This is a genomic window from Methanobrevibacter sp. (assembly GCF_030539555.1).
Lineage (GTDB): Archaea > Methanobacteriota > Methanobacteria > Methanobacteriales > Methanobacteriaceae > Methanocatella.
The window spans coordinates 1-45676 of the sequence record NZ_JAUNXX010000010.1; the positions used below are offsets into that span (position 1 = coordinate 1).

The window sequence follows — 45676 nt, forward strand, 5'->3', positions numbered from 1 at the left end:
AAAGAAGTAAGAGAAAGCATAGAAGAGTTCACCACAAAAGACGGAAGAAAAATCTATCTTTTAGCTGACGGTAGACTAGTCAACCTTTCAGCCGCACGTGGACAGGGACACCCTGCTGAAATCATGGACATGAGCTTTGCCGTGCAAGCACTGTCTGCAAAATACATCTTGGAAAATGACCTTCCAGTAGGCGTTACCAAGGCACCTGATGAAATCGACTACACAGTAGCTTCCATGAAACTGGATGCAATGGGAATCGAAATCGATTCTTTAACTGATAAACAGAAAGCCTATATGGCGAACTGGCAGGAAGGAACATGATACTATGGCAAGAACATTCACATCTGAATCAGTAACACAAGGACATCCGGACAAGGTTGCAGACATCATCTCAGATGCAATACTTGACGCCTATATGAAAAGGGATCCGTTTGCACACGTTGCATGCGAGACATGTGTGACTACAGATTACTGTATGGTGTTTGGGGAGGTAACCTCTGAAGCCATAATCACTACAGAAGAAATCGAAAAAATCATTAGGGACACAATCAAGGAAATCGGTTATGATAACCCGGCCCTGAAATTCGATGGCGCCAACTGTGAAGTCATATCCAAACTCCACTCACAGTCTCCCGACATCAAACAGGGTGTTGACGGTGAGGAAACCGGAGCTGGCGACCAGGGTATGATGTTCGGTTTTGCAACCAATGAGACAGATACATTAATGCCTTATCCGATTTACCTTGCAAGAAAGCTTACAAACAAATTAACAGAACTTAGAGAATCCTGTGTGATTCCATACTTAAGACCTGACGGCAAGGCACAGGTATCAGTTCACTATGATGATGAGGGTAATGTTGAATATCTTGAAGCGATTGTGGTGTCCACCCAGCATGACGAGTCAGTATCAGACAATCAGGAACAGTTGCACAAGGATATCCGAGAAAAACTCATCAATGAAGTCATTCCTCAGAATCTGATTACAGAAAATACCAAAATCCACATCAATCCGACAGGCAAGTTTGAAATCGGGGGTCCTCACGGAGATGCAGGTCTGACCGGCCGTAAAATCATCGTTGACACATACGGAGGTTATGCAAGGCACGGTGGTGGTGCATTTTCAGGAAAAGACTGCACCAAAGTTGACAGAAGCGCATGCTACATGGCAAGACACATTGCAAAAAACATCGTTGCAGCAGGACTTGCAGAAAAATGTGAAATACAGCTGTCCTATGCCATTGGAGTTGCAGATCCGACTTCAGTAATGGTTGATACAAAGGGCACTGGCGTGGCAGACCTTGACTTCGAAAAAATAGTGCGTGACAATTTCAGCTTAACTCCTGATGGAATCATTGAAACTCTTGACTTGAGACATCCGATTTACAAACAGACCGCCAAGTGTGGGCACTTCGGTATTGAAGGTCTTCCATGGGAGTCAACCGACAAGGCTGAAGACTTAAAAAAATACATCAAATAGAAACTTCACCTGAAGTTTCAACTCTTTTTTTATTTTTTGTCCGGTTTAATCTATATGCTATAATTTAAGAGTTTTGTTTTAATTTTGTACTTAATCCTAATTAAATTGTTGATAAATTATATTCGCATTTAACTCACCAAGTAGTTAAAATATCTCTCGAAAATTGGATATGCTTGAAAGAATTTTGGAATCGGGATATAGTTTATTATGTTCTCATCAATATCAAATTATTAAGATCATCCATCAGCTGATGCCACATTATATATCCTACCAGTTTCAAATAATTAATCATGAAAGCAGTTATCCCGGCAGCAGGTTTCGGAACAAGGTTCCTTCCTGCAACCAAATCACAACCTAAAGAAATGCTTCCCGTCTATGACAAGCCGATTATCCAGTATGCAATGGAAGAGGCGGTTGCATCAGGAATTGACGATATTCTTATCATCACGGGCAGAAACAAGAGATCCATCGAAGACCATTTCGACAAGTCATATGAGCTTGAGCAGACCCTGCAGAAGGCGGGAAAGGACAGGATCCTAAAGCAGGTGAGAAAAATCACTGACCTTGCTGATGTATGCTACGTCAGGCAAAAAGAACAGGTGGGTCTGGGCGATGCGATACTTCGGGCGGAAAGGCATATCGGCGATGAGCCTTTTGCAGTTCTTTTGGGAGACACCATCGCAAAGTCAAAAACGCCCTGCACCAGGCAATTGATGGAAATATTCAACAAATACCAGAAATCAGTCATTTCACTGAAGACAATTCCAAACACAAGACAGAACAAGTATGGTGTGGTGAAAGCAAGTCCGGTTGAAGACAACATCTACAAAATCACCCAACTGGTTGAAAAGCCTCAAAATGAAAACAGAAAATGCCTTGCAATTGTTGGAAGATACGTCCTGACATCAGACATTTTTGATAAAATCAGAGAAACCGAGCCCGGTCTCAACAATGAAATCCAGCTTACCGATGCGATTTCAAAGCTTGATGAGGTCTACGGTACTGTCTTTGATGGAAAGACTTTCAACATTGCAAACCGTTTTGACTGGCTTAAGGCATCAATCGAGTTCGGTCTTGAAACTGATGAGAGGGATGAGCTTATCCAATACATGAAAACCTTCATCGGTTAATCTGGAATGATTTATTTAAACTAAACTAATTAATTTTCCCGCTTGCACTTGTGCATGACCATAACAGATTTTACATCAAAGCAAATGTTAAAACAGGGATATATAGAATATTCCTCTTGAATTCTATTTTGGATGTCCTGTTGGAAACCAATATTCCATAATCTGCACCATATTTGCTTTTTGCTCTTGTAAGTTGGCTTTTGGTTTTTTTGCCGATACCAACTTCAATAGGTATGGTTTCATCCAAGTTTTTAATGATGAAGTCAACACCTTTCTTGTTGGAGTCGTAGAATAAACCCAATGAGTGTGGGGATTCATAGGACAATCTGTTTAAGGTGGATGCAACCATATTTTCAACAAGCACGGAATAACATTTCTCATGATTCAAGTCATATCGTCCTACACGGTAATTTAACGCTGATTTTATGGAAGGCGATAAAAAGAAATGATGTTTTGGTTTGTTAAGTATTTTACCTGCAGGCCCATATGCGCTGATGCTGAATATTAGCTGAGATTTTTCCAATGCTTCCAAAATACTGTCGACGGTTCGGACATTAAGATTAAGACTTTGAGCCAGTGATGAGGAGGATGTGGTTCCTGGCTTTTTGGTAGCCAAATATGAGATTAATCTTAAAATGCTTGCATTGGTATCCTTTTTGAATGATGCAAAATGTTTCAAATCCTCCTGGACAATTCTCTCCACCATATCATTTGTCCGCCTATGAGTTGAAATTTCTGAAATGTTTAGTGCATATGGAAAGCTTTGTGAATGGAGGTATTTTTTAAATTCCAATTCCGGATCATTATCCAATTGAATTAAATCCTTTTTGATGATGTTTTCACAATCCTTTGCCTCATCAACAGTAGTGGGGTTTAATTTTAAAATCAAATCCCTGAAATTGTTTTTTGTTAAGTTGACGTTGTGTTTTAAAAGAAGGTATTCCTGAAAACTGCATGGCAGTAACTGCTCTTTTTCAATTCTCCTTGATGCATCAACATTAACTTCCAGCCCCAGTGCTGATGAACCTGTAAAAATCATGAAGATGTTGAATGTTTCATTAAAGAGCAGTCTTGCATAATTTGCCCAGTTTTCATCCAATTGTGATTCATCAACAAAAAAGAAGATTTTTTTATTCAGTCCTGCAGGAATTGTTTGGTGAATATCCTCCAAATACAAATCAAATACTTCCTTGATGCCCACATCATACACGCTTTTTAAATCATGCACGTCCAGGTAGAATATGTTGTCTTCAGGGATGTTTTTCTGTTTTGTCAGATGATTGTATAACTGATATAATATTGTTGTTTTGCCTACTCCTCTCAAACCGGACATCATTATAAAACGATCATAGTACTCTGATTCAGCATCCAAAAAATTATTGCAATGTTTTTTAAGTGTTATGTATTTCAAGCGTTCATTGTCAATTTCTTCCAAATGGTTGGATGATAATATTCTTGTTTCCCTTTGTTTTGCATGAATGTAGTCAATCAGTTCCTGTTTGGATGGCATGATTTTCCCTCATATTATGTTTTTGATTTTTATTTATATAATATTATGTATTTTAATACATAATTAATATATAAATAGTTATGTAGTACAATACATAGCATATATAAATGGTTATGTAAATCGTATTTATTATACAATTTTCATCTGTTAAATTTCACCAATAATAAAATTAATAATAAAATTCATTCAAATAATCGTACTGATACTCTACAATTTCCAATATTTAAATTAAACGATTTACAAATCTCAAAATTGATTTCAACTTGTGAAATGCAAATGGACATGATTCAAGAATATGGGCAGATGGTTTAAAACAAGTAATGTATAATATTAATACCTTAGATGTGTGTATATGTGATGACGGGTTGAGTATTGGTAATAATTTTCGGTTGAATGGAATTGATGTTGATGATTGTGGGGCTATAGAGCAACATCTAAAACTTCAACAAGTTCTCAAAAAATGGAAAAAGATAAATCTGATGGTGTTATGTGAAAGAGGAGTTCAAAAAAATAATTGATAATTTTCAATTCTCCTCACTGGCATGCAGCATATGATGCAATCTGCTATGAAATCCTCGTCCGGGGCATTGAAATTATCATTTAAGTCATTCGAGTGCTTAAGCGAAGGTGATTTTCACATTCCCATAAGAAACATTCCGGAAATGGCGTTGCATAACACCAGTATCAGGAATGATACGACAGGTGCGTATTTGACCCTTGAGACTTTCTGCTTTTCGCTTTCGCTTTTTTTGGCTGAGTTTTTGATGTATTTTTCCTCATCCCTGTAGTCTGAGTAGAATATCCAAAGGGCCAGCAACGGAACAACCCATGCCATAAGAAGGGCGAACAAACTTATAATTCCTCCAAACAAGACGCCAAGAATTCCGAAGAGGAAATAGAAGAAAAACATTACAAACAATGAAATGATGAAAACCTTGATGAAACTGTCCTGGAAATTCAAGTCCTTGATTGTGCCGAGATCATGGATTCTAATCAGGTCGGTGTCGTAGTCCGGGGAATTTTTGATGTTGTCCTCACCGATTTTTCCTATATAAAACTCCTTAAGCTCATTTTTCATTTCCTCTGGAATGTCCATGTTGGGCAGGTTCTTGTTGTTTCTGCTGTTTTTAGCGGTGCTTAGAGCACTTTCTCTTTCGGGTTTTGCCTTGAAGAATTCCTCGGAGATGTTTTTTCTCTTTTTTGCTATATTTTCAATTTCTTTTGAAACCATTGGATAACCTCCCTTGCTATTAACAGTAAATAATATTGCAAAGATGATGTCTTCTGAGCAATGATTTAAATTATTCTGGGGATATTTTTGTTAAAGTCAATATATAAGTCAGTTAAAGCAATTAATTTATGTCCTGGTGAATACAGTTTTTGGAAAATATTGCTCCAAATTAAATACATGAAATTATGATTTTCACCATAAAAATTACTGTTTTATCCAAAAAATACCTGATTTTTCTTGACAATGATTATAAAATTAATAATTCAATAACTTATTATACAACAAATTACAAATATGGCTATATAAAACAGATTTCAAAGAAGTGGTGCAGTTATGATTGACCTGCTAAGCATATTGACTCAAATTGATGATTTCATGTACTTTCCTGTTCTCATTATAGTGATGGCAGCGGCAGGAATTTATTTTACAGTCCGAACAAGGGGAGTCCAGATAAGGCTCTTTCCGGAATCCGTAAGGCTTCTTCTGGAACCTTCCGGTGATGACAATTCGGTATCGTCACTTCAGGCAATGCTTGTATCGACCGCTTCAAGGGTCGGAACCGGAAACATCATCGGAGTTTCAACAGCAATCTGTCTTGGAGGCCCCGGCGCATGCTTCTGGATGTGGATTATGTGTATCATAGGTGCATCTTCTGCATTCATGGAAAGTACTCTGGCTCAAATCTACAAGCGCAGGGATGAAAACGGCCAGTTCTATGGTGGACCGGCATATTATATCGAGGAGGCTCTTCACTCCCACAAGATTGCGATTCTGTTCTGCATTTTCCTGATTGCAACATATGCTGTGGGATTCAATCTCTTGTGTTCATATAATCTCCAGTCAACATTCATGGAGTACTCATTCTATCATCCGTCAACCACTCCGCTCATAATAGGTCTGATTCTTGCAGCCATAACAGGATACTGCCTTTTGGGAGGGGGAAAAAGAATAGTCAAGGTTACAAGTACAGTTGTGCCTCTTATGGGTGTGTCATATGTCATTGTCGCTTTGATTGTTATTCTTTTCAATTATTCAAACATTCCGTCAATGTTTGCTCTGATTTTCCAGGACGCCTTCGACTTCAAGTCCATTGCCGGAGGGGTTCTGGGGTCATGTCTTGTATACGGTATTAAACGTGGACTTTTCTCAAACGAGGCCGGAGTGGGTTCTGCTCCTAACGCTTCAGCATCAGCGGAAGTCACACACCCTGCAAAGCAGGGTCTTGTTCAGACACTGTCAGTTTACATCGACACCCTTCTTTTGTGTACTGCAACCGCTCTCATGTGTCTTTCAACAGGTGTTGCAAGGGATGCGACAGTTTCTGGAGCGCCTTATGTGCAGAATGCGATTTCAACAGTTTTCGGTACTGCCGGACCGGTATTCATCACGGTTGCAATGGTGCTTTTTGCATTCACAACCCTTCTTGGAAATCTCTACTATGTGGACAATGCTCTGGCTTTCATGAACAACCGCAAAAAGCCATCAAAAAGATTCATGAACATCTTCTACATCTGTGCCGTGGTCATAATATTTACAGGCGCAATAATTCCGATGGATGCGGCATGGGCTGCTGCCGATATTGCAATGGGCGGTATGACCCTAATCAACCTGCCTACATGTATGATTTTGGGAAAATCAGCAATTGACTGTCTTAAGGACTATGAACGTCAGAAAAGGGAAGGAAAAGACCCTGTATTTGAGGCTGCTTCAATAGGCCTCAACCTTGAGGAGCTCGACTGGTGGAAATGAATGGACTGTCAATTTGTTGGGGCTTTTGGTAATATTTGGTGTTTGTAGATTAATGCAAAGGATATTGCCCAAAAGACATTGGGCAGAAATGTCATCAAAAAGCTCAAGAAAGTCAAAAAGTATGTTGCAGCCGCAACCTTCGCCAAGGGCACAGTAAAACAACCGTTACAGTCAAGTAGATGATTCATATCATCTGCTTTTTTTGTTCTTTTTTTTCAATAGTGGAAATGTTTATCCTATTTTTATAATGAAAATAAATATATTTTATTATCTTAATTTATAATCAAACTTATTTTTGTTGTTTAAATTCATTTTAAATAAAAAGTTGTCTGACTTTGTAAAATTGCTTTGAAAAATAACTGACTAATTTAAATATTAGGTCGAATAAATAATTTTGTAGTGGTGCGGTTATTTCCACATTAACTTAATAAATTGCCCTTAAAAAACCATTTATTTAATGATTTTCTATTTATTTTGAAAATAAAATCTTATATGGTTTTAGAATTAATATTGCTTCATGATTAGAAAAGTTCTATGGTGAAAAACTGTCAGAACATATTAACGACATGAATATTGAAAATTTAAGATTGACAAATGTGAGGTATCGAAAATGATTGCGGAATACACGGCATATAGAAAATATTTTTCTCCCGAAGAATGGAGAGTTCTTCGCAAGTGGGAACTGGATCCACACATGCCTTCCGGTAAAGACATGATGTACAATTTTTTAAGGTTGATTGGAGAAGATATTGAATATGATGAGGTCTTCAATTTTGAGGATGGCGAAAATTAATCTTGGACCATTTCAAGTTGGATGCGGCACTAAATTTTCAACTTTTCGATTTGGGTTCTCAAATATTGAGGAGGTTCCCATTGAAGATGCTCTTTTCCTTCATAAAAACATCAAAAGTGATTATTTGGATGGGGACGTGTCAAAATTTGCTGATGTAAATTTGTCCTTATTCAATTTTCAAAATCGCTTTTTTCATCCAATTTTGACCATGCCCGTGAACCTGGGGCAAAAAATCATTTCTTATAATCACTTACTTTTTCACATCATTATCAAAAAAGAAAAGAAGTGTTTAAGTTATGTTTTCGAGATTATCCTTGCGAATATTTTGGGCATAACATACGTTTCATTTATATGTTTAATCATCTAAAAATTGCTTTAACATTGTAAAATTGCTTTGAATTCATAATATTGTTTTGAAATTAAAGGAAAAGTATTTATTCAATGTGAATTTTTGTTCGTTTGTTGCGAACTTTAAATAGTAACAATAACTAAAAATAATAAATGGCATTAAAGTTTAATAAAACTTTTTTTTCAACGATAATCAAGTTGGAAAAAAGAAAAAACATTAACACTTGAAATTGCATGAACTGTGGCGACGACGGCACAATAAAATTTCCAAAAAAACTATATTTTTTTGGTTTGCAAATCCCCTTCCTCTATAGGATGGAGATTCAAATGTCTGTAAAGAGATAATAGGGTGGTGTTATTCAGTCTTTCGAATAACTCTGCAAATATTTCTTAATTGTTTTAATATGAATTAAATGACTGTTGGAGATTGATATTTATGGAAAATAATAAAGAACAAGAAATTTTACCAATTCAATTCATCAAAAAGGATTTTGACATCTCTGAAAAAATTGATGAAAACTTTTTGAATTCCATTAAAGAAGCCTTTGGGGGTGAAGTTTCTGTAATTAGTCTGGCTTTTTTGATATCTGATAAAGATGATGAAAATAAAAAAGAGATAATTTCATTTAATTATAGGAATGATAAGGAACAAAAAAATAATGAGGTTCTTGTAGATTTAAATAATCCAAATTCATTTGACAAGATTAAAAAAATATTTTAAATTATGATTAAGAGGTAATTTCATGAATTTTAACGAAACAACCATGCCAATACAAAAAAATGTTAATGATTTTCATGAAAATGTTGTAAATCCATTTTTAGAAAAGAGTAGAACTGAATATCCATATTCCATTGTTCAATCAGATTCAAATATTGTTGATATTACTTTACTAAAAAGCTTCCCGAATAACAAATATGATTTTATGTATGAAGATGCTATAAAATCTATAGAAAAATTTCTTAAAAGGATTATTCCAAATTATGGTTTAAGCGAAATTAAATTCCATGAAAATGTTCATTTAGGTTTCAATCCCTCTTTTAGGATTAAAGTACCAAATAATGTTTCTTCTAAAGAATTAAATCAATATTGGGATGATATTTTTAAGGAGGTAACTGATTTTGCAGATTCTGAGAAAATAGGGTTCATTTTAGATGATTTGTCCATTATATTATGCAGGTGATAATATGGATGATTCATTTGATTTCGATTACTTGATACCCTTTTGTCAAAGTTTGTGGGATAATAAAGACATTTTAGTTAATAGTAAATATCAATGTCTCTATAAAACTATTGTAAGTAGGGTTTATTATTCTGCTTTTCACCATGCAAAATCTTGGCTAGAGATTAATCATAACTTCAAAACTCGTGAATTTAATTATGAAACAGGTAAAATGCGGAATATTGGTGGGTTAAGTGAACATGTTCAGGTTTTTAAAGAACTGAGGAAGGTGGCCAAAGATCAAAAATCCTTGAAACGTGAATTTTTCAGCGCTTCTTCTAAACTGGAAGATTTGTTCAACAATCGTGTTGATGCAGATTATGATGAAACTTCAATATTTGAAGAAATTGAAGTTACTGATGCAATTCAAAATGCAATATTCATTGTAAACCTATTGAAATTTAATTAACATGTTTAATTAAATTTTCACAATGCTAAATAATACTCATAATGAAAATTTTTCAATTAATATTTCATCATATTATCCACATCTCTTTTTGACAGTTCCAAAAATCACTAAAATCTCAACTTTTAAATAATTTGAACAATATAAAATTAATGGGTTTTTAGAAGTTTTTGCTAAAAACATCAAGATTGGGAGAACATAAAATGAGATGTGTTGGCACAGTAGTGCGTGGAATAAGGACACCTATTATTAAGGAAAATGACGATTTGGCCACAATTGTTGTGGATTCATTGATGAATGCAAAGGAAGCTGAAGGATTCGAGTTTAATGACAAGGACATTGTCGCAATCACTGAGGCGGTTGTCGGAATTTCAGAGGGAAACTATGTCACCGTGGATGATGTGGCAGAAGATTTAACCAAGAAGTTCCCGTCAAAGGACATCGGGGTAGTTAACCCTATCTTAAGCAGAAACAGGTTTTCAATCATCCTCAAGGGTATTGCCAGAGCAATGGATAAAATTACACTTTTAAGCTCTTTTCCGGCTGATGAGGTTGGAAACGGAATTCTTGATGAGGACACATTGGAGAAAAGCGAATATAATCTGGGAAGCGTAATTTCCGAAGTGGAATATGCAGAAACCTTCGGCTCATGGATTCACCCGTTCACCGGAATCAACATGGTCGACTTTTACCGTGAACTCATCGAAAGCGAGGACTGTGAAGTCGAATTCGTATTTTCAAATGACGTGAAAACAATCCTTGACTACACCAAAGATGTTCTCACCTGTGACATCCACACAAGATTCAAGACAACAAAACTGCTTGAAAGCTTAGGTGCCAACGTATACGGGCTGCACCAGGTTTTAACCGAACCTATCGACGGGTCCGGATGCAACCCTGACTATGGTCTTTTAGGTTCAAACAAGGCAACCGAGGAAAAACTGAAACTCTTCCCAAAAACCGGAGACACACTTGTCCGTGAAGTTCAAAAAAGGCTGATTGAAAAAACCGGAAAACAGATTGAAGTGATGGTGTATGGTGACGGCGCATTCAAGGATCCTGTCGGAAAGATCTGGGAACTTGCTGACCCTGTAGTATCACCGGCACACACCGACGGACTTATAGGATATCCTAACGAAATCAAGCTTAAATACGTTTCAGACAACAAGTTCGCCGACTTGAAAGGCGACGAGCTGAAAGAAGCAATCAAGGAAGAAATCAGATGCAAGGATGAAAACCTCACCGGTCAGATGATTACCGAAGGAACCACCCCAAGGGTACTGACAGACCTCATAGGTTCACTGTGTGACCTCACAAGCGGTTCCGGAGATAAGGGAACACCGGTCATATTCATTCAGGGATACTTCGACAATTTGGCAGACGACTGAATTACATTAACCAACCATCACAAATTCACTTTTTTTTTAAATTTTTCGATTCACGAAATTCATTCGGAATTTTCCAATGGATAATCAGCATTTTAGAAAAATGTTTATTAGTTAAGCAGTATAAAAATATCAGCAAGGTGAAAATATGCAAATAACTACTGGAGAGGAACTTCAGGACAATGAAGAAATCACATTCATCGGAGAGGTTCCGAAATTAATCAACTCAAACATTTTTGTTCACGGCGAGAACAACATTCTGGTCTGTGAGGAAGGAGTGACCTTAAACAACTCCAGGATTGATTTTCACCAGGACAATTCAGTCTTATACTTATCAAGCAACTCCCATCCATACAATGTAACGATTTCGCTCAACAAGGACAGTGCCTGTTACATAGGAAAGAACAACTACTTCAACGGGACAACTTTCATCATAGCATCGGAATCCAAAAACATTGTCATAGGAAGGGACTGTCTGTTTTCATATAATGTGGTTATCAGAACCTCGGACGGGCATGGGATTTACTCGACAGAGTCCAAAAAGAGAATGAACTACGCAAAAAGCATTTTCATAGGCGACCATGTATGGTTCGGCCAGAACGTATTCGTCCTCAAGGGAACCCAAATCCATTCCGGTTCGGTTATCGGAGCAGGTTCGGTTCTCTCAAACAAGCTTGTTCAATCCAATGTCACTTTTGCAGGAAATCCCGCCAGACTGACAAAGGAAAACACATTCTGGATTCCTCATTCAACCCAGGGGTGGGGTGAAGAGGAAATTGAAAAGATGGAAGAGTACAACAACGACCTTTTCACTTTCAGCGTTGATGACACTACGCTGGATTTCAATGAGCTGGATGAGAATCTCCTGAAGTTGGATGCTGATGACGCCCTTGACTACATTATCGAAAAATTTTTCATTGAAAAGAAAAACCGTTTTGCCGGATTCTTTTAAAAACTACTTATTCAAATTTACTTAATTTACAATTTATTTCTGGAGGATTATTATGAACATTACAGTTATAGGAACAGGTTATGTGGGACTTGTCACAGGAGCCTGCTTTTCAAAGATGGGAAACAAGGTATACTGTGTGGATATCGATGAAGCCAAAATCGAAGGGCTTAAAAAAGGAATTCTGCCGATTTTTGAACCTAACCTTGACACACTGGTAATGACAGGTCAGGAAAAAGGCGATTTGATTTTCACAACAGACATCAAAGAGGCTTTGGATGATACAAACATCATTTTCATCGCCGTTGGAACTCCAATGGCTGAAGACGGAAGTGCAAACCTTGACTATATCTTTTCAGCGGCATCAGATATAGCAAACAACATCACAAAGGACTCTCTTGTTGTCATCAAGTCAACAGTTCCAATCGGAACAGGCTTCAGGGTTAAAGACCACATCAACCGGATACTTGAGGAACGTGGATGTGACATCAAAATCCAGATAGCCTCAAATCCTGAATTTTTAAAAGAGGGCAAGGCAATTCAGGATTGCCTAAGTCCGGACAGGGTGGTTTTAGGCGCAGAATCAGAAGAAGTCTTCGAAACACTTAAATATCTGTATTCTCCGTTCGTAATCAACCACGACAGGTTCGTCCTGATGGACGTTAAATCATCTGAAATGACAAAGTACGTTGCAAATGCCATGCTTGCAACCAAAATTTCATTCATGAACGAGATTGCAAACATCTGTGAAGCTACAGGAGCTGACGTTCAAAAGGTCAGGCTTGGAATCGGATCGGATAAAAGGATAGGATACCATTTCATCTATGCCGGATGCGGATATGGGGGAAGCTGTTTTCCAAAGGACGTGCAGGCCCTGATCAATACTGCACAGACTCACGGCTACGAACCTGAAATACTGACTCATGTCGAAACCGTAAACAAAAGGCAGAAAATGGTTCTGGCCAACAAGGTCGTAAGCCATTTCGGAGAGGACCTCACAGGATTGACATTCACAATATGGGGACTTGCATTCAAACCGGGAACTGATGATGTAAGGGAGGCCACATCCCTTGTTGTGGCATCTGAACTAATCAGAAGAGGAGCCAAAATCAAGGCATATGATGCTCAGGCAGTGGATGAATTCAAACGTTCAATCGGCGATGAATACCTCAAATCCATAGAATTTACAACTAACCGTTATCAGGCAACAGAAGGTGCTGATGCGTTGATACTGATTACTGAATGGAAAGAGTTCAGAACTCCTGACTGGGAGCTTTTAAATCAGAACTTGAATCAGCCTGTGATATTTGACGGAAGAAACATCTACGACAATAAAATCAGGGACTACGGATTTACACTCTATCAAATCGGATGTTAATGTTTAACATATGTTATCTTAAATGATATTGTGAAAAGGAAAATCTTTTAAAATTTTCAAAATTTCACATTATTTTTCCTTTTTTTAATATATAAGTCACTTAAAGTCACTCATTTAATTTTAAAAACATAATCACATTGTTTATATAATATGTTTAACTATATAGTTACAAGGAGGGTAATAATTTGGCTTTTAGATTTTCTGTCGTGATGACTGCATACAATAGTGAAAACTATCTTTCACTTGCTATCGAGTCAATCATCAACCAGAGCCTTGACTTTAAAAGGAATATCCAGATTATTGTCATTGATGATGCAAGCGATGACCACACTCCCGATATCGCATACTATTATCAGGACAAATACCCCGAAAACATTTTCGTTTTAAGAAACCCCGAAAATCATGGTCCGGCATATTCAAGAAACCGTGGATTAGGTCATGTTCAGGGGGAATTCGTTAATTTTTTAGACAGTGATGATTTCATCACCGAATACGCTTTCAGCAAAGCACTGGACCTGTTCAAAAAGCATGATGAAATCGACATTGTTTCCATGCCTATTTATTATTTCGGAGCCAGAAAGGGTGAACATTCCCTAAACTACAAATACACAAAAACCCAGGTTGTCAACCTGTTTGAAAAGCCGGAATACGTTCAGCTTTCAGGACCCTCAGCATTCTTCAGATTTTCAAAGCTTAAAAACTACAAGTTCAATGAGGATCTGAGGGTTTCAGAAGATCCCCTTCTTATCAACCAGATGCTTCTGGACAATCCGAATATCGGGCTTTTGGACGGCTGTGCATATTATTACAGAAAACATGACAATCAGAAATCACTGATCGGTTCGTCCACTCACAGGAAGTCCTACTACACATCACGTGTGGACAACTACTTTTTGGCGCTTATAGAGTACGCCATCCAGAAATACGAAAAGGTTCCAAAATTCATACAGCATGTGCTGATGTACGATTTGCAGTGGATTTTCGAAATCAGGCGAGTAGGCCATATCCTGAACAGGGAGGAACTGGTAGAGCTTTATGCCAAGCTGATTAAGATACTCTCATATATAGAAAGCGATGTTGTGATTTTTCAAAAGTCAATTCCAGGAACATTGAAATCACATATACTGCTTTTAAAAAAGCACAATGTAAGATATCTGGCTGATAAAACAGACATAGGAAATGACGGATGTAATCATATTCAGGAACTGGATTTGGATAAGGTAAACATTGACATCTGCCAAATCGAAAACGACAGTCTATACATCATGGGATATTTAACAACCTTCACGATGGAGCCGAACATTCAGGTTAAAATCAACGACGCCAAAACCATGCAGGTCACACTGATAGATTTCCCTCAAAGGGACAACTATTCACTGAACTTCAACTACGGATTCAACCATAACTTTGAAGTGTTCATTCCTCTTGAGGAAGGCATGAAGGTGTCCTTCAAGATAGACCAGCATCAGCTGATTCCGGAATACACCCACAACTCCAGGCTTTCCAAGGTGTCAAAATACATGCTGTCCGAGAAATACCTGGTCTGTGATAGGGATGACCATATTCTGGTCTTGAGGAGAAACTATGCAAATACATTTAAAAATGAAATGAAAACATCAATCAATATTTTACGCCAAAGAGAGCCGGGCTGGAGAACCGGACTTCTTTTGAGGGTATTGTATTTCATCTATTATCCGTTCTATAAGGACAAGCATATCTGGCTTTTCATGGACCTGCCTTACAGTGCAGACGACAATGCATTCCATCTATTCAGATACATGGTCGAGGAAAACATAAGCGACGTTGAAAAGTATTTCGCCATTTCAAAGCACGACTATGAAGTTCACGATGTCGAGATAATGGCAAACAAATACCAGTCAAGTTCCAGGATGTTCAAGATAAGAAGACTTTTGGGTCTGGGCAATCCGAGCAGCGAATATCAAAAGATAGCCGATATAGGCTTTGACATTCCTTTCAGGTCAATCAGACACAGGATCTATTCGCTTTTCGCAGAGGCAGTCGTCTCATCAAACCCTGACAACAATATCATATATCCGTTTTGGGGCAATTTCGAATACCTTGCAGGCCTTGTAAGGTCAAAAACAGTGTTCCTGCAGCACGGAGTTACAAAAGACGACACATCATCATGGCTCAACAAATATGACAAGAATATAGACCTTGTGGTATGCGTTTCAGACATGGAAAGGCAATCATTCATCGACAATCCTTACGGATATCCGAAAGAGGCAATTCAGGTACTCGGTTTTCCAAGATTCGATAATCTTGAAGTTCTTGAAGACAATAAGGAGGTTATCGTAATGCCTACTTGGAGAAGACATTACAATGACCTTGAGGACGAGGACTTTGTAAGAACCACATTCTTCAGGGCATTCAACAATCTTTTAAACGACGATGAATTAATCGAATTCATCGAATCAAAAGGATACAAGCTGGTTTTCAAGCCGCACCCTAACCTGTACAAGCATATCCATCTCTTTGACAGGCATCCTAAGGTAAGTTTCATAGACAGAAGCTACAATGAAATCTTCAATCACTCATCACTGCTTGTAACAGACTATTCAAGCGTATTTTTCGATTTCGCATTCCTTGAAAAACCTCTCATATATTACCAATACGGCAAAGACTACCATTTCGACGTGGAGAGCGGATATTTCGACTATGAGACAATGGGTTTCGGACCGGTTGAAAAAACACATGATGACGTGAAAGAGGCAATCATGAGATATGTTTCAAACGGCTGTGAGATGGAGGATGTCTACAGAAAACGTGTTGAAGAGTTCTTCAAATTCAGGGACAGGGAAAACTCAAGAAGGGTTTATGAAGCAATAAAAAACATTGATTTCAACCATTAAACTATTTTTTCCAATATAGATTTCACACCATCTCTCTCCTGATTTTTCCAATTACTTCAATAATTTCAAATTGTCCATCAATTATTTTACCTATGAACGTCAAGTCCATCAGCTTAAACAGACCTTCCAGTATTTTAACCGATTTCAAAAACTAGCCTCCTTAAAGGGCAATACTACTTTTAACCCTTTAGAAGTTACAAAATATTTAAATAGATTCCGAAGATAACTTATATCAAGTGGTGATTAGATGCATGTAAAAGACATATTAGACGATTTAGGAATACGCGTAAAGCTTCCTCAGCATTGGTATTCAACCGATGTGGGTGACGAATTCGAAGAACCGAAATTAATCCAAAACGACGATATCATCAAAATAGAGGCTGCAAGCGGCGATAACAGAAAAGTGATAGTCCTTGATGTCAATGACGGCATGAGCGTCGTTACAGTATTCAGCGATGAAAAGGTCATAGGTGTAAAATACCTCAAAAACAAGGACGATTTTGAATATATCGGAAAGCCGTCCGAGCTATACTTTTAAGTACCTGCAGACAATAATGCCGCTGGCTATCCCGATTATGCAGCCAACTGCCACATCGAATGGGAAGTGCATGCCTATATAGATTCTTGAAAATCCGATTGTCAGGCTGAATGCAACAGCAAAGCACCTGACGAGAACATCCCTTCTGAAATACTCTTTCGCCTTCAAAAACAGCACGGTCATGACGCTCAGTGTTGTTGCGCTGTGGCCTGATGGAAATGAATTGGGATCAACCGATGATGTCAGAATGTGGACATGGCTCAAAACCAGATATGGTCGTGGCTGGCTGAAAAGCAGCTTGACTGGCGCGGTAATCAGAACCGCCAGTATTATCGCACCTGCAAAGAGCCTGACCAGACCGTAGTATCTGCCTGAATTGAAGACGTTCTTTCGTGTCAGGAGCAATGCGACTGCGCACAATATTGCAAGGCATGTCAGCCCGCCGGCATCGCTTATGTGGGGCATCAGAAAGTCAAGATAAGGATTGCTCAATCCGTTGTTGATAAGATAAAAAATTTCAGTATTTGCATTCATCATTATTAATATTGTTTTTCAATCGTTAATACTTGTTGTCCTCAAAACGTTTAAATATATTTTAAAATATATCCAATATTATAGAATTAAAGGAGGCTAGAAAATGGCTGATAAAAAGGCTCCTGCAGATGGCTGGCCAGTAATCAGTGGCGACTATGTTGTAGGGGACCCTGAAAGTCCGGTTGCAGTAACAACCCTTGCTTCTCACATTGAAGCCGAATTGTCCGGAGCTGCAATTGCAGGACCATGTAAGACAGAGAATTTAGGTATAGAAAAAGTAGTTGCAAACGTAATATCAAACCCGAACATTCGTTTTTTAATCGTAACCGGTGCCGAAGTGCAGGGCCACATCACAGGTCAGAGCATCAAGGCGCTGTATGAAAACGGTGCCGATGCGGATAAAAAGAAAATCATCGGAGCAACAGGGGCTATTCCTTTTGTTGAAAACGTGCCTCTTGACGGTATCGAAAGATTCCAGAACCAGCTGGAAATCGTTGATTTAATCGATACAGAAGACATAGGCGCAATCCAGTCCAAAATCAATGAATGTGTAGAAAAGGATCCGGGCGCAATCGAAGAGGATCCGATTGTCATGGAAGTTGATGAGGAAGCCCAGAAGATGGTAATCGTTAAAGGCGCCAAAAAAGACAAAAAAGAGCAATAGGCTTCTTTTTTGTTTTGCTTTTTTTTTATTTTTTTTTCATACACCTGTTTTATGTGATTTTTCACAAAATAATTTTTTTGCACTTTTCTAGAAAAGGTAATATTTATATATGATGGGGAATATAGTAAGTATTGCATCGGTACAATTTGCATTTTTTAAAAAAGTATATGTAAAAACCGATAAGTATATATAATATTATAACAAAAGTATATGTGCGGATATGTATTTTTACCAAAAAGATACATAAGAAATATGTTGCATATTTCTAAAAAAGTTGTCACCATTGTTCACATGTTTTATCTTTTGAGGTGAACATCAAATAAAAATTTAGGAGAAGTAATAATATGAATGGGATAATAAACGACAATAATGTAATCAACTGGTCTGAAAAAGTCAAAAACCTCGACAACAACATCCGAAAAGAAATCGGAATCGAAGGTGAATGCGATGCAAAGCACATCCTAATCAAGGTGCAGACAAAAGCTGCCGAATGTATCGAACCTGCATTCATCGTAGCGGAAGACGATACCTTCCTGGACCTTTTCGTCCTCTCTCCGCAGGGAGCAGGAATCACATCAACAGCTGTTTTGAAATCAAACATCCAAAGCGTTGGCGTAATCGGAGGGCTTTCAGCAGAAAAAATGGACGTAAGAGAGATACCCGATGACGTGGATGCAATCGAGGACCTTGGAGGTTTATACCAATAAACCCCTATTTTTCAGGACAGAACCATGAGGAGAAAGAAAAAGCAATCAGGAAAAAGGCATCTGAATAATGATTATTACAACAGGGAGCTGTTGCTGAACAAGAAGATAAGGCAGTTTCAAAATGACTATTACAACCTCTTAAACCCTCCGCTTCATGACGAATACATGAGGATGGATGTGCTGAGACGGGACATCAAGTACCTGCTGAGGTGCCAGGAATACCAGGTCTGGCAAAAGTCATACAACCGCAAACATGCTTATTTCGACCAGTTATCATTATTCAAATCAATGTACATAATGTGGAAAAGGCGCACCTTTTTCACCTACATTGAAGTGTATCACCAAGTACCGCACCACATCGCACTGTGGGCAAAGACCATAGGTGCAAACATGGTCCCGAACGGAGTGTTCGGAACCTAATTTTTTTATATTCCGGAGTGCAAAAATATATGCAGAGGCTAAAACATGGGCAAAGTAAAACTTAATGATATTGCGGAAGTCATATCAGGTCTTTCATATAGGCGTTATGTGGATGACCGTGAAAAAGCATTCGACGTAATTGTTCAAAGGTCAATCAAAAAGGACGGAATTCTGGATGATTTCGAAAAGATGAAGTTAAAAGAACCGAAATCACACTATTTCACAAAAAAGGGAGACATTCTTATGAAAATGCCCTACCCTTACGATGTTGTCTGCACTGACCGGGAAGGTCTTGTCGTAAGCGACAGGATTGCAATCATACGTCTCAATGAAGGCTACGACCCGTCTTTTGTAGCGCACCTGCTTACAAATGCCCATGTCAAAAAGCAGCTTCACGAACTGGGAAGCACAGAAAAAATTCCCCACACTTCCATAAAGGAAATCAAGGAACTTGAACTTGCAATTCCGGATTATGACATACAGGTCAAATGCGGCGATCTTTTAAACACCATCAACGAAAAGATCGCCGAGGATTTAAGGGTCGTCGAATACGACCGCAACCTTAAGGAAGGGATTGTGAATAAGGTCTGGGAGGGATTAGATGGCTAGGAAAAAATCCCACAACGAAGCAATCCTCAATTATCTGATAAGACAGGCGAGGCGTTCATCCGTTTCAGCCAATGCAAACTACCTGATATTATATGCATTTCTTTACAAATACCTCTCGGATAAACTTAAAAATCATCTCCTCCACCAGTTCGGAGGTGACGGTGATGACTTGAAAATATTTTATCTCACAGACGAAGGCAAAGCCGAAATCAGGGAAGTTGCCCTGAACGATCTGGGATATTTCATTGAAAGCTATGACGCATACATCGACCACTTCACCGGGGATAAGTTTGTTGAGGAATTCATACACCCGGAATTTCTCTCAGCACTTAAAAAGAGCATAGAATTCAGCAGGGACAATCCGTGCAGACAATATTTCAATTTCATCACCGAAACGCTTGAAAGATATACCAGCTTCTACGGCTATGACGCCGAGCAGGAACTCTTCATCAGCAATTATCTTCTCTCAATTTCCAAACTCGATATTGAAGAGGAGGAATTCAGCTTCAGAAGAGTCTATGATTTGATATCCTCTTCAAGGCAAATCCGCCTGACACCGACTCCGGAATACATCACACAAATTCTTGAAGAGACAGTCACCTCAAAAAAGGACAGTGCTAACAGCATTTACGATCCTTTTTTAAAGGACGCATCCAACCTGTTCAATGTTTCAGGGTATTTCAGGGAAAGCAGGATTTATGGAAAGGAAGCAAATAATCTTTACTACTTCTATAGTCTGATTAAGGCTTTCATCCATGAATGTGACTTCAGCAACGTATTTCTAAAGTGTGAAGATGCAACAGAGTCCATGGCATATGACGAGGAGCTGTTTGATGTCATAGTCTCAAAGGTCCCGAACAGGTCACGCTTTTTTTCAAAATATCATAAAAGCCAGAACCTTGAAGCTCCAAACCCCAACAAAATCGACATTAAAGAGCAGCTGATTTCACAATTGGACTTGTCAGCACTGGGTGAAGATGAAGAACTGATTAATGCCTTAAAGATAGTGGAGAAGAAAGTCGAAGCCGTTGAAAAAAACAACATCATGGACTTCAGGGGAGAATATGAAGTCCTCAAAAACAGCGAATTTCTCTTCCTGATTAATATGATAAACTGCCTTAAGGAAGACGGGATAATGGCGATTTCACTTTCACAAAACTTCCTCTTTAAAAAGTCCCTTACTGCGCTCAGGAAGTTTCTGACCTATGAAAACAACTATATAGATACAATCATCTCCCTTCCCGAAGAGTTGGGCAGATCAATAAGGCCTGAGGTAATCATCGTATTCAGGAAAAACAAAAACATTGATGATATTCTTTTCATAGATCTCTCAAAGCAGTACAGTGCGGTTTCATCTAAAAGAATCGTGCCTGGAGTAATCAGGCGCAATCTGATTCTCGACGATAGGACATTGCTCAGGGTCAGGGATGTTTTAACAAAAAGAAGGGCAATTGACAAGTTCTCTGAAATCATTTCCATTGAGGAACTTGAAAAAAATGATTTTAACCTGACTGTTTCAAGATATGTCGACACATTTGACGGGGATTTCATCAGACTCGAAGATTTGAAATCCGAAAAAAAGGAAATTGATGATAATCTTGATAAGTTAAGTAAAAAAATAGAATCGATGATGAGTGATTTGGATATGTAATCACCCGGTCTCATCAATGCCGTTTTCAATCAGGATGTCTTCATCAAAGATTTCCTCTTCCTTTTTGAAGTATGACCAGTGAATGACCTCATCATCATATTTGTAAAGTGTTCCAAGCCCGTAATCATTTTCAAATTCAAATCTGGACTCAAGAGCAACGCTCTCTTTTTTTTCAAAGCTTGCCTGTTTGGCATCTGCAATCACGCTTTCTATTTGCTCCATGTTGATTGCGAATGTTGTGTTTTCAACCTTATTGTCAATCAGATAGCTGCGCAATATCTTTTCATGATATTCTGCATATATCTGAGGGTTGTAGAATATTTCAAAACCTTTTATATCTCCGTTTTGAATTATCAGAACGCCGCTTTGGCCGTCAACAACCTTAAATGCCTTCAGGAACTTGTTGTGATCCACCTTCAGGTTGTCGTAGCTTTCAGACATTGCACTTGTAGGTGATTTGAATGATGTTTCGACTTCCAGGCAATGGATGGAATCCCAGACTTCGCTTTGGTAGTTGGATGTGTGTCTGCTTGCAACTTCCTTTGCACGGCGGGTTTTGTAGTTTGCAATGTAATCTGACTGTTTGAATTCGCTTTTGTATGCCCATCTCCCCTGCTCTGTACAGCTGACAGGAATGTTCTGGGTCTTTCCCGCACCTATTAGGATTGTACTGTTGACGATACGATTCTGATTTGCTCCAAGGATTTCTTCACCGTCAATTAAAATCAGCGGTGTGACTGCATTGTTTTTGACTGACACTGTGTTTACGCTGCTTTCATCAAGCTCCTTGACTTCCGCAAGCCCCAGTTCAAGACCTTTTTTCAGGGTAAGAATATCTGTCCTGTATGAGAGTTTGCTTTTAAGGGGCACCACGACCATGTTTTCATGGCTTTGCGGAGCTAAGATTTCAATATCAATCATCTGAATCACTTAAATAATGAATGTCGCTTTGAGGATTTTTCATCTCCTCGTTGTATTCTTCACTTGTCAGTATCTTTGCGATTACAGTGTTCTGGGTTATGAATTTCACTTTGGCGAAATAAGTATCGTCAATTTTGTCATATACTCTGCCTGAGCTCATTGTTCCCATTGCTACGGTTTGTGTGCTGTTTGCAACATAGCCGACTTTTCCGAAGTATCTCATTTCGCAGGCTATCGCTTCGTTGTCATATTTGTTTTCAGGCTCTTTAATCAATTTGATTAGGGATTCGAGTTTGAATGGCTTGAGGCCGTGGAACTTTGAAAATCCGAGCAGTGTGATGTGCATATTTTTTTCAATCCATTGTGAATTTTCCATTTTTATCACCTTGTGTATATGTTGTGTTTTAAAAATATTTAAATCTTTCATCAGGCAACTAAGTAAAATTTAAAAAAAAGAAGATTAACAGCAGATAATTTATAATCTGCCGACTTTAATTAATGATTCAACAGGAATACCTTCGATTTCTGAAAGACCTGCTTTGTCGATTAGGACAACGACACAGATAGGTTCTCCGCCCAAATCTTTAACGGTGTGGATAACCTCACGTGCTGTTCTGCCGCTGGTAATCACATCATCCACAATAACTACCTTTTTGCCTTCGACGCTTCCGAAGTTGGTACTTATGGTACCTTCGTCATCGGTCTCATCGGTGTCTTTTCTGTGCTTGTTAGGGTGGAATATTGCAAGGGAGGTTTCGATTCCGGTCATGTCCTCCAGGATGTCAGACATCATTGTGGCAAAAGGTATGCCGCTGACTGCAATTCCACAGATGACTTCAGCTTCGCCATGAGCCAATGTCATGTCACTTAAAGCACTTGAAACATAGCTTAAACGTGCTGAGTTTCCACCGATGCTTTTCCAGTTAATTGCAATGTCAGTTGGAGCATCCGGTTTTTCTTCGGTTGTTTTCTGCAGGGTCAACCATCTTGCGGTGTCCATACTTACATTAAGTTCATCTGCAATTTCTCCTGTAGTAAATCCATGTTGTCTGAGTTCCTGAGCTTTTTGAATTAATCTTTCTTTCACAATACCACCTATTCAAGTTCTTCTAAACTAATCGGTCTATGTTCTTTAGAGGATCTGTTAGCAGCAATAACCATTTTAAGAGCTTTAAGTCCGTCTTCACCAGTTATTTCAGGTTCCTTATCCTGAACAACTGAGTCAAGGAAGGATTTCAATTCACCTTTCAGAGGTTCTTCATGTTTAATTTGGATGTCCTGAGCAAATTTACCGTAAACTTCTATACTTTGTTTAATGTAGTCCACTGAAATGATTCCTGCAGTTCCGGTAAGTTCAAGTTCTCTGCGTTTGTAAGGGGTCAGCCAGTTCACTTCAATGATTCCTGTTGATTCGTTGTCGAAGCTTACCATGATTTCTGCATGGTCTTCGAATTCACTGTCGTCAAAACTGCTGTTCATTGTCCCGTAAACCTGTGTGATGTCCTCTTCAAACAGGTAGTTCATGATGTCCAGATCATGGATTGCAAGGTCGATTGAAACGCCGACATCCTTGATTCTTGGCGGAAGCGGACCCACTCTTTTTGCAAAAGCGGATACGATATCTCCAATAACTCCGTCATCAATAAGCTCTTTAGCCTTTTGAACTGCCGGATTGAACCTTTCCACATGTCCTGTTGCAAGAATCACTCCTGCCTCTTTTGCAGCAGCAATCATTTCTTCGGCTTCGTTTAATGTGAATGCAATAGGTTTTTCAACCAGAACGTGCTTTCCATGTTCGATTGCCTCCATCACGACAGAATGGTGGAATGTTGTTGGTACACATACGCTGACTACTTCAATTTCCGGGTCATCGAGCAATTCACTATATTCAGTATAACCTTTGGCACCGTATTTTTTCTCTATTTTTTTAAGTGCTCTTTCACTAACATCACTGACAGCAATCAGGTTTGCTTCTTCCATTTTATGGTATACGCGAACATGGTTTTCACCCATAGCTCCGACTCCAATGACTCCTACGTTTACAGTTCTCAATTTAATTCCTCCGTTTAAACATAATCCTCGAAAAGTTTTCCGATGCTGCCGCCAAGTTCAACTGCATCTTTTATGGAACCCTTTTCATTTTGCTCTTTAAGGATTTCTCCTTCTTTGGTTAATAATATAGAATAAATATTAAATTCTTTATCGTTTGTTCGTGCTATTGCTCCTATCGGCCATTGGCATCCAACGCCCAATTCCTCAAGCACTTTCTTTTCTGCGAGTACTTCCTGCATTGAAACATAATCATTCAGCTTGGAAATCTTATTTTTAACCTCAGAGTCCTTTCTTGTGATGATTGCCAGCGCTCCCTGACCTGCAGGTGGGGTAATGTATTTGAGCGGGAATACGGTTCTGATGTATTTTGTCAAATTCAGTCTTTTAAGCCCCGCTTCTGCCATCAGTGTGGCGTCAAGGTCGCTTTCATAAACCTTATTGATTCTGGTTTCTATGTTTCCTCTGATAGGTTTCAGTTCAAATTCCTTTTGGTAATGATTGCAGAAAGCTTCTCTTCTGAGGCTGCTGGTTCCAAGTTTTGACCCAGGTCCCAGTTCATCCCAGTTTTTCTCAGAAATTAAAACTTCATGCGGAGATTCTCTTTTAGGAACGGCCACGATTTCCAAATCTTCATCCAGCTCGGTAGGCAAGTCTTTAAAACTGTGGACGGTAAAATCAACTTCCTCTTCAAGCAGCGCAATATCCAATTCCTTGGTGAAAAGACCTTTTGAATCCATATTGTACAGTTGGGATGTTGTAATCTTATCGCCTTTGGTCTTAATAATCTCAACATCAATAGCTTCCTTGGTTATTTTTGATAAATCACTGCAAACCTGTTTGGTTTGAGCTAAAGCTAATTGACTACCTCTTGTTCCTACAATCATTTATTATCTCCGTTTTAAAAAATTTTCATAGTTATATTTATAACTTATAACTATTTTTTACATTGTTAATTTTTATAGTTAATAATAATTAAATGTTTCAATTTTTTCAAAAAATACGGTTGAGTTTATCTTTGTGAAACTTTGCTGTAACTGGAGCGGTATATGAAAAGAAGGTTCTTGCTGTTTTTTATTGCGATGTCATAGCAGTCCCTGTAATCTGGGAGGTATTCGGCATTTCCTGACATTTTCCGGAGAATGCTGTGGCCGACTTCTCCGGTCAGTATCAGCCTGCAGTCAAGGGTGTTTAGAAATTCGCTCACCTTGTCCTCGTCAATCTCTTCACAGGTTATTCCGTAATCCCCGCCAACGGCAACGTAATAATCATCCAAATCGCCGATCATGTTTACGGATTCTTTTATGGCCTGTGTGTTGATTCCAGGATTGATTTCTTCTATGATGGTGCTGTTTTCTATTGTCCTTTTGTTGGTTCTTCCAGGTATTCCCTTATAGTTTTCAAGGCCTTTAATGATTTTGTCATCTTCAATTTCAAGACATATGCAGGTTAGAACAACTCCTAATACATTTGATACGTGATGGGATCCGGGTGCAAAGGTTCTGACGCTTATCTCACCGTCAACCGCTTTGCCCGATGTCGTTTTAACGTTTTTGTATATTATATCGATTGCTGTCTCGTCAAGGGAGTATGAAACGTTTCCGACATAGAAGTTAGCACTTTCATCGTCGATTGAAAACGTATTTACCTTATCATGGGCAATATCTGAATAGTATGCATCATAGCACTCTTTTTGGCATACTATGGTATCGCACATGAACACCTGTGATTTGGCTCTGCTTGCTGAGCTATGATTTCGTGCAATAGGATAATCTTCAGCGATATTTGTCAAAAGCCCCACATCACCGATTCCGCATGCTCCCAGAGAACTTTCAAAGATGGCGGATGAATATTTTCTTAGGTTTTCACTCTTAACCTTGCCTTCGGATATTTGGCAAACGGGATTCGCATTCCTGTAGGCCAGATCGACTGTTTCCTTGATGTTTGCAGGGGTGATTGAAATGTCCTTTTTCAGAAGGGTTTCATTGCCGTTTTCATATAAAATCGCACCCAGGCTTGATAGAATCAGAGGGTTTTCATCAATCAGGATTTCCTTAAGCATAAAAACGGAACTTGTTTTTCCTTTAACTCCTGTAACTTCAATTTTTGGAATGTCAGCTCCCCAGCCTTTAAGAATCTCGCCGATTGCCTGATGGTGGGTCATGAAATTATAATCCAGATTCGGGTTGAACGCTTCAATTTCCTCCTGTGTTAGCGGCAGGTGAATTGGGGATATTACGCATATCCTGCCTTTAAGTTCGGCCAAATCCTCAAGCTGCACCAGTTCCACGCCATAAATGCCAAGCATTTCTGCATCAATATCATTCAGGGTTTTATAAATGTCATATGCCTTGACTGTTTTGCCTTTTTTGGCAAGTGTTATGGCGATTTTCACTCCGCCATGGGTCAAATCGATTATTAGATAATGCATCTTAGCACCAGGAGTTGTCTTTGTGAATTCCGCCTTCACTTAATTTGTCCTTAACTTTCTTATAGAAGTATTTGGTGGATGTTCTAATCAGATAAACGTCCTTATCTGATTTTTTGAATTTGATTTCCTCTTCATATTCTGCCTCTTCGTTGAGCTGGCCGTCCATTACGAATACTGCAGTTTTTCCTTTCTTGAGCAGTTTGACAGTAATTTCACTGTTGTCGGATACGATAAACGGTCTTGCGCCAAGCTTATATGGGCAGATTGGGATGATAATGAATCCTCCGACCTTCGGATCGACAATCGGTCCTCCGGCAGACATTGCATAAGCTGTTGAACCGCTTGGTGTTGAAACAATCAGTCCGTCTGCCCGGACTTCCTCGATAATCTCTCCGTCCACCTGAATTTCGAAGTGAAGCATTTTTGCAGGTTTCTCGGTCATTATCACCACTTCGTTCATTGCGGAGTAGTTGTGGTTTTCGTGTGAAACAACAAGTTTTGACCTTTGTTCCTTGTAGTAGTTTCCTTTTAAAACCTCTTCCAGGGCGCTGAATGTATCTTTTGCTTCTATTTCTGTTAAAAATCCAACGGTTCCCATGTTTACTCCGAATATTGGGGTTTCCGGTTTCATTTTTGACTGCGCTCTTAGGAGTGTTCCGTCTCCCCCCAAAACCACTGCCATGTCGCATTCGAAATCAAAGATTCCGCAGCTTATCTGCTGGTAGTCGATGTTGAAGTTGATGTTGTCAAGCAACGGTGCAATGTCGGGGTATTTCCTTTTGGTCTTTTCTATAATCCTGTCCAGTTTAGGATTTTCTTTTAAATCCTTGAGTTTTCTTGCAAGTCTGGTTTCGATAACGACTTCACGTCCGTTGGTTAGAAGGTAATCGATTATTTTTGCTGAAAAGAGTATGGAGCGGTTCTGGTCGATTCTTCCGACAATTCCGACTTTTCCTATAAAGTCAGTTTGATTGTTGTTTAGGGTATCAATCATCTGTTTGTGAAGGATCTTGTTGTTTGCCGCAACTACGATGGTTCTTTCGTGGATGCTTAATTTGTTGTTCAGCTTTTCACCGTATTTGTCGGTAATGATTCCTCCGGCTTCTTCAAGAATCAGTTTGGATGCCGCAATATCGATTATTCTGCTTCCTCTAAGGTCGATGAATGCATCGTATCTTCCGCTTGCGACATAGGATATTTCAAGCACTACGCTTCCAAGCACTCTCATTCTTCTTGCATTGTCGACGAGCTGTGATGCTTCGGAGGTTCCGCTTTTGGTGAATCCTCCTAGGGTGATGTTGCTGATGTTTACGATGTTGCTAGGATGGACTTCCTCATTGTTCAGCCAGCAGCCCTTTCCTTTTTCGGCTTCAAAGAAGTTTCCGTTTCCGAAGTTGCTGATGAAACCCAGTTCAACATCATTCAATGTGGCAAGTCTTCCTTCGGGAACGTTTGCCACAGCTATTGAGATTCCAAAAGCCGGAATTTCCTTGATTGCATTGCTTGTTCCGTCAACGGGGTCAACCAGGAATATGAATCTTGGCTTTTCCTCATCATCCAGATCGTCACGTCTGAGTTCATGAGTCAGGCTAATGCTTCTTTTTGTTCCTTTACCAAGTTTCAATTCTCCAATTTCTTCGCTTACAATATATGACAGGACCGGAGCATTCTTTAAGATATTGATGACTTTTTCTTCGGCAACAATGTCGATGAGTGATGTTGGTGTGCCGTCGGCCCCCATTTTTATTTTTTCTCCGGATTCCGGTTTTCCGACATATGGCCTGATTGCTCGGCTTACTTCTTTTATTATTTCATAGCAAAGGTCTGTTGCGATTTTCTTATCTTGAGCATCCATTTTATCCCTCGGCAATATTATCTTTTTGATTGGCTGCCTTAGACAGCTTCGATGATTTAGATTTTATAGTTTACAGTTCACGTTTTTTCCATCATGTATCTGACCATGTGTGAGCTTCATTTTTCCAGGTCTTTAAGATGTCTGTCTTATCAGGTAGTCTTTACCTGCAACCTGACGTGTCTTCAATAGCCGCTTTAACAACTGTCATGTCACATCACCTGATTTTTTGAGTGATTTGTGATAAAACGCTGTTGGCCGTTGCCTTCAGATAATTGTATCCACTTCACGTCTTTAATTCCGTCATCTGCAAGTGCATTATCGAAAGCGCTTAGTTTTGCCGGTCATTAATCTTTTCGGCTGAAAGCGTCTATTTTCATTTTTCTTACTTTTAATTTTTAGTACTTCTCTCTAATAAAAATTTATTAATGATTACGTCAAAAATAAATTTAGGTGTACCTAATGATTTTCAATAAGTATCTTTCAATTTTCTTATCAGCATGCCTTTTCATGCTGCTGATGCTTTTAACATCGTCCGTTGTTGTGGTGTTCTTTAACGGAGGGTCTGTTCCATATATTGGAATAGCATTCGTTGTAATTTACTATTTTATCGCACGAGCATTCTACACATATCTGAGAAATGACGATGAGTATAAAAACAACAGAAAAATCACAAGCGACAAAAAAGATGAAAGCTACATCACCAAAGGCCGAAGCGATACGAAAAAGGTCTTTCTTGTAGTTTGGGTTTTGATAATCCTGCTTCTCTCGGCAGTTTCACTCTGGCTTTATTCATTTAATAATGGTCTGCTTTAATTTTTTTCAATTCTTTTAAAATAATCGAATACTTTATATAAAATAGAAAATATAGTCTATATTAATCTAATAATATTCCTTATTATAAGATTATAAAAACCGGTTTTTATTAAAATGGAGGAAAATTAATGTCAACAAAAGTTGTAGAAATTAAAACATTAAAAGTTGGAAAATATATTGTTTTAGGCGGAGAAGCTTGTAAAATTATCAGTTATACTACTTCATCTCCTGGTAAACACGGTGCAGCAAAAGCAAGAATTGAAGCTGTAGGCGTATTCGATAACCAAAAAAGAAGTCTCGTAAAACCAGTGGACAACAAAGTAGATATCCCTATTATCGACAAAAGATTAGGTCAAGTTATATCTATCCAAGGCGACAACGTTCAAATAATGGATATGGAAAACTACGAAACCATCGATTTACCAATGCCTGAAGACTTGAAAAACGACATCGTCGAAGGTATTGAAGTTGAATACATCGTCGCTTTAGGAAACATGAAAATAATGAGAACTAGAGGATCTGCTTAAGTTCTCTTCATATTTTCCTTTTTTTAGATAAATTATGCTTTTAAATACTTATGAACCGTGGAAATTTGCATTTTCTGCGGAAAATGATGAAATCAAAGAAAATTCATATGGGATAATCGGAGTTCCCTTTGACAGCACTACTTCTTATCACTCCGGTGCACGTTTAGGACCAATCGTTGTAAGAGAAGCATCCTTTGGTTTTGAAAAATACAATACTGTTTTTAACAAGGACCTGACAGCCACCTTTTACGATTTCGGCGACGTCAATGTTGTTCCCGGAAACTGTCAGAAAACCTGTGAAATCGTCAGGGAAACTGTTGATGAACTTTTAAGCTTAAACTTAAAGCCAATAATAATCGGAGGCGAACATTCAGCATCCATAGGGGCAATCGCCGCATTAATCGAAAAGTACGAAAAGCTTACTGTGATACACTTGGACGCCCACAGGGACCTGGCCTTCGAATTCATAGGCGAGAAATACTCTCATGCAACAGTAATGAGGCGGGCTCATGAAGCGGGAGCTAACCTTGTACAGATTGGAATAAGATCATCATCCCTTGAGGAAGAGGAATTCATAAAATCAACTTACAATATCCAGACATTCAAGAACAGGGATGTCCACAAGCACATGGACGCAATCGAATATTACCTGACAAATATCGATGGCCCAATCTATATTTCGATAGACATGGATGTTTTCAATCCGGCAATCGCTCCAAGAGTTGGAAATCCGACACCTGGAGGACTTTTCGTTCATGATATTGAGACAATCCTTGAAACATTGTGTCATAAAAACATTGTGGGATTGGATGTTGTTGAAACCGCCAGCAACAAGCTGGGCGAGGCCACAGCAGTCGTCGCATCAAAAATCATTTATGATTTCCTGACTTTGATAGAATAATCTTATTAATCATATTGACAAATATTATACTATGAAGATTAAGGCACCTCTGGTTATGGAAGCGATTTTTATCTTGATTGCCTTTTTGGTTTATTTTATAACATCCAATACGTTTTTTATATTCAATTTCCTGTATATCGGAACTGCGATAGCTATAGGTGTTTTTTTAATGTCCAATAATTTTAGATATGGTCGAAACATAATAATGCTTGCTGTCGGTTCATATTTGCTGTTTTACGTAAGCATTTTGGGTCATGAAAGCTTATCATTATCAGGGTTCTGGTATTATCTGTTTTTAGGCGTTTTTGAAGCAGCAGTAATTCATTTTTTAGTTGCAAAAATCCTTGGTCCATTCATTTTCGGAAGGGGATGGTGCGGATATGCCTGCTGGACGGCGATGGTGCTGGACTTGCTGCCTTACAAGACTCCAAATCATGAACGGAAAAATTGGGGTTATGTCAGATATGTTCTTTTTGCAGTTATTCTGTGTTTCGTTTCCGGACTATTCATATTCAAGGTAAATAATCTTGATGAAATCATATTCTACACATTCATCGCAGGAAACATAATATACTACATTCTTGGAATCTTTCTTGCATATCATCTGAAGGATAATCGTGCATTCTGCAAATATGTTTGTCCGATTACAGTATTTTTAAAATTGTCAAGTTACTATTCAATTCTAAGAATTAAGGTTAACAACGACAAATGCAACGAATGTGGAAAATGTGTTAAAAAATGTCCTATGGATGTTAAAATATTGGATGATTCAAGAAAAAGAGAAAATGGTACAGAATGCATCTTATGCCTTGATTGTGTATATAATTGTCCTAATAATGCATTAAAACTTTAATTTTATCGTTGTTAATCAATGTTCATTTAATGATTAATCATGAATATTCATCGATAATCTTATAACATTTATTTAACATAAATACTTTTATCAGATATTTACGTTTTTCTGATGAGGTGTTATATGTTGGACAATTTTTTCAAATTTAAGGAAAATGGAACTGATTTCAAAACTGAAATCATCGCAGGTATCACCACATTCCTTGCTATGGCTTACATTTTGGGAGTAAACCCTGTTATCTTGGCTGATGGTGGAATGCCTGCTACCGGAGTATTATTTGCAACAGCAGTTGCTTCCGGTATTGCATGTATAATTATGGGGCTAGTTGCTAAATATCCAGTCGGATTAGCTCCAGGTATGGGACTGAACGCATTGTTTACATATACTATTATATTGACAATGGGAAACACATGGGAAACAGCGCTTGCAGCAGTATTCATTTCAAGCATAATCTTTTTAATAATTACCATTTCCGGTTTAAGGGAAGCTATCTTGAACATCATTCCTCTTGACTTGAAACTTGGTATCGGTGCGGCAATCGGATTCTTCCTGGCATTTTTAGGTTTAAAAGGTGCAGGAATCATTGTAGCCGATCCGTCAACTTTCGTCAGTATGGGTAACCTTATGGCCGCTCCGGCTCTTCTTGCATTGATAGGTGTCATAATTACATTGATATTGTATGTAAGGGAATTCCCTGCTGCAGTATTTGTAGGATTGGTCGTCACTGCAGTAATCGGTTTAATATTCACAGCACTCGGATTTGGTACAGGAGATATATTGATGCCTACCGTTCCTTCACAATTCATTACCACCAATTTTGATTTATCTCTCTTCGGTGGATTTGTTAAAGGATTCGGACAGCTGTTCACCAATATTCCGAACCTGATAATGATGCTCTTCTCACTTGTATTCGTGACATTCTTCGATACAACAGGAACCTTGATGGCATTAGGAAGACAATGCGGATTCATCGATGAAAAAGGTCAGGCAGTGGGTATTGAAAACGCATTTTTAGCAGACGCTGTCGGCGGTATCATCGGTGCGATATTCGGTACAAGTACAGTAACAGCATACGTTGAAAGTGCAACAGGTATTGGTCTTGGCGGTAAAACAGGTCTGACAGCTATCGTTACCGGTATACTGTTCATATTATCAATATTCTTCACACCATTGATATTGGCATTATTTACCTCTCCGGTCACCTGTGCAGCATTAGTGATTGTCGGTATCTTGATGATCGTGCAATTGAAAGAGGTTCAATGGGACAGTCTGATTGTTGCGGCTTCCGTATTCATGACCATTATCATGATGATTTTAACTTACTCCATTTCATTAGGTATCGCTTGGGGATTCGTAGTCTACGCAATTGCAAGCCTTGCCAGCGGAAAAACAAAAGAGTTAAGTTGGGGAATCTGGGTACTGGTTATAGTATTTGTAATATATCTGTTCTTCGGACTTTAGACTCATTATATGAGTCTAACTTTTTTTCTTTTTTTTAAAATCAGTCTTTATAATCTTTTTCTACCTTGTTCAGGTAGTATTTGCCTTTATCGGTGATGCTGTAGAACCTGTATCTTTTGTCCTCTTCGTTAAGGCATTCCACAAGTTCCGCTTCTTTTAGGGTCTTCAGGTATTTGGAGACATGGTTGCTGTTGTCGTTGATGTCCTTGCTGATTTTTGAAGGAATCTTGTCCTCCTTTTCAAGGGATTTCAACACGTTAATTCTTTTTTTGGACCTTGCAAGTAAAGAAATAATGCTCATGTCATCCTTTTTGCTCATGATTAAAAATTTAATTTTAGCTATTTAATAGATATCTATACGATATTAGCATGCTAATAGCAATGTTTATATTATGTGTATAACATAATTAATTATGCACATGAGGTGGAGTTCATGAACAAAAAAATTATCTTAATGCTTCTGATAATTATGGCTTTTATTTCCATAATGGCCGTAGGTTCTATCAAATCTAGTCAGGACTTTGACGGACAGTTCACAATGGACATTCCTATCGGTCATAATTTTCGGGATGTGGCATATTGCCTTCCAAATGGGGCACTGGGTTGTTCTAGAGAATATCTGGATGAGGATACAGGATGTGAACTTGAAGATGATGATATCATGGTTTGCTATTATAATGATTCATATTTGGTGGAAGGGGAGTCAAATGCATGGCAACATGCAGTAAATGGGCTTACAACATCCTATTTCTATGAAATAGCTCAGGATGATGGAAATTCATTGGTATTGACTAATGATATTGGCATGAAAATGATGCCTCCGTATCTTGTTGGTGTTAAGAATGATGATGGAAGCAAAGCGGTATTTGTTGGTGGATACCATCTTGATGATTTGAAAAGATATGCAAATTCGGTTGAATTTAAATAGGTTTTAGGTGTTAAACATGTTGGTTCGTAATTTGAATTTTTTATCCATACCAAAAGAATTCGCAAAAGTTGAAGTTGATATATATGATGGAAAATCAATCGCTTTAGTTTATATAGAAAACAAAGGATATTCATTGGTTTTAAAAGAAGGCGAAGAGATAGATTCAGTATTTCTGCTAAAAACTGACATCCTTCCAAGCAATGTTAATGAGCATTCAGACAGAAACGATTTCATCAATGTAATTAAAATGTTGTTGGATAAGGTTTACAGCGTTTCAGATATTAAGGAATATGAAAAACAGCATCAGGAACACGTGTTCTTAAGATTGATGGATATGTTGAATGAAGGAACTGATGTCGTTATGATTTCAGAGGAAACCTCAAAGACTTACACTGACATTGAAAAAGGATTCATGAAGTTGGAAATTGATATTATGGATAATAAGATTAATTCTTTAAATAGTTCTATCGCTGATGTTTCTAGCAATTTGGATTCTACTGTAAGAGATATGGAAGAAAATTCCTGGGGAAACAAAATTAGAAAAACAATGGATCAAAACAATTGGGGTTAAATCATGGTCAAATGTCAAAATTGCGGGGCAGAAGTTGTAGGGTCTGATTTCTGCTTTAATTGTGGTGAAAAAGTGGAAAAATACGAAAAAGACTCTGGAATATGTCCAAAATGCGGAACAAAAAATGATAAAAACACAACATTCTGCCGTGAATGTGGTCATAAATTGGATAATGGTGCTTCCCTATCTTTCAAACAACAGGAATGGAATGCAAGACGTGATGAAGTTCTTGCAAGATATGATAGGCTTGCAGAGGAATTCGGAATTAAGGATGAAGATTATTTCTTAACCAGTGTTGAACGTTTCAATATGTTAGAAAAATCAACTTCTAAACATAAAACTATCAATAAATTCGTTTCAGGTTATAATCCCAACAAATTCATTGGTAATGAGACACAAATTGATGGATTTTTCTTAATTAAAGAAAACAAATTTGTTTTCATGGAAATTGATAATCGGGACTTTAAAAAGGTCAATGCAGGGATAAACAATTTCTATTTTGATAAAATTGTCTCAATGAGAGTAACTAAAAGGTTAGGCGATGAAAGCAGATATGAAGATATCACTAAACGAGCCTGGACATCTCCACATGATATCAGAAGGGATATTCAAAATAAGATAGCTTCTCTTAAGGCAACTAGATTTAAAGATATGGTTGCTAATAATGACAGTGCAAACATGTTTGATAGGTTATTAATAAAATTAGTCGACAATACCTCTTACGAGATTAGACTTCCAAGTTATGAATTTGGTCAGAATTTAGTAGATTTATATGAGTCTTTAAGAGATAAGCCTCAAACAGTTGTAATTGAAAACCAGTCTTCCGAACCAACTAAAGCACAACAACTAAAAGAATTTCAGGAACTGCTTGAAAGCGGTGCAATAACAAAGGAAGAGTTTGATCAAATTAAAAATGATTTATTGTTTAACTGAGGGCTTGATTATGGTTAAATGTAGTCGTTGCGGGATTGAAATAAAGGATGACCACAATATCTGCCCCAACTGCGGAAATGACTTAACTGACTTGGATGAATCATCACTACAATCTGATGAAAATAATGCATGCAGCAATTGTGGTGCTGCTTTAAAGGAAGACGCCACATTCTGCGATAAGTGCGGAAACAGGATTGATGGTGCTGATGAAGTTCCAAAATGTGAGAGTTGCGGGTCTGAAATTCCTGAAAATGTTTTGTTCTGTCCGACATGCGGTGCTAAAGTAAAGCAGAAACCGCAGGTAATTAATAGAGCATGTCCCAATTGTGGATTGGAATTGGAAAATGACATTGTATTTTGCCCGGAATGTGGATCTAATGTATTTGCTGGCGAAAAAAATGATGCAGTAATTCAATCAGCTGTTTTGAGTAATAGTTTTTTAGATAAAATTAATTTGAATGTTATTATGATTCCCACTGCCCTATCTGTAATCACATCAATAATATTATCTTTGATAGGACTTTTAATTGGATTTTCATGGTTTTCATTCATTCTGGCCATTATAATCAGTGTCGGATTTTTCTCCGCAACAATCAATAACGAAGCTAATGCGACAGTATCTGGGTTAATCACAGGGCTTATTTTAGGTCTTTTAGAAAATCCTTTGGTGGAATTCTTATTTGGTGCTTTTGTTTCAGGATTTTATGAAGGATTTTTCGGAGGTCATCTCTTAATACTGATTGTTTTGGGAATAATCTGTGCGTATATTTCAAATGTTTTTCTTAAAAGCAATGTTAGGGGAATTGTTGAGAAATTGGGAATTTCTTGGCTATAATTCTTTTCTTTTTTTTTTGACTGATTTTTTTACAATACCATTAAATATCACCAAAACCTATATTTATAATATTAACAAATGGAGCATAATATTATGAATAAACGAACTATTGAGCTTTCTGGCCATATCATTGACTCATTGACATTAACCAAGACAATGGGCATAATCATGGACAAGGGCGGAGAATTTGACATATTGGAAATCGATGTTGGACGTAAAAAATCAGATGTCAGTCATGCAAAGATTGAAGTTTCAGCGGATTCTCCCGAGTTGTTGGATTCTATCCTGGATGAACTGTCTGTTCTTGGCGCATCAGTTGATGATATCAAGGAAGTCAAATTAGTTGCATCAACAAAAGATAAAGTTGCTCCTGAAGGTTTTTATTCATCATCCAATCATACCACTCACATTTTCTATGACGGTAATTGGATACCTGTTGAAGAAATCGAAATGGACTGTTTGGTTGTTGTAGATGAGGATGAGAAAAGAGCTTTTGTAAAGCCAATTGCAGATATTAAAGTTGGAGACAAGGTTGTTGTCGGTCTTGACGGAGTCAAGGTTACTCCTCCTCACAGGTCAAGGGACGAGCAGCAGGTGTTCGAGTTCATGAACAGTGAAGTGTCTTCAGAAAAGCCATTGATGAATCTGATTAACGGCATTGCCGGTGAAATGAAAGAAATCAAGGCCAAAGGTGGAAAAATCGGTATTGTCGGAGGGCCGGCTATTGTTCACACAGGCTCAGGCAAATATTTGGCTTCTCTGGTTAAGGAAGGCTATATCGACGTAATCATGGCGGGAAATGCTCTGGCCACCCACGACATCGAATCAAACCTCTTCGGCACATCATTGGGCATTGAAGTGGATACAGGCAAAATCGTGGCTCATGGCCATACCCACCACATGAGGGCCATCAACAGAATCAATCGCTCAGGTTCAATCAGGGCTGCCGTTGAGGACGGAACCCTGACCGGAGGCATAATGTATGAATGTGTTAAAAACGATGTTCCATTTGTCCTTGCAGGTTCCATTCGTGATGACGGACCTCTTCCGGATGTAATAACTGATGTTGTCGAAGCTCAGAAACTGATGAGAAAATACGCTCAGGAAGTGGACATGGTAATCATGATTTCAACAATGCTCCACTCAATCGCTACAGGTAACCTGCTTCCTTCCAGAGTCAAAAGTATCTGTGTGGACATCAATCCGTCCACAGTTACCAAACTCTCTGACAGAGGAAGCGCACAGGTTTTAGGTATTGTAACAGATATCGGGACATTTCTGCCCCTTCTTTATAATGCACTGCACGAGGAGTGAGAGATATGATATTTTCAGCTTATATTTTGGACGTCTTGACAGAATCCATCTATCCTGCAAGAATAACAATTGAGGATGGTGTTTTTAAGGAGATTTCTCCAATCAACATGACTGATGAGACAAAAATAGACGTCGAGGGCCTGCTTGTTCCGGGGTTCATCGACTCCCATATTCATATTGAAAGCAGCATGATAACACCTGCCCAGTTTGCAAGGATAGCCGTTCGCCACGGAACTACTGCAGCAGTATGCGACCCCCATGAAATCGCCAACGTCTGCGGAATCGAGGGTATAGAGTTCATGATTGAAAACTCAAAGGAAGTTCCCTTCAATTTCTATTTCACAGCACCTTCATGTGTTCCCGCAACTGCTTTTGAAACATCCGGTGCCAGTCTCGACGCTTCAGACATCGAATACCTCCTTGAAAAGGATGAAGTTGTCGGTCTTGCTGAGATGATGAATTTCCCGGGAGTTATCGATGGCGATGAGGAGGTTTTAAGGAAACTTGAGATTGCAAGAAATTCCGGAAAGCCTATCGATGGTCATGCACCACTTGTAACCGGTCGGGATTTGGATAAATATGTCGCTCAACATATAGTAACCGATCACGAATGCAGTAATTTTCATGAAGCTTTGGAAAAAAAGCAGAAAGGCATGAAAATTATGGTACGTGACGGGTCATCCGCTAAAAATATGGAGGCTCTATTTGATTTTTCGGAGAAGTTGAATCACCTGAAAAAACAGGACGGGTTCAGCATCATACCGACAGAAATAATCGAGAGAAGACTGCACTCTCCGATATTTGACTTCATCGTAAGCGACGACAAGCATCCCAATGACCTGATTGAAGGCCATCTCAACAAGTCCATCAAAAAAGCGGCAAATTTAGGAATCGATGTCATACAGGCCATTGAGATGGTGACAATCAATCCTGCAACCCACTTCGGCCTTGATGGCGGAGCAATCGTAACAGGCAGCAAGGCTGATTTCGTCATAATCGACAGCCTGCATGATTTGAATGTCCTGAAAACATACATAGGTGGTGAATGCGTATTCGACGGTGAAAACGTATTGTTCGACGTCGGTGAGGTCTCAGTCAAAAACTCCATCAATGCATCCAGAAAATCCGCAGATGACTTTGAAATGTTCTTCGACGGGGATGAATGTGAAGTCAATGTAATAGAATGCTTCAATGGTGAGCTGTTAACCCAAAAGGCAACCGCAAAACTCAAATGCAAGGACGGCAAGGTTTCATCTGATATCTATCAGGACGTATTGAAGATAGCTGTCGTTGAAAGGTACGGCGGCGAAAACGTAGCCAACGGATTCATCAAGGGATTCAACCTTAAAAAAGGTGCAATCGCATCATCCGTTGCCCATGACTCACACAACATCATTGTTGTAGGATATGACAGTGAAATGATGGCCGAAGCTGTAAATGCGGTGATTGACAATAAGGGTGGAATAGCTGTAGTGAGCGAAGACTTCTCGGATTCACTTTCCCTTCCGATTGCAGGGCTCATGAGCAATGAGGACGCTTATGTGGTATCGGAAAAATTGGATACTCTGCATAGGATGACAAAGGCGCTCGGATGCACACTGGACGCTCCGTTCATGACAATGGCATTCATGGCACTTTTGGTAATTCCTTCTTTGAAAATCTCAGATAAGGGATTGTTCGATGGTGATGCGTTCGAATTCATTGACGTTATAAGAAATTAGGGTTCATACCCTCTTTTCATCAATTCTTTTTTTATCTCGGCCATTGCAAGCTTGTCCTTCTTATAGCCGACTTTATTGACTATACGGCTGCATTCCCTAAATCTTTTAAGATATTGCTCTTTTTGAGCCTCATCAACAATATCGAAACGGGAATAGTTGGCCAAAGACTCTATGACGCATCCGAAACTTCTGTTGAATGCTTCAGTTGGCCGGCTGATAATCAAATCTGTAACCTCTGACTTGATTACAATTGCTTCGCCTTTCTTTTTTATAGGATCGCTTTGCTTGACTGCTTCCTTAAGACTGATTACCTCACATCTGAAATAGGCATCAGCACATTTTAAGCTGTTGTCTTCATTGAAATAACTTTCAGGCAAATTCCCCAGAGTTGACAATGCAAACACTTCAGGGTCGTGAGTGATGTTAACAGTAAACTCCCTTTGGGAGATAATGTTGTCTAATGTGTGGCTTCCCTTAAAAATACGGTTTAAGATAGTCCCCTTGCCTGCACATAGCACTCCTATGGGTGCTGCATTTCGAACATTGTCACAATTTATGCTGGTGATAATTGTCTCATACTGCTTTCCTTTTTCCATTCCGATTAACGTCAAATCAATTTCCATAGTTATCATAATTTTAAACTAATTTAAAAATACTTTTATATATGTTTTAACAATATATTAATATTATTAATTAATTTTAAGGGGTTTAGCTTATGAAATATAAAATGTATGATGAAATGATGGAGCAGCCGGAATCACTTAGAAAAACATTCGAAAGTGAATTCTCCACTCTGCAGGAAGTCTCCAATATGATTCCTGATGCGGATAAGGTATACCTGATTGGCTGCGGCAGTTCCATTTCAACATGTTACAGTGTTAGGGATGCAATAAGAATGTCTTCCACCAACATTGACATAGAAGTATACACAGGTTATGAATTTTACTACAACAAGAGATTACAGGAAAACGAGAATACTATAGCTATTTTCACATCCCAATCCGGTGAAACAGCCGATACTTTAGCATCCCTCAGAAGGGCAAATGAGTATGGGATTCACACAGTTTCAATTTCAAACGAACCGGACAGTTCAATGACAAAAGAAGCTAAAACTCCAATTGTTACCAGATGTGAAACAGAAACCGCCATTCTGGGCACAAAAACTTACATCACCCAGCTGGCCTGTCTTTACCAGATTCTGTTCAGCGCATCAGATTATGAAAACAAGACAGAACTATTGGCCCAATTGGCTGAAATGCCTAAGATGCTCGAAAAGCTATTGCTTCTAACCGAAGATGAAAATAAGGCTCTGGCTGAAAAGCTTAAGGATGAGGACATATTCTACTGTTTGGGAAGCGGTCCAAACTTCGGTCTTGCCTACAAACTGGCAATGACAATGCTTATGGAAGGAGCAATAAAACATGCCTGTCCTGAATATTCAGCTGAATTCAGGCATGGTCTGATTGAAAGGGCAGAAAAGGATGTTCCGGTCATAATCTTCAGGTCTGATTTAGAATCCGATGAAATCACTCAAAAGGCAATTGATTTTTGCGAAAACCTGGAAGCAAAATTAATTCTTTTTGATTTGAAGGATTATGCCGATGTAGATAAACTCCTGTCCCCATTCATTTTTGTGATTCCTCTTGAATGGTTCGTATATTATCTGGCACACTTCAACGGCGAGGATCCGGGTGCTACAAGACACATCGGAAAAGTAAGATATTAAAATGTAGATTCAATCTACATCAACCTATTTTTTTAATGTAAAGTTTTTTCTTTATCTTAAGTGTGCAAGAATATCACGACTTCTTTAATTCGTGAATGAATTGCACAAAAATGGGAGAGTATGATTACTTTTCTAATGCTCTCTTGCCAATTTTAAATATATATCTTTTTAATATATTGTGTATTTGTAGTATTATTATATTTGTGTGTTGAGAATTTATGGTTGTTAAAGTGGTTAATAAAGGTTTGGAGGTCAGGTTGTATCCTAAAGGTGATATGGTTTATGTTTTTAATCAGAATATTGGTAATGCGCGTTTTGTGTGGAATCATCTTTTAGATGAATACCAAAAGACCTATTCTTTGTTTATACAACATGGATACACTAAATTAAAATGCAATATGACTACATTTAATACTATGTTGAAAATGCTTAAAAAGGAGCATTCATTTCTTGGTCTTTCAGAGTCAAGTAGTTTACAGCAGGTATATCGTGATCTCATAAATGCTTTTAATAAATTCTTCAAAAAAGGTGCTGGATATCCACGGTTTAAATCTAAAAGTAATCGTAAACAATCATTCAGGATACAAAACAATAAAAATATCCGAATACAAGGTAACCAGATTGTTTTTCCAAAAATTGGACAGGTATACTTTAGAACCAGCAAAGAATACAAAAAATCTTAAACAACTCGGATACTAAAATCAACAACGTCACCATAAAAAAACACAACGGCAAATACTATGAAGTATTCAATGTCAAAACAACCATAGAAGTGTTTGAAAAAACATTTGACCGTATAGGAATTGATTTGGGATTAAGAACATTAGCAACTCTAAGCAACGGACTAGAGAAAGCCAATCTAGACGTATCCTATGAGGAAAAAATGATCAATAAATACCAAAAAACACTATCACGGAAAAAATACATGAGCAAAAGATACCAAAAAACACAACGAACATACTGGAAATGGATTGATAAAAAAACAAACAAATACGAGACGCATACCACCAAATAAGCCATGATTTAGTACAAGCTTATGACCTAATCTGTATGGAAGACCTAAACATCAAAGGAATGTTCAAAAACAAGCACGGGAGCACTAAACTTCAAAGAATAGCACTATGCTCACTAGTAGAAAAAATCCGCTACAAAGCACAATGGCACAATAAAAAATTCATACAAGTCAACCGATGGTTCCCATCAAGCAAAAAATGCCACCACTGCGGATACTACAACCACGACTTAGAATACGAAAAAGAATGGACCTATCCAAAATGCAAAAAACACCACAACAGAGACATAAATGCCAGTAAAAACATACTAAACGAAGGAATAAATGTTCTTCAACATGAATTATTAATGAACCTCTGGAACAGGGGGGATAGCACGGTATATCTAGGTGCATTAGCATCTACAGCCCGTGAAGTAAGAATCCTCGAGCTCCACAGCTCGAGGTAGTTCAAATGCCTTAAATTACAAAACTATTGTTCGGTGATAGTTATGAAAAAATTTTTAGGCATGATGATATTCATAATGATCGGTGCAATTGTATGTGTTGGCGCAACAAGTTTGCAAACACATGATTTTGAAAATTTCACAGCAGATATTCCGACCAACTCAGATATCCATACATATGCAAGCGGAACTCTTCATAATGTGGATTCACGTTATCTTACAGCAAGCAGTTTGCAGAACGCTTTGGCAACCTCATCAGATGTCCACAGAAACTATGAGGATGAGGAAAATGACATAACATATGATTTCCAGGATATTCCTGAAAACGGAACCTACGCTGACGAACTGGGCTCTGATGCTGAAGATTTGGGAACACAGGATGGATTGATTTGTTACAATATGTCTTACGGTTCACATAAGGAGTACTGTGTGATAAAAGAACAAAAAAACCTATTCATTTTCCCTGGAGACCACTACGTTAAAATCACAGGTCATGATTTGGAATTGTTAAAAGAAATAGGTAAAACAGTAGAATTTAAATGAGATTAACACAATATTAATCTCTCTTATTTTTTTTAAAAAAGGGATAAAATGTAGAAATTTATTCTACATTGACTTTATGTTTTGGTATAATCAATTTTGGAACAGTAATGGTTACGATTCCGTTATTGAATTTGGCAGAGATATTTTCAATATCAATGCTGTTAACGAATCTGACGGTTTTTACACATCTTCCAGCTTTGAGGGAAGTGGAAATGACTTCAGCCTCATCTTCATCATCGAAATCTTCAATGTATGGTTTGAATGTAGCTTCGATGGTAATGTCGTTGTCTCCAGCTTCAATTAAGATTTCTTCTTTATCAATACCTGGAACAGCAACTTTTATGAAGTATTTGTCTTCAGTTTCGATTAAATCAGCATCTAAGCTTTGTACAGTAGTTTTTTTGTAATCGTTATATCTTTGATCTGCGTTTTTCTGCATGTTTTTGAGACTTTCCTTGAATTCTTCAATGCTTTTGGAAAGGTCATTAATTACATTGTCTGCAATATTTTTACCTTTTTCCTTGGTCTCTTCGTATTTTTCTTTTTTCTCTTCTTTTTTGTCTTCGAATTTGTCCTTTGTTTCATCAATTTTTTCTTCGAATTCTTCTTTTTTATCGGAAATTTTGGTTTCAATAGTTTCACTGTCTACCATAATTTTCACGCTCCTTTTTTTGATGAAATTTATGATTGTATTTTATTTACTTTTTGTTACTATATAAAGTTTTCTATTTTTATTACTAAAAGTTATTTAAAAAATAATTATTTTAATTTTTGATTTATCATATTTATGAGGTTCTATTTCATAAATTTCATTAATTATTTTCTCAATATATTTAATAAGTGTCATTAAATGGTTAGAATTAAATAAAATTCTTTTTTTTACATTTGATTTAAAATGATTTTAATTGAGTGGGGTAACTATATGTTTTGTTCATGATGTCCTTTGGGTAGGCATATTTTTTCACTAAAATATATTAATTGTTGTTTTGAATATTGCTCCATAATATATGTTGCTATTTCTATTCGCTGGACTTCAACACATATCTTTCGTTGGTCAATGTTGTCTCGTCCTGCTGAATTGACGGTCTTAAAACAAAAAGTATTATTCATTGAAAAAAAGTAATAATTATTCTAATTACATTCTAACTGCAATTTTTACTTGAGTATAGGCATATAAAAACTATTTAAGCCATAAAATCAAATGTTATAAGTAATCAAACTCTTGACCATAGGGGGTGGTATTATTTTAGGTAGGATAATATTGCCATTGGTAGGATTTGAAACTGATGTTTTAATGAATGCTCCCTTTGGCAAAACCACTAATTTGATAGGAGGAATCCTTATGAGTGTCCAGAAGAAATTTTGGATTGGGGTGCTCATATACACCATCATTTCATGGTGTGTGGCATCCTATCTCATTTGGGTTATATATTGACTAAAATGAGGCCATAATGATTTCACCTTTAAATTGTAGAAATCATCAAATATTATAATGATTGTTTTTCAATGACCTTAAAAAGTCATATTTGGGTTTGTTTATTTATAATGGACACTTTCTACAATTTATAAATTAAACATAATAAAATTTATATATCAAATATTTCAAATAATATCATAGAGTTTAAAATCCACCTTTCTGGGTTACTTAAATTCTAACAAATTAGTGGTTTAATTCAATGTCTATCTACCTAAACATGTGAAAACATGTTATAGGCATTGAAATTACTAATATTACTATTAATTTTAGTTTTTTTTAGCAGATTTAATTGTATTGTAAAAAAATAGTTTGATTTATATTAATTCTATAAACTATGTATGTTTCTGATATTATGAAAAAGGATTCTAAATTTTTCAAATATATTATTTTAACCGATCCGGGGAGTTTGTCAATGACAAAAAGGATATGCATTATTCTTATTCCTTTAATTTTTATAACTTGCCTGTTATTGCACATGTTCATCACTTCCCATGAGGTTTTAGTACTTTTATGGCTATTTGGGATGTGGGTGTTCTTCATGGGTTTAGGTTATCCGTTAATCTATTTTGAAAAATATGAAGAAAAGTATGGATGGTACTCCAAAATAAGGTTTGGAGCTACCTATCAGATAATGTCCAAAACTTATTCTTATCTGATTCCTGGGCTGATAGTAAATATTATATTTGTAGGTTTGATTCTTGAAAATATAACAAAAGCCTCTTTAGTTGCTTTTGCATTCGTACTTCCGTTTTTAGCTTTATTTTTCAGGACTGATGTTTTCAACGACAAT

At 37.8% G+C, this 45676-nt stretch carries 49 protein-coding genes and 1 pseudogene; 35 read left to right on the forward strand and 15 right to left on the reverse strand.

From position 1 onward, the window contains the following. The 3 genes from Q4Q55_RS03610 to galU form a co-directional block, all read left to right on the forward strand. Window positions 1-321: adenosylhomocysteinase (locus Q4Q55_RS03610; RefSeq protein WP_303371455.1), on the forward strand; the 321-nt coding region annotated here is incomplete at its 5' end. 4 nt (window positions 322-325) lie between these two features. After that, window positions 326-1477, forward strand: coding sequence for a methionine adenosyltransferase (metK, locus tag Q4Q55_RS03615; protein WP_303371456.1), 1152 nt, complete (start codon window positions 326-328; stop codon window positions 1475-1477). Window positions 1478-1767: 290 nt separating this feature from the next. Further along, window positions 1768-2607 carry a UTP--glucose-1-phosphate uridylyltransferase GalU gene (galU, locus tag Q4Q55_RS03620; RefSeq protein WP_303371457.1) on the forward strand — a complete coding sequence of 280 codons (840 nt, stop codon included), beginning with the start codon at window positions 1768-1770 and terminating at the stop codon, window positions 2605-2607. Between the two features lie 70 nt (window positions 2608-2677). Here the strand turns inward: galU and Q4Q55_RS03625 are convergent, their stop codons facing one another. Beyond that, complete coding sequence (locus Q4Q55_RS03625; protein ID WP_303371458.1) at window positions 2678-4117, reverse strand: ATP-binding protein; 1440 nt, start codon at window positions 4115-4117, stop codon at window positions 2678-2680. Between the two features lie 634 nt (window positions 4118-4751). Further along, the gene (locus Q4Q55_RS03630) at window positions 4752-5348 is read right to left on the reverse strand and encodes a hypothetical protein (protein ID WP_303371459.1); all 597 of its coding nucleotides are present in this window, start codon (window positions 5346-5348) and stop codon (window positions 4752-4754) included. 333 nt (window positions 5349-5681) lie between these two features. Between Q4Q55_RS03630 and Q4Q55_RS03635 the strand changes: the two genes are divergently transcribed. After that, window positions 5682-7097: a sodium:alanine symporter family protein gene (locus Q4Q55_RS03635; protein ID WP_303371460.1), complete on the forward strand. Its 1416-nt coding sequence runs from the start codon at window positions 5682-5684 to the stop codon at window positions 7095-7097. A gap of 8 nt (window positions 7098-7105) precedes the next feature. On the opposite strand, the gene Q4Q55_RS03640 is transcribed toward Q4Q55_RS03635, so the two are convergent. Beyond that, window positions 7106-7285 carry a hypothetical protein gene (locus Q4Q55_RS03640; protein WP_303371461.1) on the reverse strand — a complete coding sequence of 60 codons (180 nt, stop codon included), beginning with the start codon at window positions 7283-7285 and terminating at the stop codon, window positions 7106-7108. 422 nt (window positions 7286-7707) lie between these two features. On the opposite strand from Q4Q55_RS03640, the gene Q4Q55_RS03645 reads away from it, so the two are divergent. The 8 genes from Q4Q55_RS03645 (at window position 7708) to Q4Q55_RS03680 (ending at window position 16449) form a co-directional block, all read left to right on the forward strand. Next, on the forward strand, window positions 7708-7890 hold the full coding sequence (locus Q4Q55_RS03645) for a hypothetical protein (protein ID WP_303371462.1): 183 nt from the start codon (window positions 7708-7710) through the stop codon (window positions 7888-7890). A 784-nt stretch (window positions 7891-8674) separates the two neighbouring features. Next, the gene (locus Q4Q55_RS03650; RefSeq protein WP_303371463.1) at window positions 8675-8959 is read left to right on the forward strand and encodes a hypothetical protein; all 285 of its coding nucleotides are present in this window, start codon (window positions 8675-8677) and stop codon (window positions 8957-8959) included. Window positions 8960-8981: 22 nt separating this feature from the next. Continuing rightward, window positions 8982-9419 carry a hypothetical protein gene (locus Q4Q55_RS03655; RefSeq protein WP_303371464.1) on the forward strand — a complete coding sequence of 146 codons (438 nt, stop codon included), beginning with the start codon at window positions 8982-8984 and terminating at the stop codon, window positions 9417-9419. A gap of 4 nt (window positions 9420-9423) precedes the next feature. Next, the gene (locus Q4Q55_RS03660; protein WP_303371465.1) at window positions 9424-9867 is read left to right on the forward strand and encodes a hypothetical protein; all 444 of its coding nucleotides are present in this window, start codon (window positions 9424-9426) and stop codon (window positions 9865-9867) included. A 200-nt stretch (window positions 9868-10067) separates the two neighbouring features. Further along, window positions 10068-11252 (forward strand): coenzyme F420-0:L-glutamate ligase, encoded by a 1185-nt coding sequence (locus tag Q4Q55_RS03665; protein ID WP_303371466.1) that lies wholly within the window; start codon window positions 10068-10070, stop codon window positions 11250-11252. A 145-nt stretch (window positions 11253-11397) separates the two neighbouring features. Continuing rightward, on the forward strand, window positions 11398-12201 hold the full coding sequence (locus Q4Q55_RS03670; protein ID WP_303371467.1) for an acyltransferase: 804 nt from the start codon (window positions 11398-11400) through the stop codon (window positions 12199-12201). Between the two features lie 52 nt (window positions 12202-12253). Beyond that, window positions 12254-13576, forward strand: coding sequence for a UDP-glucose/GDP-mannose dehydrogenase family protein (locus Q4Q55_RS03675; protein ID WP_303371468.1), 1323 nt, complete (start codon window positions 12254-12256; stop codon window positions 13574-13576). A gap of 185 nt (window positions 13577-13761) precedes the next feature. Next, a complete protein-coding gene (locus Q4Q55_RS03680) occupies window positions 13762-16449 on the forward strand; it encodes a CDP-glycerol glycerophosphotransferase family protein (RefSeq protein WP_303371469.1) in 2688 nt (895 codons plus the stop codon). 22 nt (window positions 16450-16471) lie between these two features. On the opposite strand, the gene Q4Q55_RS03685 is transcribed toward Q4Q55_RS03680, so the two are convergent. Further along, entirely contained in the window at window positions 16472-16597 is a 126-nt protein-coding gene (locus tag Q4Q55_RS03685; RefSeq protein WP_303371470.1) for a hypothetical protein, read from the reverse strand. 99 nt (window positions 16598-16696) lie between these two features. On the opposite strand from Q4Q55_RS03685, the gene Q4Q55_RS03690 reads away from it, so the two are divergent. Beyond that, on the forward strand, window positions 16697-16987 hold the full coding sequence (locus Q4Q55_RS03690) for a hypothetical protein (protein WP_303371471.1): 291 nt from the start codon (window positions 16697-16699) through the stop codon (window positions 16985-16987). On the opposite strand, the gene Q4Q55_RS03695 is transcribed toward Q4Q55_RS03690, so the two are convergent. After that, complete coding sequence (locus tag Q4Q55_RS03695; protein ID WP_368660131.1) at window positions 16976-17524, reverse strand: phosphatase PAP2 family protein; 549 nt, start codon at window positions 17522-17524, stop codon at window positions 16976-16978. The genes Q4Q55_RS03690 and Q4Q55_RS03695 overlap by 12 nt on opposite strands. 100 nt (window positions 17525-17624) lie before the next feature. Here Q4Q55_RS03695 and mtrA point away from each other — a divergent pair. From mtrA to Q4Q55_RS03720, 5 genes and pseudogenes are all read left to right on the forward strand, one after another. Continuing rightward, window positions 17625-18128, forward strand: a pseudogene (gene mtrA / locus Q4Q55_RS03700) (tetrahydromethanopterin S-methyltransferase subunit A); the annotation flags it as partial. 401 nt (window positions 18129-18529) lie between these two features. Beyond that, window positions 18530-18892: a hypothetical protein gene (locus Q4Q55_RS03705; RefSeq protein ID WP_303371472.1), complete on the forward strand. Its 363-nt coding sequence runs from the start codon at window positions 18530-18532 to the stop codon at window positions 18890-18892. Between the two features lie 24 nt (window positions 18893-18916). After that, complete coding sequence (locus tag Q4Q55_RS03710) at window positions 18917-19312, forward strand: hypothetical protein (RefSeq protein ID WP_303371473.1); 396 nt, start codon at window positions 18917-18919, stop codon at window positions 19310-19312. 45 nt (window positions 19313-19357) lie between these two features. Next, window positions 19358-19921 carry a restriction endonuclease subunit S gene (locus Q4Q55_RS03715; RefSeq protein WP_303371474.1) on the forward strand — a complete coding sequence of 188 codons (564 nt, stop codon included), beginning with the start codon at window positions 19358-19360 and terminating at the stop codon, window positions 19919-19921. Further along, a complete protein-coding gene (locus Q4Q55_RS03720; protein ID WP_303371475.1) occupies window positions 19914-21572 on the forward strand; it encodes an N-6 DNA methylase in 1659 nt (552 codons plus the stop codon). Before Q4Q55_RS03715 ends, Q4Q55_RS03720 begins: the two co-directional genes overlap by 8 nt. On the opposite strand, the gene Q4Q55_RS03725 is transcribed toward Q4Q55_RS03720, so the two are convergent. The 7 genes from Q4Q55_RS03725 to Q4Q55_RS03755 all read right to left on the reverse strand — a co-directional run bounded on the left by Q4Q55_RS03725 (window position 21573) and on the right by Q4Q55_RS03755 (window position 28828). Continuing rightward, window positions 21573-22493 (reverse strand): DUF6569 family protein, encoded by a 921-nt coding sequence (locus Q4Q55_RS03725; RefSeq protein ID WP_303371476.1) that lies wholly within the window; start codon window positions 22491-22493, stop codon window positions 21573-21575. Continuing rightward, window positions 22486-22869 (reverse strand): hypothetical protein, encoded by a 384-nt coding sequence (locus Q4Q55_RS03730; protein WP_303371477.1) that lies wholly within the window; start codon window positions 22867-22869, stop codon window positions 22486-22488. Before Q4Q55_RS03730 ends, Q4Q55_RS03725 begins: the two co-directional genes overlap by 8 nt. A 99-nt stretch (window positions 22870-22968) precedes the next feature. Further along, window positions 22969-23580 carry an orotate phosphoribosyltransferase-like protein gene (locus Q4Q55_RS03735; RefSeq protein ID WP_303371478.1) on the reverse strand — a complete coding sequence of 204 codons (612 nt, stop codon included), beginning with the start codon at window positions 23578-23580 and terminating at the stop codon, window positions 22969-22971. An 8-nt stretch (window positions 23581-23588) separates the two neighbouring features. Continuing rightward, entirely contained in the window at window positions 23589-24545 is a 957-nt protein-coding gene (locus tag Q4Q55_RS03740) for a Gfo/Idh/MocA family protein (protein WP_303371479.1), read from the reverse strand. 14 nt (window positions 24546-24559) lie between these two features. Then, window positions 24560-25429: a hydroxymethylbilane synthase gene (gene hemC, locus Q4Q55_RS03745; protein WP_303371480.1), complete on the reverse strand. Its 870-nt coding sequence runs from the start codon at window positions 25427-25429 to the stop codon at window positions 24560-24562. A 125-nt stretch (window positions 25430-25554) separates the two neighbouring features. Further along, complete coding sequence (gene cfbE / locus Q4Q55_RS03750; protein WP_303371481.1) at window positions 25555-27012, reverse strand: coenzyme F430 synthase; 1458 nt, start codon at window positions 27010-27012, stop codon at window positions 25555-25557. After that, window positions 26975-28828, reverse strand: a complete 1854-nt coding sequence (locus Q4Q55_RS03755) for a bifunctional NADP phosphatase/NAD kinase (RefSeq protein ID WP_303371482.1) — start codon at window positions 28826-28828, stop codon at window positions 26975-26977. The genes cfbE and Q4Q55_RS03755 overlap by 38 nt, the downstream gene beginning before the upstream one ends. A gap of 459 nt (window positions 28829-29287) precedes the next feature. Here Q4Q55_RS03755 and Q4Q55_RS03760 point away from each other — a divergent pair, with 459 nt between their 5' ends. From Q4Q55_RS03760 to Q4Q55_RS03780, 5 genes are all read left to right on the forward strand, one after another. Further along, complete coding sequence (locus tag Q4Q55_RS03760; protein WP_303371483.1) at window positions 29288-29641, forward strand: hypothetical protein; 354 nt, start codon at window positions 29288-29290, stop codon at window positions 29639-29641. Between the two features lie 128 nt (window positions 29642-29769). Beyond that, a complete protein-coding gene (locus Q4Q55_RS03765) occupies window positions 29770-30168 on the forward strand; it encodes a translation initiation factor IF-5A (protein ID WP_303371484.1) in 399 nt (132 codons plus the stop codon). Between the two features lie 34 nt (window positions 30169-30202). Continuing rightward, entirely contained in the window at window positions 30203-31069 is an 867-nt protein-coding gene (gene speB, locus Q4Q55_RS03770; protein ID WP_303371485.1) for an agmatinase, read from the forward strand. Between the two features lie 31 nt (window positions 31070-31100). Continuing rightward, complete coding sequence (locus Q4Q55_RS03775) at window positions 31101-31922, forward strand: 4Fe-4S dicluster domain-containing protein (RefSeq protein WP_303371486.1); 822 nt, start codon at window positions 31101-31103, stop codon at window positions 31920-31922. A 123-nt stretch (window positions 31923-32045) separates the two neighbouring features. Beyond that, complete coding sequence (locus Q4Q55_RS03780) at window positions 32046-33383, forward strand: NCS2 family permease (protein WP_303371487.1); 1338 nt, start codon at window positions 32046-32048, stop codon at window positions 33381-33383. A gap of 40 nt (window positions 33384-33423) precedes the next feature. Here Q4Q55_RS03780 and Q4Q55_RS03785 read toward each other — a convergent pair whose 3' ends face one another. Further along, window positions 33424-33702, reverse strand: a complete 279-nt coding sequence (locus Q4Q55_RS03785; RefSeq protein WP_303371488.1) for a winged helix-turn-helix domain-containing protein — start codon at window positions 33700-33702, stop codon at window positions 33424-33426. 114 nt (window positions 33703-33816) lie between these two features. Here Q4Q55_RS03785 and Q4Q55_RS03790 point away from each other — a divergent pair, with 114 nt between their 5' ends. The 6 genes from Q4Q55_RS03790 to ade all read left to right on the forward strand — a co-directional run bounded on the left by Q4Q55_RS03790 (window position 33817) and on the right by ade (window position 39685). Next, complete coding sequence (locus Q4Q55_RS03790) at window positions 33817-34311, forward strand: hypothetical protein (protein ID WP_303371489.1); 495 nt, start codon at window positions 33817-33819, stop codon at window positions 34309-34311. 16 nt (window positions 34312-34327) lie between these two features. Continuing rightward, window positions 34328-34882, forward strand: a complete 555-nt coding sequence (locus tag Q4Q55_RS03795; RefSeq protein WP_303371490.1) for a hypothetical protein — start codon at window positions 34328-34330, stop codon at window positions 34880-34882. A 3-nt stretch (window positions 34883-34885) separates the two neighbouring features. Then, window positions 34886-35815 carry a zinc-ribbon domain-containing protein gene (locus Q4Q55_RS03800; RefSeq protein WP_303371491.1) on the forward strand — a complete coding sequence of 310 codons (930 nt, stop codon included), beginning with the start codon at window positions 34886-34888 and terminating at the stop codon, window positions 35813-35815. Between the two features lie 10 nt (window positions 35816-35825). Continuing rightward, complete coding sequence (locus Q4Q55_RS03805) at window positions 35826-36650, forward strand: zinc ribbon domain-containing protein (RefSeq protein WP_303371492.1); 825 nt, start codon at window positions 35826-35828, stop codon at window positions 36648-36650. Between the two features lie 93 nt (window positions 36651-36743). Further along, on the forward strand, window positions 36744-37964 hold the full coding sequence (locus Q4Q55_RS03810; RefSeq protein ID WP_303371493.1) for a TIGR00300 family protein: 1221 nt from the start codon (window positions 36744-36746) through the stop codon (window positions 37962-37964). Window positions 37965-37969: 5 nt separating this feature from the next. Beyond that, window positions 37970-39685 carry an adenine deaminase gene (gene ade / locus Q4Q55_RS03815; protein ID WP_303371494.1) on the forward strand — a complete coding sequence of 572 codons (1716 nt, stop codon included), beginning with the start codon at window positions 37970-37972 and terminating at the stop codon, window positions 39683-39685. Here ade and Q4Q55_RS03820 read toward each other — a convergent pair. Then, window positions 39682-40308, reverse strand: coding sequence for a DUF447 domain-containing protein (locus Q4Q55_RS03820; RefSeq protein WP_303371495.1), 627 nt, complete (start codon window positions 40306-40308; stop codon window positions 39682-39684). The genes ade and Q4Q55_RS03820 overlap by 4 nt on opposite strands. Before the next feature lie 92 nt (window positions 40309-40400). Between Q4Q55_RS03820 and Q4Q55_RS03825 the strand changes: the two genes are divergently transcribed. From Q4Q55_RS03825 to Q4Q55_RS03840, 5 genes are all read left to right on the forward strand, one after another. Beyond that, a complete protein-coding gene (locus Q4Q55_RS03825) occupies window positions 40401-41411 on the forward strand; it encodes an SIS domain-containing protein (protein WP_303371496.1) in 1011 nt (336 codons plus the stop codon). Between the two features lie 218 nt (window positions 41412-41629). Then, a complete protein-coding gene (locus tag Q4Q55_RS03830; RefSeq protein WP_303371497.1) occupies window positions 41630-42094 on the forward strand; it encodes a helix-turn-helix domain-containing protein in 465 nt (154 codons plus the stop codon). Between the two features lie 89 nt (window positions 42095-42183). Continuing rightward, the gene (locus tag Q4Q55_RS10635; protein ID WP_368660132.1) at window positions 42184-42426 is read left to right on the forward strand and encodes a transposase; all 243 of its coding nucleotides are present in this window, start codon (window positions 42184-42186) and stop codon (window positions 42424-42426) included. Further along, the gene (locus tag Q4Q55_RS03835) at window positions 42402-42869 is read left to right on the forward strand and encodes a transposase (RefSeq protein ID WP_303371502.1); all 468 of its coding nucleotides are present in this window, start codon (window positions 42402-42404) and stop codon (window positions 42867-42869) included. Before Q4Q55_RS10635 ends, Q4Q55_RS03835 begins: the two co-directional genes overlap by 25 nt. Window positions 42870-42911: 42 nt before the next feature. After that, on the forward strand, window positions 42912-43409 hold the full coding sequence (locus Q4Q55_RS03840) for a hypothetical protein (RefSeq protein WP_303371498.1): 498 nt from the start codon (window positions 42912-42914) through the stop codon (window positions 43407-43409). A 58-nt stretch (window positions 43410-43467) separates the two neighbouring features. Here Q4Q55_RS03840 and Q4Q55_RS03845 read toward each other — a convergent pair whose 3' ends face one another. After that, on the reverse strand, window positions 43468-44061 hold the full coding sequence (locus Q4Q55_RS03845) for an Hsp20/alpha crystallin family protein (protein WP_303371499.1): 594 nt from the start codon (window positions 44059-44061) through the stop codon (window positions 43468-43470). Window positions 44062-45298: 1237 nt separating this feature from the next. Here Q4Q55_RS03845 and Q4Q55_RS03850 point away from each other — a divergent pair. Continuing rightward, window positions 45299-45676: hypothetical protein (locus Q4Q55_RS03850; protein WP_303371500.1), on the forward strand; the 378-nt coding region annotated here is incomplete at its 3' end.

Excerpts from the sequence above, each read along its gene's own strand:
- metK (WP_303371456.1), top strand. The coding sequence starts at position 326 with ATGGCAAGAACATTCACATCTGAATCAGTAACACAAGGACATCCGGAC.
- galU (WP_303371457.1), top strand. The coding sequence starts at position 1,768 with ATGAAAGCAGTTATCCCGGCAGCAGGTTTCGGAACAAGGTTCCTTCCT.
- Q4Q55_RS03625 (WP_303371458.1), bottom strand. The coding sequence starts at position 4,117 with ATGCCATCCAAACAGGAACTGATTGACTACATTCATGCAAAACAAAGG.
- Q4Q55_RS03630 (WP_303371459.1), bottom strand. The coding sequence starts at position 5,348 with ATGGTTTCAAAAGAAATTGAAAATATAGCAAAAAAGAGAAAAAACATC.
- Q4Q55_RS03635 (WP_303371460.1), top strand. The coding sequence starts at position 5,682 with ATGATTGACCTGCTAAGCATATTGACTCAAATTGATGATTTCATGTAC.
- Q4Q55_RS03640 (WP_303371461.1), bottom strand. The coding sequence starts at position 7,285 with ATGAATCATCTACTTGACTGTAACGGTTGTTTTACTGTGCCCTTGGCG.
- Q4Q55_RS03645 (WP_303371462.1), top strand. The coding sequence starts at position 7,708 with ATGATTGCGGAATACACGGCATATAGAAAATATTTTTCTCCCGAAGAA.
- Q4Q55_RS03650 (WP_303371463.1), top strand. The coding sequence starts at position 8,675 with ATGGAAAATAATAAAGAACAAGAAATTTTACCAATTCAATTCATCAAA.
- Q4Q55_RS03655 (WP_303371464.1), top strand. The coding sequence starts at position 8,982 with ATGAATTTTAACGAAACAACCATGCCAATACAAAAAAATGTTAATGAT.
- Q4Q55_RS03660 (WP_303371465.1), top strand. The coding sequence starts at position 9,424 with ATGGATGATTCATTTGATTTCGATTACTTGATACCCTTTTGTCAAAGT.
- Q4Q55_RS03665 (WP_303371466.1), top strand. The coding sequence starts at position 10,068 with ATGAGATGTGTTGGCACAGTAGTGCGTGGAATAAGGACACCTATTATT.
- Q4Q55_RS03670 (WP_303371467.1), top strand. The coding sequence starts at position 11,398 with ATGCAAATAACTACTGGAGAGGAACTTCAGGACAATGAAGAAATCACA.
- Q4Q55_RS03675 (WP_303371468.1), top strand. The coding sequence starts at position 12,254 with ATGAACATTACAGTTATAGGAACAGGTTATGTGGGACTTGTCACAGGA.
- Q4Q55_RS03690 (WP_303371471.1), top strand. The coding sequence starts at position 16,697 with ATGCATGTAAAAGACATATTAGACGATTTAGGAATACGCGTAAAGCTT.
- Q4Q55_RS03695 (WP_368660131.1), bottom strand. The coding sequence starts at position 17,524 with ATGATGAATGCAAATACTGAAATTTTTTATCTTATCAACAACGGATTG.
- Q4Q55_RS03705 (WP_303371472.1), top strand. The coding sequence starts at position 18,530 with ATGAATGGGATAATAAACGACAATAATGTAATCAACTGGTCTGAAAAA.
- Q4Q55_RS03710 (WP_303371473.1), top strand. The coding sequence starts at position 18,917 with ATGAGGAGAAAGAAAAAGCAATCAGGAAAAAGGCATCTGAATAATGAT.
- Q4Q55_RS03715 (WP_303371474.1), top strand. The coding sequence starts at position 19,358 with ATGGGCAAAGTAAAACTTAATGATATTGCGGAAGTCATATCAGGTCTT.
- Q4Q55_RS03720 (WP_303371475.1), top strand. The coding sequence starts at position 19,914 with ATGGCTAGGAAAAAATCCCACAACGAAGCAATCCTCAATTATCTGATA.
- Q4Q55_RS03725 (WP_303371476.1), bottom strand. The coding sequence starts at position 22,493 with ATGATTGATATTGAAATCTTAGCTCCGCAAAGCCATGAAAACATGGTC.
- Q4Q55_RS03730 (WP_303371477.1), bottom strand. The coding sequence starts at position 22,869 with ATGGAAAATTCACAATGGATTGAAAAAAATATGCACATCACACTGCTC.
- hemC (WP_303371480.1), bottom strand. The coding sequence starts at position 25,429 with ATGATTGTAGGAACAAGAGGTAGTCAATTAGCTTTAGCTCAAACCAAA.
- Q4Q55_RS03755 (WP_303371482.1), bottom strand. The coding sequence starts at position 28,828 with ATGGATGCTCAAGATAAGAAAATCGCAACAGACCTTTGCTATGAAATA.
- Q4Q55_RS03760 (WP_303371483.1), top strand. The coding sequence starts at position 29,288 with ATGATTTTCAATAAGTATCTTTCAATTTTCTTATCAGCATGCCTTTTC.
- Q4Q55_RS03765 (WP_303371484.1), top strand. The coding sequence starts at position 29,770 with ATGTCAACAAAAGTTGTAGAAATTAAAACATTAAAAGTTGGAAAATAT.
- speB (WP_303371485.1), top strand. The coding sequence starts at position 30,203 with ATGCTTTTAAATACTTATGAACCGTGGAAATTTGCATTTTCTGCGGAA.
- Q4Q55_RS03775 (WP_303371486.1), top strand. The coding sequence starts at position 31,101 with ATGAAGATTAAGGCACCTCTGGTTATGGAAGCGATTTTTATCTTGATT.
- Q4Q55_RS03780 (WP_303371487.1), top strand. The coding sequence starts at position 32,046 with ATGTTGGACAATTTTTTCAAATTTAAGGAAAATGGAACTGATTTCAAA.
- Q4Q55_RS03785 (WP_303371488.1), bottom strand. The coding sequence starts at position 33,702 with ATGAGCAAAAAGGATGACATGAGCATTATTTCTTTACTTGCAAGGTCC.
- Q4Q55_RS03790 (WP_303371489.1), top strand. The coding sequence starts at position 33,817 with ATGAACAAAAAAATTATCTTAATGCTTCTGATAATTATGGCTTTTATT.
- Q4Q55_RS03795 (WP_303371490.1), top strand. The coding sequence starts at position 34,328 with ATGTTGGTTCGTAATTTGAATTTTTTATCCATACCAAAAGAATTCGCA.
- Q4Q55_RS03800 (WP_303371491.1), top strand. The coding sequence starts at position 34,886 with ATGGTCAAATGTCAAAATTGCGGGGCAGAAGTTGTAGGGTCTGATTTC.
- Q4Q55_RS03805 (WP_303371492.1), top strand. The coding sequence starts at position 35,826 with ATGGTTAAATGTAGTCGTTGCGGGATTGAAATAAAGGATGACCACAAT.
- Q4Q55_RS03810 (WP_303371493.1), top strand. The coding sequence starts at position 36,744 with ATGAATAAACGAACTATTGAGCTTTCTGGCCATATCATTGACTCATTG.
- ade (WP_303371494.1), top strand. The coding sequence starts at position 37,970 with ATGATATTTTCAGCTTATATTTTGGACGTCTTGACAGAATCCATCTAT.
- Q4Q55_RS03820 (WP_303371495.1), bottom strand. The coding sequence starts at position 40,308 with ATGGAAATTGATTTGACGTTAATCGGAATGGAAAAAGGAAAGCAGTAT.
- Q4Q55_RS03825 (WP_303371496.1), top strand. The coding sequence starts at position 40,401 with ATGAAATATAAAATGTATGATGAAATGATGGAGCAGCCGGAATCACTT.
- Q4Q55_RS03830 (WP_303371497.1), top strand. The coding sequence starts at position 41,630 with ATGGTTGTTAAAGTGGTTAATAAAGGTTTGGAGGTCAGGTTGTATCCT.
- Q4Q55_RS03840 (WP_303371498.1), top strand. The coding sequence starts at position 42,912 with ATGAAAAAATTTTTAGGCATGATGATATTCATAATGATCGGTGCAATT.
- Q4Q55_RS03845 (WP_303371499.1), bottom strand. The coding sequence starts at position 44,061 with ATGGTAGACAGTGAAACTATTGAAACCAAAATTTCCGATAAAAAAGAA.